Genomic DNA, 57,671 nt, shown 5'->3' with positions numbered 1-57,671 from the left:
GGTTTGTACGTCGAGCATCATTAATCCATCCCGCCGTTTTTAACGAATCGAAACGCACATCGCTCTGCGATTTTACCCAGCTGCTTTTCCAGCCGGTTTCCATTTTAAATGTTTTATTAAAGTTTAAAGTATAGTCGGCCTTTACCGAATAGATGGCTACGTTGCCCATTCCCATATTGCGTAAATCGATAGGATTGCCAATCACATTATCGCTTGCATCGAGGTAGGTGTTGGTAAAGGTTTCGTTTTTGCTGTTATCGTAACGCACGTAATCAGCATCAAAGCCCAGCTCGCCGCCTAAACTATCGGTTTTATAGCGGTAATTGATGTTAAAAGCATGGTTTTTCTCTGTATTGGATTGCGGATTAAACATCGATGTTGCACCCATTTTTGTGCCTGCAGCATTGTAATTAATCGAGTTGCTGTTTACTTTGGTTTCTTCAGGAGCAGTAAAGCCTTTTACCATTATACCTAAAGTATGCTTCTCGTTCATAAAATAATCGGCTCCGGTAGAGTAGTTGAGGCTATTGGTAACCGGATGCCAGAAATTAAGCTGGTTATATTGTTCTTCGCCAATGCTGCGGTTTAGGGTTAAGCGGTTGTAAGAATTGTAATGGCCAGCATTTAAACGGAGATAGGTACTCACCTTACCAATATTGTAGTTGAGGTTGGTTCCTCCGTAAACCTTTTCGTAACGACCATAACCCCCGCCCAGGTTCATGTTGCCATTAAAACCCTGCATTTTGTTCCTTTTCAGTTTAATGTTGATAATCCCGGCGGTGCCAGCTGCATCAAAAGAAGCAGGAGGGTTAGAAATCAGCTCGATTTTACTCAGTACCGAACCAGGCAGCGATTTCAGGTAAGTGGTTAACTCCTGGCCGCTCATGTAGCTCATTTTACCATCAATCATCACATTGATGCCGCTTTTACCTTTTAACACAATATTATCGTCCTTATCAAGCTTTACACCCGGCGACCGGCTAATGACTTCAAGAGCATTATCGCCCGCGGTATTCATCTGTTCTACATTTACAATTACCCGGTCGGCTTTTTGATCGATAACCGGCATTTTGGATACAATGTTTACTTCTTTTAAGTTTTGCGAGTGGTCAGTTAATACAATCACCGGTACTTTTACAGTGGTTGCTTTTACCTCAAAACTTGCCGATTGATTTTTATCATAACCCATCATCAATGCTTTGATTAAATACCGGCCTGCCTTAACATCATTAAACGCGTATACGCCTTGCTGGTTGGTAGCCTGTAAAGCAACCGAAGCCGAATCGGGCAAGTGGATCAGTGCTACTGATGCATAATCTAAAGCTTTGTTGCTTTTATCGGTGATTGTTCCCGATACCTTGGTAGTTTGCGCCAGGGCAGTTTGAATGCCTGAAATAAATAATATAAAAAGAGCAGTCTTAAATAAGCGGTTCATGGGTTGTTGTTTTATAATTGATTGATCCAAAGATGCAGCGGCCGCAGGAGCCTGAAAATTAAATCATCCCAACCCCTCAAAATATTATCCCAACCGGCTTTGAGACTTTAAATGCCTTTCGTACTAAAAAAGGAGGGGTTGGGATAATTATTTATAGGTTTGGCATAAGAAAATAGGCCGTTAAAAAAGCTTTGTATAGTTTTAGGGCATGAAAACATTAAAAACGGTTGCACTACATATACTTTGCTGGGTACTGGTTCTGGGTTATTTTTACGGTGGTTCACTGATAGAAGGCACTACTTTAAGGGCATCGGCCTTTACCATTTCCATGAATTTTATTCAAATTATGGAGTTCTATATCTGTTACCTGTGGGTATATCCCCGTTTTTTAAAAAAGGGTAAAACCCCGTTTCTAATTGGGGGGATCGTCCTGACTATTGCAATTTTTATCGCTTCCAGATACCTGATTGAAGAGGTTTTGTATTTAAAATGGTTCGGTTTTCATAACTATGCCGAAGGTACAACGGCCTGGCACTATATTTCTGATAACATTTGTTGGAGTTTAGCCTTTATTGTAGTTCCTGCTGCGGTTTATGGGATAGAAAAAAGCTTTTTGGCCGAACGGATGAACCTTAAACTCAAAGACGAAGTGGTAAAAGCAGAACTATCTTTTTTAAAATCGCAGATTAACCCACATTTTTTGTACAATACCTTAAATTATGTGTATTCGCTGGCCATTCCTGTTTCGGATAAACTGGCTAATGCGGTTTTGCGACTATCTGATTTGATGCGCTATACTTTAAACGATAGCCCGGATGGCAAAGTGAGTTTGGATAAAGAAGTAGGCTACTTAGAGAGTTATGTAGAGCTGTTCAAGATGCGTTTCGAGCCTAATTTTTATGTTACGTTTACAACTGAGGGCATTGGCGACCAGAAAATTGCTGCACTGATACTGATTCCCTTTGTCGAAAATGCATTTAAGCACGGCGCGGTAAACGATGAAGCACAACCGGTACGCATTAAGCTTAAAGTACAGCAGAAACGACTGAGTTTTGAGGTCAGCAATAAGATCAGTCACGCACAAAAAGACCACAGCAGTGGGGTAGGTATGGTAAACGTACACCGTAGGCTGGATCTGATTTATCCTGATAAGCACGAACTGTTGGTTTCTAACAACGGCAATACCTATAAAAGTACGTTGATTTTAAATTTGTAGCTTTACCTTTAAACCCGAATTACCTTCAAAATCTTAATTATGATCCGTTGCCTCGCTGTTGATGATGAATCTTATGCTTCCGATATTATTTCGGCTTTTATTAATAAAACGCCTTTTCTCGAACTGGTAGGTACCACGACAAATGCCTTTGAGGCCTTAAATATGGTACAGGAAGGAAAAGTTGACTTGGTGTTTCTGGATATCCAGATGCCAGAATTAACCGGCATCCAGTTTTTAAAAATATGTGGAGGCAAATGCAAGGTAATTTTAACTACTGCTTATCCCGAATATGCATTGGAGGGCTTTGAACTCGATGTGGTAGATTACCTGTTAAAGCCCATCTCTTACGAGCGGTTTTATAAAGCAGCCCAAAAGGCACAGCAAATCTTAGCTCCTGTACCTGCAGCACAGCCCGAAGTGACTCAGCAGCCTGCACCAGGCAACGACTTTATTTTTATAAAAGGAGATACCAAAAATAAATTCATCAAAGTAAATTACGACGATATTTTATACATAGAAGGGCTTAAAAACTATGTTTCGGTGTACACTGCTACTCAGCGGATCATCACCTATCAGGCCCTACGCGAGCTGGAAACGCAATTGCCAAAACCACCTTTTTACCGGATCCATAAATCGTACATCATTTCTATCGAGAAGATTAAAATGATCGATGGCAATACCGTTTTTATTAACGATGAGGCCATTCCCGTTGGCGAAACTTATAAAGAAGAGTTTTTTAAGGTGGTAAGAGAAGGGAAGAAGCAAGGATAGGTTAACTGTATAAATTGGTTAACTGGTTAATTGTTTGGATGCGTTTACAGTTAACCATTTTCAATAATTAACCGATTAACCAACACTAGCCTCCCAAGTGTGCATAAAATCTCCCAAATATTTCTCCCGTTTTTTTTAAGTTTGTTGCATAAAGATTAAATTGAACATGAGCATGCAAGAAACCAATTCACTTAACCAGGTTGCCGAATTCCACACTACTTTTAAACACCCTATTCTCGAAAACCCGGTTATTCCATCTAAGCAAAGAGCTAACCTGCGTATTTCGCTTTTGACCGAGGAGCTGAAAGAATTACAGGAAGCAGTAGAAAACGATGATCTGGTAGAAGTTGCCGATGCACTGTGCGATTTACAGTATGTTTTGGCCGGTGCTATACACGAATTTGGCCTGGGCGGAAAATTTAAAACTTTATTTGATGAGGTGCATCGCTCTAACATGAGCAAGGCCTGCAAAACTGTAGAAGAGGCCGAAAATACCATTCAGTTCTACTTAGATAAGGACGGAACAGAGTCTTACTACAAAGAAATCGATGGACTGTTTCTGGTATTCCGCAAATCGGACGACAAGACTTTGAAATCGATCAATTATTCTCCGGCAGATTTAAAATCGCATTTAATTTACTAATCATTGAAAAGGCTAAAGCAATTAATTGGTGATTTGAAGCAGCAGCCGGATAAACCCGATGAGGCTTTAATGCGCGAGTTTATTTTTTATTCACCTAAAATGCCGTTACGCCTGCACCAGGAACAGCTGATAGCGGAATCAAAACAATTTAGTCTACCGGTTTTCGACACCTATTTTACCCGTTCCGAAATCAGTATCAACTGTTTTAGCTGGGGTAAGGGCAAACGGAAAGTATTGCTTACCCATGGCTGGGCTTCTAAGGCATTGGATTTCTACGAACTTATTGTCGAGCTGTTAAAAAACGACGATCTGGAGATAATCGCTTTTGATGCACCCGGAAACGGAAGTTCTGTTTCTGAATTTTCGAACCTGATGCTTTATGCCGATTCGGTTAAATCGATAGCGCTCAATTATGCACAGCCTGATATACTCATTGGTCACTCACTGGGCGGAATGGCCAATGTTATTGCCCTGCAGGAGTTGGGTATACAACCAGAACTACTGATTAGTATTGCACCTTTAATCAGGCTCAAAGAGAATTTTGAACAAAGTCTCGATTCAGTTAGCATTACCAGCAAAGACCAGGAAGTTTTCTTCACCAATTTTGAACAAGAGTTCCCGGTTCCGGCAAGTTATTTTAACCTAACCAGTTTATACCAGTTAAAAAACGATACCAATCATTTCCTGGCTTTCGATCCCGAAGACCATATTTCACCCTATTCTTTTTTGCAGGAGTTTTTAATTCAAAACCCTGCAATTGTAGCTCAGTCATTCGAACATGTTGGGCACTATAAAATCCTTAAGTCGGTTGATGTAATTGAGGATATTGCACAGCGGATTCAAATACAGAGCTAATTTTCTGTTTTTACAATGATTTAGCGCTACCCATGGTGGGAAGGTTTCAAAGTAATCATCTTTGGAATTGCGTGAAATAGTGACTATCTAATTTAATTTCTTCTTTTTTGTGTCAGCGGTAATGGTTAGGAGACTATTAATTTACCACCTTAGACACCTAAGGGCATCTAAAATCCGTTCTCAGATCTAAGTTCTAAGGTGTTTGAGGTAGTGAAAACCAGCTGGTAACATTTACCTCTACATTATTAGCTTGCGTCCAAAATGGTCATTTCTTAAATTTTGTGCATAAATACAGGCATCCATAACAGTGCATAACAGTTAAAATTACTGTAAATTATATTTTAGGGCAACCAAATATTAATTAACAGCATGCAGGCAATTTTAGGCGTTATTTTTCATTTCTTCGGTGGTTTCGCCTCCGGAAGTTTTTACATACCATATAAAAAGGTTAAAGGTTGGGCCTGGGAAAGCTATTGGATCGTAGGCGGGATATTCTCCTGGCTTATTGTTCCACCACTTGCCGCTTATTTAACCATCCCAAATTTTACCGCCATTATTAGCAGTACCAATGGCAGCATTTTATGGCTGACCTATTTTTTCGGTGTGCTTTGGGGCATTGGTGGCCTTACTTACGGTTTAGGCGTTCGTTACCTTGGCGTATCGTTAGGCAGCAGCATTATTTTGGGGCTCTGTATGGTATTGGGCTCAATTCTGCCTTCAATTTACTTCGATTTTTTCCCACAGGCAGGTAAAGATACTTTCACCATGTTTCTGCAAACCGATTGGGGCCGCATGGTTTTACTTGGGCTACTGGTATGTGTGCTGGGCATTGTAATCTGTGGCAGGGCCGGTATGATGAAGGAAAAAGAGATGAAAACCGACATTACCGATCCGCATGGGATGGAGGTAAAAACAGAATATAAATTTGGTCTGGGTTTATTTGTAGGCATCGTATCAGGGGTGTTAAGCGCCTGTTTCAATTTTGGTATCGAAGCCGGTAAACCTATGGCCGATGCAGCAAACGCCATCTGGAAAGCCGCTAATCCAGCTGAAACCGGTAATTTTCTTTATCAAAACAACGTTACTTATGTAATTGTACTTTGGGGTGGACTTACTACCAACTTTATCTGGTGTATGCTACTTAATGCGCGCAACAAATCATTTGGCGATTATACCAATAAAACAACCCCACTGCTAAAAAATTATATTTTCTCAGCCCTGGCCGGTACCACCTGGTTTCTGCAATTCTTCTTTTACGGAATGGGCGAAAGTAAAATGGGTAATGGTGCAAGTTCGTGGATTCTGCACATGGCCTTTATCATCTTAATTGCAAATGTTTGGGGGCTGGTCTTAAAAGAATGGAAAGGTGTATCGCGTAAAACACTGGTAACGGTTTTGGTGGGGATTTTAACCATCATTATTTCGGTACTCATTGTGGGGTATGGTAACAAAATTAAAGGTTAATCAATAGAAAAATTTAAATAGAATATTATAATGTCAATCGATACGAAAAGTTATAAGCATGTAAGCTATCTGTGGGATGAAGAGGAAGCCGCAAAACTTGCTGGTGATGAAGTTGCTTTGTTAATCTACCGCTCAAATTTATTGGGAGCTGATTTACGCCTCACCAATTATGGAGGCGGTAACACTTCTTGTAAACTGTTGGAAAAAGATCCTTTAACCGGACTGGAAACAGAAGTAATGTGGGTAAAGGGTTCGGGTGGCGATTTAGGTACCTTAAAGAAAAGTGGTTTGGCCGCTTTATATGTAGACCGTTTGCGCAGCTTGAAAAATATTTACCGTGGGGTAGCTTACGAAGATGAAATGGTTGAACTGTTTAACCACTGCATTTTCGATTTAAGTTCAAAAGCACCATCAATCGATACGCCATTACACGGTTTCCTGCCGTTTAAGCATATCGATCACCTTCACCCTGATGCAGCCATTGCAATTGCAGCAGCAAAAGATGGTAAACGCATTACCCAGGAGCTGTTTAACGGTACCATTGGTTGGGTAGAGTGGAAAAAACCAGGTTTTGAGCTTGGCTTACAGTTAAAGCAGTGTTTAGATGAAAATCCGGGTATCCGCGGTATTATGTTGGGTTCGCATGGGTTATTTACCTGGGGCGATACCGCTTACGAAAGTTATCTGAATACTTTAGAAGTAATCGAAATCTGTTCAGATTACCTTAACCAGAACTACGGTAAAAAAGGCCCTGTTTTTGGCGGACAAAAAATAGAAAGTGCCGAAGCAGATAAACGTAAAAAACAAGCAGCTGCCTTAGCGCCGGTTTTACGAGGCTTGTGCTCTTCAAAACAACACATGATTGGTCATTTTACCGATGATTCACGTGTATTGGAGTTCATCAATTCAAACGATCTTAGCCGTTTAGCACCAATGGGAACCAGCTGCCCCGATCACTTTTTACGCACCAAAATCAGTCCGCTGGTTTTAGATTTAGCCAGCGATGCCGATTTATCGGATGTTAAAGCATTGAAAGAGACGCTTGAGCCTGCTTTTGAAGCTTACAGAGCGATGTATACCGATTATTATGAAACCTGTAAACATCCAAACAGTCCGGCCATTCGCGATACCAACCCGGTAGTAATTTTATACCCCGGTATTGGTATGTTTACTTTCTCGAAAGATAAACAAACAGCAAGGGTGGCGGCAGAATTTTACATCAATGCCATTAACGTAATGAAAGGGGCGGAAGCTGTTTCTGAATATACCTCTTTACCACATCAGGAAGCTTTTAACATCGAATACTGGTTGCTGGAAGAAGCAAAATTACAGCGTATGCCTAAACCCAAACCGCTTACCGGTAAAATTGCCCTAATTACAGGCAGTGCTGGCGGAATTGGAAAAGCTATTGCTAAAAAGTTTGTGGCAGAAGGTGGTGTAGTGATTTTGAACGACATGAACGCCGAGCGTTTGGAGGAAGCAGGTAACGAATTTGCTGCCCAATTTGGTAAAGATTCGTACAGCACCGCTATTTTAAATGTAACCAGCGAAGAAGATATTAAAAATGCTTTCGATGCTGCTGCACTGGCTTTTGGTGGGGTAGATATTATTGTAAACAACGCAGGTTTATCTATTTCTAAAACCATTGCCGATCATACCGAAAAAGATTGGGACCTTTTATATGATGTTTTGGTAAAAGGGCAGTTTTTTATTACCCAGGCTGCAACAAATACGATGCAAAAGCAAAATATCGGCGGCGATATCATTAATATTGTAAGTAAGAATGCTTTAGTTAGCGGACCAAATAATGCAGGTTATGGCAGTGCGAAAGCGGCTCAATTACACTTAAGCCGGTTAAATGCTGCTGAGCTGGGCGCCGATAGTATCCGTGTAAATGTGGTTAACCCTGATGCGGTAATCAGCGATAGCAATATCTGGGCTGGGGGATGGGCAGAAGGCAGAGCGAAAGCTTATGGCATTACCGTGGCTGAGTTGCCAGCTTATTATGCAAAACGTACTTTGTTAAACCAGATTATATTACCAGATGATATTGCCAATGCTTGCTTTGCCTTTGTTGGTGGCTTGTTGCAAAAATCAACTGGTAACGTACTTAATGTAGATGGCGGCGTAGCCATGGCATTTGTGAGATAGTAAAATGTAACCACAGATGGAATTTGTACTAAAAAATGTGGTTTGTGGGGACACAAACCACGGCCATAGGAATACAATCTGTATTTATCTGTATGCACCTGTGGTTAATAAATGTGGTCTGTGTAGACACAAACCACGGCGATAAGTTTTAAATTCAGTTTTAGTAAGTTGTTTCATCGGTCTGTGCCTGGCACGGACCGAAAATGACTTTAATTTTTTTATAATCGTCCTCGTTTACAACGGAGATGAACGGGAAGGGCGATTGTATCGCCACAATAATTAACCTAACAAAAACCAAATATTCTCATGAATATCGAGCAGAACCAAATAGAAAAACACAATGACTCTTTGTTAACTCCACATCAGCGTAAGCTTGCTTTCTTAAAAGAAGATTGGGCACACATTGATCTGGAAAGCGTAATCCAGAAATTGGTCGATTTTCAGATTGCTATTCCAAGCTGGGCATTGGGCACAGGCGGAACCCGTTTTGGCCGTTTTGCCATTACTGGTGGAGAGCCGCGCACCATTGAAGAAAAAATTGAAGATGTAGGTTTGTTACATGCCCTAAATGGTGCAAGCGGAGCTATTTCGCTTCACATTCCGTGGGATATTCCTCAGAATGCCGGAGAATTAAAAAAACTGGCTGCAGGTTACGGCCTTAAGTTCGATGCCATGAATTCCAATACCTTTCAGGATCAGGCTGGTTCGGCGCACAGTTATAAGTTTGGTTCGTTACAAAATGTAAATAAAGCCATTCGCAAACAGGCGATTGAGCATAATATAGAAGTAATTAAACATGGTATTGCGTTAGGATCTGATGCTTTAACCGTTTGGCTTGCCGATGGATCTTGTTTCCCTGGTCAGCTTAATTTCCGTAAGGCTTTCGAAAATACTTTAGAGAGTTTGCAGGAAATTTATTCGGCACTGCCCGATGATTGGAAAATGTTTGTGGAGTACAAAGCGTTTGAGCCTAATTTTTATTCGACCACTGTTGGCGATTGGGGCCAGTCATTGCTGTATGCAAGTAAACTCGGTAAAAAGGCCTATACTTTGGTTGATTTAGGTCACCACCTGCCTAATGCCAATATCGAGCAAATTGTTGCCCTGTTGCTAATGGAAGGAAAATTAGGTGGTTTCCATTTCAACGATTCTAAATATGGCGACGACGATTTAACCGCCGGAAGTATTAAACCTTACCAGTTGTTTCTGATTTTTAATGAGCTGGTTGAAGGAATGGATGCAAAAGGCATGAACCATACTAAAGATCTGGGCTGGATGATCGATGCTTCACACAATGTGAAAGATCCTTTAGAAGACCTGCTTCAATCGGTCGAGGCCATTATGATTGCTTATGCACAGGCACTTTTGGTTGACAGAAAAGCGTTAAACGCTGCTCAGGATAACAACGATGTAGCCAAGGCGCAGGAAATTTTACAACATACTTTCCGTAGTGATTTAAGGGCAATTGTTGCCGAAGCACGCTTAAGGGCAGGTGCGGCATTATCGCCAATTGGTTTATACCGTGATTTAGCTGTGAGAAATAATTTAGTTAATCACCGTGGAAAAACTGTAGCTACAGGTTTGTAAAGAGGAGAATAGAAATGCCAAAACCTGTTATTGCCATATTTGATGTTGGGAAAACGAATAAAAAACTGTTTCTGATTGATGAAAATTATCAGATCGTTTACGAACGTTCGGCCCGTTTTGTTGAAACCGTTGATGAAGATGGCGAAGTCTGCGAAAACCTAGAAAGCCTGCGTTCATCTGTTTACGATTCCCTCCATCAGGTTTTGCAGTTAAAAGAGTTTGATGTTAAGGCCATTAATTTTTCTACCTACGGTGCAAGTTTTGTGTACCTAGATGAAAATGGTGAGCCTTTAACACCACTGTACAATTATTTAAAAGCATACCCCGAAGCACTTAAAAAGAGCTTTTATGCCACTTATGGAGGTGAGGATAAGATTTCGTTAGAAACCGCCTCACCGGTTTTGGGTAGCTTAAACTCGGGCATGCAGCTGTACCGCCTGAAGCATGAAAAGCCAGAAATATTTGACAAAGTGAAATGGGCGCTACACCTGCCTCAATACCTCAGTTATTTAATTACAGGTAAAGCCGTGGCCGATATTACCAGCATTGGCTGTCATACCCAGCTGTGGGATTTTAATAAAAACCAGTACCACAATTGGGTATCAACTGAGAAAATAGACGATAAGTTCGGGGCTTTTACACCGGCCGATTCGAGCCTGAAAACCGATTTTGAAGGCAACAGCATCAAAGTTGGTGTAGGCCTGCATGATAGTTCTGCCGCACTGATTCCTTATCTGGCTAATTTCAATACCCCTTTTGTACTCATTTCTACCGGCACCTGGTGTATCAGTTTAAACCCTTTTAACCAGGATCCGTTAACTGCCGAAGAACTGAAGCAGGATTGCCTCTGTTACATGCACTTTAAAGGTAAGGCCGTTAAAGCTTCGCGCATTTTTGCAGGATACGAGCATGAGGTACAGCTTAAGCGCATCGCCGAACATTTCGACAGGGCTGCTTACCTGTTTAAGCACCTGAAGTTTAATCCGGCTATGATTTTAAAACTGGCCAATAAAATCCCCGAGAATAAGGACGCACAGACAGGCTTTTTCGCAAACTCGGCATTTCCTGATCGCGATCTGAATCTTTTCCAAACGGCAGAAGAAGCTTATCATCAGCTTATTTTTGATTTGGTGAAACAGCAGTTGTACTCGTTAAAATTGATTCTCAATTCGGGTGTGAAACGGGTTTTTGTGGATGGGGGCTTTGGTAAAAATGCCATTTATATGCATTTGCTGGCTACCGCTATTCCAGATATTGAAGTGTATGCCTCTTCCGTTTCGCAGGCTACGGCTATAGGTACTGCTTTGGCCATTAACGATGCCTGGAATGAAAATCCGGCACCAACGGATATGATTCAGTTAAAATACTATTCGGCCATACAACGTACATTAGATTTTTAGGAATTTCCTTATATTGGGAATCCTAATACCCCTAACCATTTTGAAACCAGAAGATCTAATACCCTATCTGAATGTTGATGAATACTCGTCGACACCCAAATACAAACAGCTAACCAATGCCATTTTAGCGGCGATAGAAAGTGGTAAGCTGCTTAAAAACAGTTTGCTGCCTTCTATTAATGAGCTGAGTTTTAGTTTGGAAATGTCGCGCGATACTGCAGAAAAGGGCTACCGTAATTTGCGTAAACTGGGGGTGGTAGATTCGGTTCCTGGTAAGGGTTATTTTATCATCAATACCGATTTCTCGCGAAAGCTAAAAATCTGTCTGCTGTTCAATAAGCTCAGTACACATAAAAAGATCATTTACGATTCCTTTACCAAAACCATTGGCGAAAGGGCAGCTATCGATTTTTACATCTACAACAACGATTACGCGTTGTTTAAAAAAATGATCGTAGCCAAGCGCGATGATTATTCTCACTTTGTAATTATTCCACATTTTTTAGAGGGTGGGGAAAATGCACACGAAATTATCAATACTATTCCCAAAGAGAAACTGGTTATCCTCGATAAACTTTTGCCTGGGGTAACCGGCAATTATGCTGCGGCTTACGAAAACTTTGCACAGGATATTTACGCAGCCTTGGAGCAGGCTTTAGACCGCCTTTCGAACTACCGCACCTTAAAAATTATCTTTCCGCGAAACAGCTATTTCCCGCACGAAATATTAACTGGTTTTTACCGTTTCTGTCAGCAGTATGCTTTCGATCATAAAGTCATCCACAATATCAGAGATGAAGAAATTAACCCTGGCGAGGTGTATATCAACCTGATGGAAGATGACCTGGTGATGCTGATTGAGCGTTTGATTGCACAAAAGCTCAAAATTGGTAAAGATGTAGGTGTAATTTCTTACAACGAAACACCTTTAAAAAGAATCATTTTAGATGGAATAACCACCATTTCGACTGATTTTAGCGAGTTAGGCGCCCAAGCGGCAGAGTTTGTATTGAGCGGCAAAACCGAGCGGGTAGAGGTTCCTTTTTATTTAAATTTGAGGAAATCGCTGTAATATGTAGTTGGTCCATCACCCTGAATTTATTTCTGGGTCTCTCAACTAAATTTAAGGGATGCTGAAACAAGTTCAGCATGACGATTTTATTTTCCTTTGAATGGAAATTATAGTTTGTGCATAAAAACCCTTAAACCTACTTTACCCCAAACCGAATAATCATTACTTTTATCGCTTAGCCTTTTAATGTTAAATGAGTGAACCGGTAACAATACAGCTGCGATCAGAAGAAAACCCTTACGATTATATTTTAAGGGATTTTAACCTGAAAGCGCTTAGCGAGATTGTTATCCTCAAACATTTGGGCGGACTGGTACATACCGATGTTAAAGGTTTTTATCGGTTGTATCCTGAGCAGATCGAAATCGATTTTGCGGCGTTTAGTCATGCAGAAGCCGCTGAGCCCTTTCCCATGGTTATGGTTCAGCAGCAAGAAGATTCGGTTAAACTATCGTGCCGCTGCATTACGCCCAAAAACAAACTTTGCACACACCAGGCACAGGTTTTATACAATATTCTTCAGCGCAAAGAGCTGCGTATTTTCTTTGATATTAACCTGAGAAGGGAAAAGCTAGTTAAGATAGCCGCCGATTATGGATTGGAAAAAGAGAAAAATCCCGATCTGCTTTTTAACCTCACTTATCATCAAGACGAGGTAGAAATTAAGCCTAAAATGGAAGCCCTGCAGCCTTTTAACAAAGAAGCGCAGCAAAATCTTGCTGACTTGCTACTGCCCAAGGCTAAACCAGAGGTTAAGGCAGCGGCTAAGGTAGATTTTAGTAAAATGATCCTGGTGCTTGGACAGCATCGTTATTACAACCATTTAACCGTCGAACTTTTTGAGGCCGCTATAACCAAAGCGGGAAAAGTTAAAAACCCTTTAAAAGGTATTAACCCGGCCGATTTAATTTTTAGAACAGAAGATGCCGATCTATTGAAATTTTTTAGCGGAATCAACACTTTTCAGCAAAACTACAATACCGATCAAAGCGAGGTAGAAATTGAAGCATTAAAAGCAATCGTTAAAAATCCCGCCCAAATTCCGGTCTACCTGCAAGACGCTAAGCAATCATCGATTATTCAGCTTTCTTCTATTTTGGCAGTTGATGTTCAGCCGTTAAATGTCGATTTAAGGCTTTTGGTAGACCAGCGAGAGGATTATTACGAAATCACTGGTCGTTTAATCATCGAGGGGAAATCGTACGAACTCGATAACCTGCAATTGGTTCACCAGTATTTTGTAAAACTTAAAAATCAGCTTTATCTCATTAGCCGGCTCGATTTTTTAAGGGTAATCGGATTTTTTAAAAAGCAGAGCAACCGGTTAATCTTACACAAAAGCAAATATCCCGAATTTCAGAAAACCATTCTGATCCAGCTTGAAGGCAGTATTCATGTCGATTATTCATATTTGAAACCCGCAAGCAAAAGCCAGATTGAGGAAAAAGGTTTCGACCTTGAAAACGAACAACTGATTTATCTTTCCGAATCCGAAGATTTTATCCTGCTTACGCCCGTGATGCGTTACGGAAATTTAGAAATTCCTGTTTTATCGAAAAAGCAAATTCAGGCACAGGATAAATTTGGTAATGTTTTTAAGCTTAACCGCGATGAGAAAGCTGAGCTGCAGTTCATTTCAAACATCATCAGGTCGCACCCTTATTTTTACGAACAAATAGAAAACGATTTCCTCCTTGATCAAAATAAATACGATTCCTTTTACCTGCACCGAAAGCGGTTTTTAGAAGAAGCCTGGTTTTTAGATGCCTTTGAAATCTGGAGGAACAAGGATATTCATATTTTGGGCTTTAATCAATTGAAAAATAACAAGCTAAGTGAGTTTAAGCCCGAAATAAACATTGAAGTAATAAGCGGATTAGATTGGTTTGAAACCAAGGTAGAAGTAAAATTTGCTAAACATATTGTTCCTTTAAAGCATTTACACAAATCTATCCGCAATAAAAGCAGGTTTGTTAAGCTTGATGATGGTACCGAAGGTATTTTGCCACAAGAGTGGGTAGAAAAGTTTGCTGCCTATTTTAATGCAGGCGAAATTACGGAAGAAGCGATTCTGACACCGAAAATTAAATTCGCTACGGTTAATGAACTGTATGAGGATGCATTGCTGGATGGCGAAGTTAAAAATGAACTGAAACTTTATAAGCAAAAATTTGAAGGGGCCAATTCGATTGAGGAGGTAGAAGTGCCGGCAACTTTGCAGGCAACCTTGCGCCATTACCAGAAAGATGGCTTAAACTGGCTCAACTTTTTAGATGATTTTAATTTCGGTTCCTGCCTGGCCGATGATATGGGGCTGGGTAAAACCATACAGATTTTAGCCTTCATATTGTCGCAGCGAGAAAAAGTGAAACACAATGTCAATCTGGTCGTGGTTCCGGCATCGCTGATTTTTAACTGGAAAGCCGAAGTAGAAAAGTTTGCGCCATCAATACGTGTTAAAACCATTTATGCTGGCGAACGGAGTAAAACCACTAATGACTTTGATCAGTACGAAATCATTTTAACCTCCTATGGTACCCTGCTTTCGGATGTTCGCTTTTTGAAGGATTACCGCTTCAATTACATCTTTTTAGATGAGTCTCAGTTGATTAAAAATCCCGAATCGCAACGTTACAAGGCTGTTAGGATGTTACAATCGCGCAATAAAGTAGCCGTAACCGGTACGCCGATAGAGAATAATACTTTCGATTTGTATGGGCAGTTATCTTTCGCCTGCCCCGGCCTGTTTGGCAGCAAACAGCAGTTTGCCGATTTATATTCTACCCCCATTGATCAGTTTAAGGATAGCCGCAGGGCCGACGAACTTCAGCGGAGGGTGAGACCATTTATTTTACGCAGAACGAAAGAACAGGTGGCTAAAGAACTTCCAGATAAAATCGAAATTATCTTGTACTGCGAAATGGGGGAGGAGCAACGCGAAGTGTACGAAGCCAATAAAAAGGAAATTCAGGATTTTATTTTAGGTAAACAAGAAGACGATTTGCCTAAAAGCTCCATGCATGTTTTGAAAAGCATTACCACCCTAAGGCAAATTTGCAACTCGGCAGCTTTGCTGGCCGATGGGAAATCTTATTTACAGGCTTCTTCCAAAATTGAGGTATTGATGGAACAGATAGAAAGCAAAGCCGGTAAACATAAAATATTGGTTTTCTCTCAGTTTGTAACCATGCTCGATTTGATTAAGAAACAACTCGAAAATCGTGGGATTGGTTATGCATATTTAACAGGCCAAACGCGCAACAGAGAGGAAGTGGTTACTTCGTTTCAGCAGGATCCGGATATTCCGGTTTTCCTGATCAGCTTAAAGGCAGGAGGGACAGGGCTGAATTTAACCGAAGCTGATTATGTTTACCTGGTCGATCCATGGTGGAACCCGGCAGTAGAAAACCAGGCCATAGACCGCGCTTACCGGATCGGTCAGCATAAAAACGTAATGGCGGTGCGCTTAATCTGTCCCGATACTATTGAAGAAAAAATCATGAAACTGCAGGCTACTAAAAAAGATCTGGTTAAAAACCTGATCCAAACCGAAGGCAGTTTTTTTAAGAATTTAACCAAAAAAGAGCTGCTGGGATTGCTGGAGTAAGAGTTGTCAACTTTAATAGCAATTTTGCCGGAAAGTTGACAACTCTGGTACATGATCTGAATTAGATACCAACCTCGAAACCGTAATCCAAATACTTGGATACATTCAAACTCTTTACAATTTTCCAGGTTTTCTTTTCTGCAATAAACGCAGGAACGGCTAAGCCCGATACTTTGGCCGCTTCAACATAGAAATCCATTTTAACCGGATGTGAAGGTGAACAGGCGTGGTAAATCCGCCCGAAGGCCTGTTTTTCAATCAGGCGAATGGCAATACCAACAGCATCAGTTTGGTGGATTAAATTTACCGGTGCCAAACCATTAGGAATATCGGTTTTCCCGGCAAAGAATCTCCCCGGGTTACGGTCAGGGCCAATTAAACCGGCAAAACGAATAATGGTAGCTTCAGAGGTTTCTGCTTTTAAAATTTCCTCGGCAGCTACCACAACTTTGCCCGAATCGGTATCCGGACAAGTTGGCGTTTCTTCATTTACAAACTGGTTTTCGTCGGCAAATACACTGGTCGAACTGATCAGTACAATTTGGGTTGCCTTGCCTTTGGCAGCATCTATAATCAACTTAATTTTTGTAGGGTAATCTTGCAGTTCTGCAGAATTTCTTTTTGGCGGGATACAGATAAATAAAGCATCGCATTCAAAAAAAGAAGGATCTGCCTCAATTTTTTCAGTGGTGAAGTTAACCAGGTAAGGCGCAATTTTCGCTTCTGCCAATGCAATAAGCTTAGTTTCGGTGGTGGTAGATCCGTTAACTGAATAGCCCCTTGCAATTAGTGCTTTGGCAAATGCAAAACCAAACCAGCCACAACCTAAAACCGAAACCTTTTTAATTGCTTGTTGATACACTTTAGAATCTGAAATCATAGGGCCTAAAGATAGCGTTCTACAGGTAATTTATTTGTCAATTCTGTTTCTTGTACAGGGTTTTAGATAGTGCTAAAATTCCGTCGTGATAACTTGTTGGTTTAAAGTTGAATGCTTTTTCAAATTTTGAAGAATCGAAATGATAATCGTGATCGTACTGGTAATACATTTCTACCGTGCCTGCTACAACTTTTTTAAATAAGCCAACCAAACGGAGCATCAGTTTATTAATAGTCGAATAACTGGCTTTGGTTTTGTAAACCTGAGCAGCCAGTTCGATAAAACCTTTACCTTTTAAAGGTGCGGCAGTTGGTAAATGCCAAATCTGGTTACCCGATTCTGGTGTTTGTCCCAACAAATACAAAGCTTTACCGGCATCTTCAATGTAGGTAAAACTGTGTAAAGTGTTGGGGTTTCCTATCCACTGAGCGCTGGTTTTTTTGGCAAATTTATCCAGTACCATCATATCGAAAAAACTGTTCATGGAGTCGGTGCCATAAAAATCGGCAGCACGGGCTATGGTTGCGTTAATGCGACCTGCCTTACTTTCATCCATTAATTGCTGTGCTATTTTTGCCCTTACTTCGCCTTTTTGACTACAAGGTTGGTAAGGAGTATTTTCTGTCATTGGACCTTTTACCAATCCGTACATGTAAACATTGTCGAAAAAGATTAACCGCGCTCCGGTATGTCTGCAGGCATTAATCACATTCTGAATAATAATGGGCCACTGTTGCTGCCATATTTGAACATCGTAAGTTAAACCGGCACATAAATAGATTACGGTTGAGCCCTCCGTCGCGGCAAGTACTTCTTTCTCATTTAATAAATCGGCTTTGAGCCAGCTTACATTGGGATTGGTACTGGTTACAGGTTTTCTGCTTACCAATCTAACCGTTTCGTTATTGGCAACCAGTTCTCTCGTTAACGCGTTTGCTGTTGGCCCGCCGGCGCCTAATATGGTGTGCATAGCTTTTTTCTTTTGATTTACTCAAAGTTAAGTGAGCTTAAAGGCTAAAAACGTTAACAAAAGATAAGGATTGAAGATAACTGAAAGATCAGTGTTATTGTTGTAGCAGGGTTCTTTTACGGATGCGGGAAAGTGAAACAGGCGTAATGCCCAAAAAATTGGCGATAAAATGCTGCGGAACCCGCTGAAAAATATCCCGGCCGGTTTTCTCAAGCGCAGTATAGCGTTCTTCGGGGCTTTGTGTTATAAAAGCCGTTACCCGGTCTTCGTAGCAACAGATGTAATATTCAGCTATTAAACGACCAAAACGCTCCATTTTTAAGGCCAGTAAAGGATGGTTTAACATTTGCTGAAGATTATTGTAAGCAATCAGCACCAATTCGGTTTCTTCAAGTGCCTGAATGTAATTGGTGCTTGGTGTACGTTTAACGAAACTTTTGTAGGCGCTCATCAGCTCGTTTTCAAAGCTAAAGTATCCGGTAATTTCCTGCCCGTCTTTAATGTGGTAATAGCGTACTGCCCCACGGGTAATAAAGGCCATATAATCGCACACTTTTCCTTCAACAGCAAAATGTTCTTTTTTGCTTAAGGTAGCAAAACTAAGGTACTGTGTAAATATTTCCCATTCTGTTTCGTTAAACGTTACAAATGGGGCAATACCTGTTCTAAATGTTTCGAGTTGAAATCGCCTGTCCATATCAGAAATAAAATTCTGATTAAAGATACAGATTTACGAGGAATAGGATTAGCCCTTACCAAGATTGTAACAAGCCCTGCAACGTGGCTCGTAGCTTTCTTTTTCGCCTAGCAGCACAGTGGCTTCGTCGGCTGCGGTACGGTAGCTGTATAAGGCGGGATTGCCACAGCAAACACAAACGGCATTCACTTTAGTTACGTGTTCGGCAATAGCCATTAACGCCGGCATGGGGCCGAATGGTTTGCCTGTAAAATCCATATCCAGCCCTGCAACAATAACGCGGATGCCTTTCAGAGCCAATTTATTGCATACATCAGGCAGTTCATCATCAAAAAACTGGGCCTCATCTATACCTACAACCTGTGTATTGGTACCCAGCAATAAAATGGCCGAAGCACTGTCAACAGGGGTAGAGTTGATCGAATTTAAATCATGTGAAACCACTGCAGTTTCGTGGTAACGGGTGTCGGTACGGGGTTTAAAAATCTCGACATTTAATTTAGCAATCTGGGCTCTTTTCAGTCTGCGGATCAGTTCTTCCGTTTTACCAGAAAACATGGAACCACATACCACTTCTATGCTCCCCGAAAATTCGCCCCTTCTTCTAAAATTTTGTTCGCTAAATAACATGCCCGATTTTTTATGCTCCTATGTCTGTGCTATAATTTTTAAACCGAACAAATATGAGAATTATGTGTTATTTTTGAACACATAGTTACCAACATAAATCGATCAGAAATTCGTTTTAACTTTATGATGAACCAACAAGATATTTTCAAAAAGATAGGCAGCATTTTAGCAGAATTAAATGAGCAATACCAGTTTTTGGCTCAAAACCCTCAGCAGCTGAATGATTTGGAGCTGGAACTTTTTCTGGCCAATGCACATTTCCTTTCCGATCACGTTAATATCGTAAAAAAACTAAATACCATCGTTGAAGAAAAAGCGCCTGAACCAGGTAATCATCCGCTTTTAGAAGAGCAGAATACCATTATTTTGCCCGAAGTAACTAAAAGTTATGTAGAAGACGATGAATGTTTCGATCCGCAGGAGCTGGAAGAAGTAGTAACCGCCGAAGAAGAAGAGGCTCGCGTAGATATTAAAGCTGCCCGGGAAATTATAGATGAAGAAGCTATTGAAGAAGAAAAGGCAGCTTCGGTTTTAAAAAATGATTTTTTTAAGCCAGATCATGACGATCATACTTTTGAATTTGTGTTAGGCGCGCATGATGAAAACGCCCAGTTTGATTACGAGGTAAAACCAGCCGAAGAAATTTTCGACCGCCCGTTAAGTAAAGAAGAGGCCGAAATTTTGGCCCAAAAGAAAAGAATACACGAAAAGGAAAGATCTTTACCAGCAGAAGAAGCTATTTTGCCTACCGAGGATGATGAAATTGGTCCCGAACCATTTCTGATTGACCATGAAGAGATAGAGGAGGAAGAAGAAGAGGTAGCTGCACCTAAAGAAGAACCTGTTGTAGCAGTTTCACAACCCATTGAAGCACTTAAAGAAGTAGCACTGGATGAAGCCATTATTTCACCTCCGGTTGAGCATGAGAGACCGCTGTTTACACCAGAAGCGGTTCCGGTAAAACCTGCTCCACATCCAGTGGCAGCTAAGCCTGCGCAGAGTTTAAATGATTTGCTGGCCAAAACAAATGGTAAAGCAGATGAGCCGTTAAAAGCACCTATTGCCGATTTAAAACAAGCCATTAGTTTAAACGAAAAGTTACTTTTTATTAAAGACCTTTTCAACGGTTATAACCTCGCCTATTCTGAAGCGATTGATATTGTAAACAAAATGAACAGCTTTGAAGCAGCAGATGGTTTCTTACAAAACAATTATGCCGCAAAAAACAACTGGGCCAGCAAGCAGGCCACTGTTGATCAGTTTTACGAATTGCTGAACAGAAGGTTTAGTAAGTAAAGCGCTAGGCGGATAGGCGTTTGGCGATGAGTTTATGACCGTCCGCATTTGTAAATCCACAAATCATGATAGTCCGTGTTTGTAATGCGGATGCATGAGCCTGGCATTTGCAATGCCTTTTAATCTTTAAATAAATCCCATCCTGTTCGAATCGAGCTTTAAGAAGATAAACAGCAGGATGGTAAAACTCCAAAGTGAAGAACCGCCGTAGCTAATTAAAGGTAACGGAATTCCAATAACCGGAATAATTCCAATCGTCATCCCGATATTAATAAATACGTGGAAAAAGAGGATACAGGCTACACTATAGCCATAAACCCTCGAAAAGGTAGACCTTTGCCTTTCTGCCAGGTTAATGAGTCTGAGGAGTAAAAATATATATAGTCCAATCACAACCGAGCAGCCCATAAAGCCCCATTCTTCGCCAATGGTCGAAAAAATAAAATCGGTACTTTGCTCGGGTACGTAGCCATATTTGGTTTGTGTTCCCTGTAAAAAGCCACGTCCGGTTGCCTGTCCTGAACCAATGGCAATCTGCGATTGAATTACATTGTAGCCTGCTCCTTTATTATCTGTTTTAAGACCAAGCATCAGCTCAATACGACTGCGTTGATGTGGTGCCAGTACTTTTTCGTAAGCAACCTTAATCAGGAACAAATAACCAATTGCAAAAATGGTTACCAAAACTGTAGAGAAAATAATCTTTTGTTTCCTTCTGTTATTGTAAATAAAAAGACCCGCAATAGCAGTAATAATGATGATCAAAATATAGGTCGGAACCAGGAAGTCGGCCACAAACAATACAATCATGCCCAAAAATATCAGGAGGAAATAACCCGATAAGCCTTCGCGGTATAATGGAAACATAAAGGCAAGGAAAACCAGTGCAGAACCTGTATCAGGCTGGAGCATAATCAATAACAGTGGTGCGCCCACAATTAAGCCTGCAATGGCAATCGATTTAACATCCCTGAACTTTGGGTTAAAGGCTCCAACATACCTAGCCAGCAATAATGCTGTTCCGAATTTAGCAAACTCGGCAGGTTGGAGCTTAAAAGAACCAATTGCAATCCAGGCCTGATTTCCGGCAACTTTATTCCCGATAACCAGCACAGCCATCAATAAAATTAAGGTGCCGCCGTATATAAAAGGGGAGAAGACGTTGAACAATCTCCCGTCGAATAATAAAATAGAAAGTCCTAAGACCAAGCCTGTGATGATATAAATCAATTGCTTTCCATAAAGTGCATTAAAACCAAACACAGCTGTTTGTTCCGGAGGAACTGAAGCGTAAATGTTTGTAAAACCAATAGCGCATAAAGCGATGTAGATTAAAACAGTAATCCAATCTACATTAAAGAAAAAACGGTTTCCCTGTTGCTGCTGCATTTTATTTATTGGTTACAGGTTTATCGATGGTTACGGTTTTAAGTTCTTTGGGTTTAATGGCAACGCTTTGTTTAATGGTTGCCGAATTAATCCTCAAGCTATCTTTTATTCTTTTAACCGAATCAGTTTTTTTAATTAACAAGCTATCTGCTTTTGTGAGTTTAATTTCTTTTGTTTTATCTTTTAAAACAGGTAACAGATTTTGGTTTTTCATCCACTCAATCTGGGCTGCCCTTCCTCCACTTACCGTGCCTTTAAGATACTTTTCAATCATGTAACTGGCTATCGGTGCAGCATAGGTACTGCCGTAACCAGCATTTTCTACAATTACTGCAATAGCGATTTTTGGATTATCCCTCGGTGCAAAACCAATAAAAACAGAGTGGTTTTTACCATGCGGGTTTTGTACAGTTCCGGTTTTCCCACAAAGGAGTACATCAGGGATGCGCGATAATATGGCTGTACCCCAGCTGCTGTTTACCGCATCCTGCATACCATCAATTACGGGTTCAAAATGTTTGGCATCTACACCCACATAATTTTTAACCACATATTCTTTTCTAACCTGGTTTTTATCGCCAATACCTTTAATCAAATGTGGTTTAATATAATAGCCACGGTTAGCAATAATAGCCATCGCATTGGCCATTTGTAATGGTGTAGCGGTAATTTCACCTTGCCCAATGGCCTGAGAAATTACGTTGGTATAGCCCCATCTTTTACCGTATAGTTTATCGTAATGTTCTGATGTGTAGAAATAACCTTTTCTTTCGTAAGGCATATCTATACCAAGTTTAGCGCCGAAGCCAAATTTAGCCACCTTATCGCGCCATTCCTGATAAGTTTGCCTCTGGTTTTTCATGCCATTCTTGGTAATCAACTTTTGAAAAACATAGCAAAAATAAGTGTTGCAAGAGCGGGCAATCCCCCTTCTAAGCGAAATAGGGCCATCAAAGTGCTCACATTTAATTCTTCTGTTACCGGCCTGATAATAGTGTGGGCAAAAGAAAGTGGTATTGGGATCAATTACACCTTCCTGTAATCCGATTAAGGCATCAACGGGTTTAAAAGAAGAGCCTGGGGGATAATAACCCATTATTGGCCTTACTAACGATGGACGATAAGGGTTACCTACAATAAACTCCATATAATTATTTCCCTGGTTCCTGCCAACCAATAAATTAGGATCGTAGCCCGGACTACTTACCAGTGAAAGAATCTCTCCCGTAGCAGGCTCAATAGCAACAATTGCACCGACTTTATTGGCCATTAATTCTTCTCCCAGTTTCTGAATTCTCATATCAATACCCGAAATAAGCCGCTCGCCCGAAACTGCATTGATATCATACTTTCCATCAGCATAGCTTCCTTGCGGGGTATTGCGGGCATCGTAAACAGTATTAATAACCCCTTTTTCTCCCCTTAATGTTTCTTCGTACGAAAATTCCAGCCCGCTTTTCCCCTTGTAATCACCAGGTTTATAAAAACCTTCAGATTTTTCAATATCAACAGGGCTCACTTCTTTTACATAACCGAATAATTGCCCTCCAACACTGTCGGGGTAATGCCTGATGGTACGGTCCTGAGTTCTGAATCCGGGAAAACGGTAGAGTGTTTCCTGGAGGCGCGCATAACTTTGAACTGAAATTTGTTTAAGGAAGGGGGTAGCCTGATAAGTTGATTTTCCCCTCGCTTTACGAAGGTTTTTCCGAACATCCTCAAAACTAATATCAAGGGCTTGTGCAAGGGCTAAAGTATCGAAGGGCAGCACCTCATTAGGTGTAACCATTAAATCGTATACCGGTTCATTCTGTACGATAACTTTCATGTTACGATCGAGAATAGCACCTCGTGCAGGGAATTTATAAATCTTCCTGAGTACGTTACTTTCAGCTGAAATAAAGGCTTTGTCGCTAATAATCTGGATATAGAAAAGTTTGCCCAGTAAAATGAGGGCAATAACAATAAATAATCCCTGAACGATGTATTTTCGGTTAAATAATTGATCCATTAGCGTGGTGTTCTTCTATAGAATATAAACTCTACCAATAAAATAATAAGCAGTGTAAAGATACAACTTAAGCCGCATCTCATTAAGGTATAACCAATTTCGGTTAACCTGAATGTTTCTAAGAAGAACAACACCAAATGGTGTGTAATAACGCAGAGAAAAGCATAAAGTGAAAACCATTGGAAACCCATGTAACTTAACGATGGTTCTGGGTCATCAATTGCGTCTCGGTTTAAACTTATGGATATAAAAGAAATCCTGACAAATGCCAGCACTACACAAGCTGTTGCATGTACCCCCATGGTATCGTAAAATGCATCGAGTGTTAAACCCGTTGCAAAGGCTAATACATACAATAAAATGTTAGGGATACCAAAAGGCAGGAGCAGTAAAAATAATACGTAGATAAAGGGGGTAGACAGATCGTAAAAGCCCATATTCTTGAGCAGAAAGATCTGCACAAAAAGCAGTAAAAACCACCTGATCACATTTACAATTATGATTCTACTATTCATTGGGCTTAACTAGGCTTTCTAATGCTTTTTGCTCTTCAGCAAGTTTATCTTTAACCACATATACATATTGCAATGTGCTAAAATCTGTAAATAAATTCAATTCTCCCGATAAGAAATTATCGTTAGTGGAAACATTTGGTTTAATAATTCTTCCAACTAAAATGCCGGCAGGGAAGTTGCTGAAACTCGAAGTTACTACAGTGTCCCCTACATTCATTTTGATATGATTAGGCACTTCCTTTACAAAAGCTTTTTTAATGTCGAAATTCCCGTCGCCCCAGACTAATGAGCCTAAAGCATTATTTTTTTTGAGCACAACACTAATACGAGTATCTTTATGCAATAGCGATTGAATAGTTGCCAGGTGCTCAGAAACATCACGTATAAAACCTACAACTCCTCTTTGTGGAGCAATAACAGCCATATCTTTCTTAATTCCATCCAACGAACCTTTATTGATGGTGATAATGTTATTACGTAATGTAATAGAATTTTTCACCACTTTGGCAGCTAGATAAGTGTATTGTTGCTTAGTTACCGTATCAATAACTTTAACATCTTTAGCGCTATCAACTGTCGTTAAAGCTAACAATCGGGTTTTAAGTTTGGCATTTTCGGCCGCAAGGCTGTCGTTTACCATTCCGAGGTTTAAATACCTTTTAAAAACATTCAGCCTTTCGTATGCAGTACCCACTACTTCGTTTGATGAGTTTAGGGTAACACTACGTTGATAAGCATTATTTTTCACCGTTAGGTAAATGCCTATCGTAAAAAAGATAATAAACAGGAAAAATGCGTTGTATCTACTGATGAAAATCCAAAGGTTACGCATTGCTCATTAGGTATGAGATGTAAGATATGAGATATGAGTTTGGATAATTAGTCTCAAATCTCACGTCTCATATCTCAAATCAAGGTTATTGCATTAAGAATTTATATCCGCCAATATTTTTCAAGGCGATGCCAGTTCCACGAACTACAGCACGAAGTGGATCTTCAGCCACGTGAACAGGTAATTTCGTTTTAGCTGCCACACGTTTGTCTAATCCTCTTAATAACGCACCACCGCCTGTTAAGTAAATACCGGTTTGGTAAATATCTGCAGAAAGTTCTGGAGGGGTAATCTCTAATGCTTTTAAAATCGCTTCTTCAATTTTAGAGATTGATTTATCCAGACAATGTGCAATTTCGGTGTAAGAAACCGTAATCTGTTTAGGTACACCCGTCATTAAATCGCGACCCTGAACAGCAAAATCAGCAGGGGCATCCTGTAGCTCAGGTAAAGCAGCACCCACTTCAATTTTAATCTTTTCAGCGGTACGGTCACCAATCATAATGTTGTGCTGGCGACGGATGTAATTTACAATGTCAGAGTCGAAGTTATCTCCCGCAACGCGGATAGACTGATCGCAAACGATACCAGATAAAGCAATTACCGCAATTTCGGTAGTACCACCACCGATATCGATAATCATATTACCCATTGGTTCTTCCACATCAATACCGATACCTACAGCAGCAGCCATAGGCTCATGTATTAAATAAACTTCTTTAGCACCTGCAATTTCGGCCGAGTCGCGTACCGCACGTTTTTCTACCTCTGTAATACCCGATGGGATACAGATTACCATACGTAACGATGGGAACATCCAGCCTTTACCGCCGTTAAGCATGCGGATCATGCCTTTAATCATAGCTTCAGCAGCGTTGAAATCGGCAATTACACCATCTTTTAGCGGGCGAACGGTTTTAATATTATCGTGGGTTTTACCCTCCATTTGCATGGCCTGGCGACCAATAGCAATAACTTTGTTTGTAGTGCGGTCAAAAGCAACAATTGATGGTTCATCCACCACCACTTTGTCGTTATGTATAATTAGGGTATTCGCAGTGCCCAAATCAATGGCAACTTCTTGCGTAAACCAGTTAAATAATCCCATGTATGAGGTATGTTTCTTTAATTTTAATAAATGTATACTATTCCTAATGTAAAAATAGCTTTTTTATTGTTTTAACTTCTATTTTCTTTAACCATTAAATTGTTTTTTAGGCAATTAAAATTTAAAGATAAATTCAAAAAGACTAAAGCTTATGCTGGGTGCTTTAAGCTTTGGTCTTTGAGCTTTAATCTTAATTAGTGTTTAAAGTGTCTTACGCCAGTGGTAACCATGGCAATGCCTTTTTCGTTAGCTTTTGCAACAGAATCAGCATCTTTAATAGAACCACCTGGTTGTAAAACAGCAGTAATTCCGGCATCAGCAGCAATTTCAACACAGTCAGGGAAAGGGAAGAAGGCATCAGAAGCCATTGCAGCACCTTTAACGCTGAAACCAAATGAAGCAGCTTTTTCGATAGCCTGTCTTAATGCATCCACGCGTGAAGTCTGGCCAACACCGCTTGCAATTAGCACATCATCTTTAACCAAAACAATGGTATTCGATTTAGTGTGCTTTACAATTTTATTGGCGAAAAATAAATCTTTTAATTCCTGCGCAGTTGGTGCTTTATCGGTAACGGTTGTCATTTGCTCAGGACCCTCGATAATTAAATCTTTATCCTGCTCAATTACACCGTTTAATAAGGTTTTAAATTGTTTTTTGCTCAACTCAACTTCGTTGCGCTGTAAAATTACACGGTTTTTCTTTTTGCTGAACAACTCAACGGCCTCAGGCTGGTAAGCAGGTGCAATTAGTACCTCAAAAAATAGGTTGTTAATTTCTTCAGCTGTAGCTAGATCAACTTCTACATTGGTAATTAAAACACCACCGAAAGCAGAAACAGGATCGCAAGCCAATGCGTCAATCCATGCTTGTTTTACAGTTGGACGTGAAGCAATGCCGCAAGCGTTGGTATGTTTTAAGATCGCAAAAGTAGGATCTTCGAATTCATCAATTAAGGCAACAGCAGCATCCACATCAACCAAATTGTTGTAAGAAAGTTCTTTACCGTTTAGTTTGGTAAACATAGCATCTAAATTGCCATAAAATACAGCGCCCTGATGAGGGTTTTCGCCATAACGCAGAGTTTTAGCTTCAGTAACGCTTTGTTTAAAAACGTCAAGCGGCTCTTCCTGGTTAAAGTAATTAAAAATAGCAGTATCGTAGTGAGAAGAAGTATGGAAGGCAGTTTTAGCAAACGATTTACGTTGTGCTAAAGTAGTTTCTCCATTTTGTGCTTCTAATTGTGCCTGTAAAGTAGGGTAGTCATTTTTCGATGCAATGATTACAACATCGTTGAAGTTTTTAGCCGCTGCACGGATTAAAGAAATACCACCGATATCGATTTTCTCGATAATCTCTTCCGGTGTTCCACCTGCTTTTACGGTTTCTTCGAATGGGTATAAATCAACAATTACCAGATCAATTTCCGGGATCTCATATTCAGCAATTTGCTCCTGGTCGCCAGTTAAAGCCCTGCGGTTTAAAATACCGCCGAATACTTTTGGGTGCAAAGTTTTAACACGTCCGCCTAAAATAGAAGGATAACCTGTTAAATCCTCAACCGCCGTAACCGGAAGGTTCAGATCTTTGATAAATTGTTCTGTACCGCCGGTAGAAAATAACTGTACTCCCTGTGCGGCTAACAATTTTACCAATGGTTCTAAACCATCTTTATAATATACTGAAATTAAAGCGTTTTTAATCTTAATTGGCTGACTCATTTTACTGTAAATTTTGAGCCGCAAAGGTAGTAAAACAGGATTGTTTTTTTATTATGTTTTATTGGTAAAAAATCATCCTGTTAATTAAAAAAATAAAAAGAATATTTTGACCTGTGAAACGATGCTAATTAACTAGTTATAAATGGTTAAACTACCTAATGTTTCGGAGATTGATCAAGCCTGTTTTAACGTTTGGATTGAAACTGGTAGATACACGATTGCGATTCTCTTTATACGTTATATGCCTTAATAAGCGATATGCTATATATAAGGCATAACTACAATTAGCCCGGTTATAGTCGGGCTAATTGTAAAATATAACTTGTACTGCTTAATTGTTATTTGCTAATTTTCTTTACAATGCTTTCAACTATGCGCGGATAGTGCTGGTGCTCCAATTGCTGGCCTTTAAATTTAACCATTTCAAGACTATCGTTTTTATCAATTTTGTATCGTGCCTGGTAAATGTATTCACCTTCATCGTAATTTTCGTTAACATAATGAATGGTAATACCGCCTTCGGGTTCGCCTGCAGCAATTACCGCATTGTGTACATGATCGCCATACATGCCTTTTCCACCAAATTTTGGTAAAATAGCAGGGTGTATGTTAACAATGCGGCCGGGGTAGGCATGGATTAAGCTTTTAGGGATTAGCCAAAGGAAACCTGCCAGAACAATGAAGTCGATTTCCAGATTCTTTAGCAGTTCTATTACCTCGTCGGTTTTATAAAACTCATTTTTGTCAAAAATGTGGGTAGGGATTTCAAAATTATCTGCTCTTTGTAATACGTAGGCTTCGGCATTATTGGTTAGCACCAAAGAAATTTCTATCTCATTACTCCGCTTGAAATGCTCCATCAGTTTTTGGGCATTAGAGCCAGAACCTGATGCAAAGATGGCTATTCGTTTTTTCACTCAAAAAGGGTTTTGCCCAAAAATAGTATTTTTAAGGCTGTTTTCTTAATTCAAATTAATTTTTATTGTTACCAGTTAAAGTATTATTAATGAATAAATTTAGTGTATTTTTGCACTTCGACAAGGGACGTGAATTTTAGTGAATAAAAAAGTTAAAAGTGTTTTGTATTTTTAAAACATTAATTCTATATTTGCAACCCGAATTATAGGAAACGATTAAGAAAAATAAAAGGCTAAATAGAAATGGCAAATCATAAATCTTCATTAAAAAGAATTAGAGCAAACGCAACAAAACGTTTACGTAACAGATATCAGGCAAAAACTACACGTACTTTCATTAAAAGACTACGTGCTGCAGAAGACAAAAAATCTGCATCTGATTTATTGCCTAAAGTAATCTCTATGTTAGATCGTTTAGCTAAAAAGAACATCATCCACAAAAACAAAGCGGCTAATAACAAATCAAAATTAACGAAATTCGTTAACGGTTTAAAATAAGCCAATTTTTTTACGATATTAGTGAAAGGCATCCCAACCAAAAGTTGGGATGCCTTTTTTTGTCGGAAAAAATGGAAAACAACAAACAAAAATTAGGTATAAAATTATGGGCTGAGGCCGACAGGCCACGCAAAAGGCTTTTACAACATGGCAGGCGATATTTAACAGACGCTAAATTAATTGCCATTTTAATCGGCTCTGGTAATAGAAAACGAAACAGCTGTTGATTTGAGCAAACGAATACTGTCTTTTTACGATAACAGTTTAGTTCGGCTAGGTAAGGCATCTATTCAGGAACTTTCGTGATTTAGCGGAATTGGCGAAGCAAAGGCGCTCTCCATTATTGCTGCACTGGAGCTGGGGCTGCGAAGAAAGGAAACCGACGACGAGCAGAGTGTTCAGATCACTACTTCTAATCAGGCTTATAATTATTTGCATCAAACTTTTGCAGGCCTTCACTACGAAGAATTCTGGATTTTGCTGTTAAACAGATCAAATCACATCATTGGTAAGTTTCAAATTAGCAAAGGCGGCCAGGCCGGAACAGTAGCCGATCCGAAAATCATCTTTAAAATTGCGTTGGAAAACAATGCCGCGAATATTGTACTCGGCCATAATCACCCTTGGGGTAATTTAAAACCTAGTGATAGCGACAATAAACTTACCCGCGATTTAGTCGCATCGGGCAATTTGCTAGGCCTTTTTGTGGTCGATCATATCATCTTTGCCCGTAACAAATACTATAGTTATAAGGATGAAGATTTAATTTAAAAATATATTAAACGGTTAAAGTAGAATTAATGTTAAATTGTTATCATCGCAGCTTATTAAATTTATGCGACACCAATTGTGGTGGAACTGATTAAAAACAATCATACACAAATGAGAAAATTATTAATTCTTTCTGTTGCCATGCTTTTAGCTGTGACGGCATTTGCCCAGAAAAAAGGCATACCTATTAACATTATAACCTATAATATTCGTTTAAATGTAGCGTCTGATGGCGTAAATGCCTGGCCTAACCGGAAAGAAAATGTTAAAGCGCTGGTAAAATTTCATGATGCAGATATTCTTTGCGTTCAGGAAGCCTTGCCCGAGCAGTTTGATGCTTTACTAGAAGATTCGAATTTTGATGTTGTTGGGGTTGGTCGCGATGACGGTAAAAGAAAAGGTGAGTTTTCAGCAGTTTATTACGATAAAGACCGCTTTACAAAGAAAGATGGCGGAACTTTCTGGTTGTCTGAAACACCCGATGTACCATCGAAAGGTTGGGATGCTGCGCTTAACCGCGTGTGCAGCTGGGTGAGACTGTACGATAAGCAGAATAAAAAGGAATTTCTGGTTTTTAATACCCACTACGATCACATTGGTGTTCAGGCCAGAATTGAATCGGCTAAATTGCTAAAACAAAAAATACAACAAATTGCCCCAACTTTACCTGTTGTTTTTACCGGCGATTTAAACGTAACACCAGAAACCGAAGCCATTGCCACTATTAAGTCTTTCCTCATTGATGCAAAAGAAGTTTCTGCCGAAAAACCTTATGGGCCATCAGGCACCTTTAATGCCTTTCACTTTGATAGTGAATTAAAAGATCGTATCGATTATATTTTTGTAAACAAGGGATTTAAAGTGCAGAAATTTGCTGTACTATCGGATAGTAAAGATAAAAGGTATTATTCTGATCACTTGCCTGTTTTTGCCAGACTTTGGTTTTAACAGTGCGCACTCACGAAGTTTTGCAAGTATCTGTGATTGGACGACTTCGTTAATTTGTAAACGCTTAATGAAGGTAAACCTAATTATTTAGCGGCAATTATTAATAGTAGTATCTTGCTGGTTCAGCTTAAACGCAATCATGAAATTAGATAAATATCTGGTGATATCATTTTTACTTACTTTTATATTCGCTTGTAATTCCAATAAAATTGCAAAAAAGGAAGGACAGCAAAAAAGTGTAAAAAATGCAGAATCAAAAGTTCAAAAAGATTCAACTACAACTAATGCTGTACATTTTCCAATTCTTGATAGTTTAAAAACGCTGTTATCTATCGCAGATACTACCAAATCCGAAAGTATTGCGGATGATACTTCGGGCCACGATATTAATGATTTGATAATCCATGAGTTGACCAGGGTGCTAATCAATCCAAAAGTTACCAATGAGATGCTGGATAGCTTGCACACCTCGCTAGGAGTAATACGCTCAGATGATAAAAGATTTTGGATATTTAACTGGTACGAGAATACAGGTGGCACTTTTAAAAGCAATATCAGTGTGTTGTATTATCGAACAGCTTCAGGAAAGCAGATTATTAAAACTAGCCAGGATGTGAACAATAATTTTCCTTCCAGTGGGGCATGGTTTAATATGATCTATAAGTTGCCTGTGAAAAATAAAGAGCTGTATTTGTGTTTAGGCGACGGTGTAGGGTGTACAACGTGTATTTATAGTACTGCTGTAGTAGTAGAGGTGAAAAAGGATTCTATTAATTTTAACTATCCGGCGTTTGAAGATAACGAAGGATACGATCATGGAGATCATAGTTCTTCTGCTCTCGTATTGACTGCAAGGATGGGGGATATTGAGAAATTTGAGTATAATCCAAAAAATAGAACGCTATATTTTACATACTTAACAGATGATAATACGCCAATTGTTAGGGCGAGGAAAGAAAAACAAAAGACAATAATTCGAAAACTGTTTTTTAATGGTAAAAAATTTATTGGCAATCCCTATGAGTAATTACATATTTATGTGCTGTGAAATACGGTATTGGTTAAAATATATGCAATATCATCAATTTACCGCTATATTTCCGCATAATCACCTTTCGGCTTTAACCTTTAAATAATATCTTTGCGTTTTATGAAATTAGAGTGCCCTTCTGGATATGTCTTGATACAGGGTACTTACTACTTGATACTCCAAAAATGAAAATATCATATAACTGGTTAAAACAATTTGTACAGATAGATAAAACACCTCAGGAACTTTCTTTAATCCTAACCAATGTGGGTTTAGAAGTAGAAAGTGTAGAAGAAGTGCAGCCTATAGTAGGAGGCCTGGCAGGTTTGGTTATAGGCGAGGTATTAACCTGTGTACAGCATCCAAATGCCGATCGCTTACGGGTTACCACTGTAAATGTTGGTGGAAGTGAAAACCTGCAGATTGTTTGTGGTGCACCAAATGTGGCAGCCGGACAAAAAGTGGTTGTAGCTACTGTGGGTACAACTGTTTATCCGTTAGAGGGTGAGCCATTTAAAATTAAAGAATCAAAAATCAGGGGCGAACTTTCGCAGGGAATGATTTGCGCCGAAGATGAGATTGGTTTAGGTAAATCGCACGATGGAATTATGATTCTGGCCAATGATGCTGAAGTAGGTATTCTGGCGAAAGATCATTTTAAAATGGAGGATGATTATCTTTTCGAAATTGGATTAACGCCAAACCGTGCGGATGCAGCTTCGCATTTAGGTGTAGCCAGAGATTTGGCCGCTTATTTCAGAAGCGAATACGAAATTCCTGATCTTACTGCTTTTAAAACAGATAACGAGAGCCTGGTTATTCCGGTTGAGGTTGAAGATTTAGAGGCATGCCCACGTTATAGCAGTGTTACAATTTCAGGGGTAACGGTAACCGAATCGCCTGAGTGGTTAAAAGATAAACTGAAAGTAATTGGCCTTCGTCCGATTAACAATGTGGTAGATATTACCAATTATGTATTGCATGGTTTAGGTCAGCCACTACATGCTTTCGATGCCGATAAAATTGCCGGCGGAAAAGTTATTGTTAAAAAAGTGGCTGAAGGTACACCTTTCGTAACGCTTGATGATGTTGAGCGCAAATTAAGTGCAGATGATTTAATGATCTGCAACGCTGAAGCACCAATGTGTATTGCAGGTGTTTTTGGCGGTAAAACTTCAGGTGTAGATACCGAAACCAAAAATATCTTTTTAGAAAGTGCTTATTTTAATTCGGTTTCCGTACGTAAAACTTCGAAAAGACACGGTTTAAAAACCGATGCTTCTTTCCGTTTTGAGCGTGGTACCGATCCTGAAATTACTGTTACCGCTTTAAAATATGCTGCTTTATTAATTAAAGAACTGGCAGGAGGCGAAATTTCTTCATCAGTTTCTGATATTTACCCAAAACATATCCGTCCGTTCGAGTTCGAGGTAAGTTATACCAATATCAATAAACTAATCGGGGCAAATATCCCTTCGGCAGAAATTAAGCACATTATTACTGCCCTGGGCATTTCGGCTACCAGTACTTCCGATGATACCCTGGCATTAAGAGTGCCTTCGTTTAAAGTAGATGTTACGCGTGAGTGCGATATTACCGAAGAGGTGCTGCGTATTTACGGTTACAACAATATCGAAATCCCGACCAAGGTAAATGCTTCCCTATCTTATAGCATTAAACCCGAAAAAGAGAATACGCATAACGTAATTGCCGATATGCTTACCTCGAATGGTTACGCTGAGATTATGTGTAATTCGTTAACCAAATCGGCTTATTCTAAAAATATAGATGAGGCTGTATTTATTTTAAATCCGTTGAGCAGCGATTTAAATGTAATGCGACAGAATTTATTGATGCCAGCCTTAGAAAGTGTAGCTTACAACCAGAACCGTAAAAATGCTGATGTTAAGTTTTACGAATTCGGTAAAACTTACCATTTGATTAACGGACAATATGTAGAGCGCCCGCGCTTGTTGTTGTTGATTTCGGGAGCGAAACAAGGCGAGCAATGGAACCAGAACTCAAAACCGACTACCTTTTATAACTTAAAATCGGCTGTTGATGCAATTATAGCCCGTTTAGGGGTTTCGACTTACCAAAGTGATACATTGACGAATGAAGATTTTGCTTACGGTATTAAGTATTTCCGTGGCGATAAAACCTTAGTAAGCTTTGGAGCGGCTTCAAAAGCCGACCGTAAAGTGGCCGATGTAAATGCAGAGGTTTTCTATGCTGATTTCGACTGGGCTGTTTTACTGGATATCGTTAAGAAAAATAAAATTGTTCACAAAGATGTTGCAAAGTACCCACAGGTACGCCGCGATCTTTCATTGTTGATCGATCAACAGGTTACTTTCGATACTTTAAAAGGGATTGCTTTTAAAACCGATAAGAAGCTGATTAAAGAAGTTGGCGTTTTTGATGTGTATATGGGAGATAAATTACCGGAAGGGAAAAAATCTTATGCGTTAAACTTTATCCTGCAGGATGAAGAGCAGACCTTAACCGATAAGCAGATTGAAAATACGATGCAGAAGTTAATCGCGAATTTAACAGCACAAGCTGGCGCAGAAATTAGGAAATAAAATATAAATTCGTATTTTTAGAAATAAATTCATGACTTCTGTTGCAGATCAATTAGATAAGGTATTACAAAAAACGGCTCGGGTATTAGAGTTATGTAATGCGCTACAGGAAGAAAATGATTTATTAAAGCTTGAAAATCAATCGTTAAAAGTTGCATTCGATACTTCGAAAGGCAAAAATGTAGAACTTGAAGAAAAATTAAGGGTTACAAAATTGGCTAAGAGTATAGAAGGAACCAGTGAAAAATCGCTTGATATAAAACAAAAAATTAACGATTTTGTGCGGGAGATTGATAAAAGTATCGCATTATTGAAAAAATAAATGATGCGGGGAAATCAGAAACTAAGCTAAACAAATGGGAGAAATCTCGATTAAAATAACCATTTCCGACCGTATTTACCCCTTAAAGGTAAATATGGAAGAGGAAGAAATTGTGAGACGGGCGGCAAAAATGATCAATGAGCGCATAAAAGATTATCAGGATAATTATGCGGTTAGAGATAAGCAGGATCTTCTTTCTATGGCAGTGTTGCATTATGCAACAGCCGTATTAAGAACAGAAAACAAAGTACAAAATCAGGATACTGCTGTTGCCGATAAAGTTGAAGAATTGGATGTTTTACTCAATAATTTCTTTTCAAAATAAGGTTCGTTCTTTAAACATTTCGTCACTCTGAACTTGCTTCAGAGCCTTTAAAATAAGATCCTGAAATAAATTCAGGATGACGCAGCGTTGTATATATTAGCACAAAAATATAGCCGCAGCTAGTTTTTGAGTTTCAAATTTTATAAAACTTAACACTTCAATATCTATAGGGTTAAGAGGGCGTATTTCATTTGCTTTGCACCTGAAAATGGCTTAAACCCTAATTATGCTTAGTTGAGGTTTAAAATGTATGAGACTTTAAAAATTAGTTGCGGTTTTTTTTTACTTAAAAAACAAAATGGAAATAGTTGAAATATTAGGATATGTGTTTGCCGTAATTGCAGGTATCGCTATCGGAGTAGTGGTAGGAAGATTCCTCCTGCGTAACTTACTGAAACAGCAGGAAGTGGCTGCACAGAACAAGGTGAAGAAGATTTTAAAAGATGCAGAAAACAATGCTGAAATTTTAAAAAAGAATAAATTGCTCGAAGCCAAAGAGAAATTTTTACAGTTAAAAGCTGAGCACGAGCAGGAAGTAAACGCTAAAAACAATACCATTAACCAGCGCGAAAACACCATGAAGCAAAAAGAGCAATCGGTGAACCAGCGCATGGAAAACTTTAATAAAAAAGAGCAGGAGCTTGATAAGCAAAAAACTAATCTGGAAAAACAAACTGATCTTGCAGTAAAGAAACAAGAGGAAGTTGAAGTATTGAAGAACCAACACCTTAAGCAATTGGAAACCATTGCGGGTCTTTCGGCAGAAGAAGCTAAAGAGCAGTTGGTAGAAAACCTGAAACAAGAGGCCCGTACACAGGCCATGATGCAAGTAAAAGATATTGTGGACGAAGCCAAATTAACAGCAAGTAAAGAAGCTAAAAAGGTAGTAATCCAAACCATTCAGCGTACAGCTACTGAGGCTGCAATCGAAAACTCGGTTTCTATTTTCCATATCGAAAGTGATGAAATTAAAGGTCGCGTAATTGGTAGGGAAGGTAGAAATATCCGTGCTTTAGAAGCAGCTACAGGTATCGAGATTATTGTTGATGATACCCCTGAAGCCATTATCTTATCAGGTTTCGATCCTGTAAGAAGAGAGATTGCCCGTTTGGCCTTACACCGTTTGGTAACCGATGGCCGTATCCACCCGGCACGTATCGAAGAAATTGTAGCCAAAACCAAAAAGCAAATCGAAGATGAGATTGTAGAGATTGGTGAGCGTACAGTAATCGATTTAGGTATTCACGGTTTACACCCTGAACTAATCAGAATGGTTGGCCGTATGCGTTACCGTTCTTCTTACGGTCAGAACTTGTTACACCACTCGCGTGAGGTGGCTAATTTCTGTGCTACCATGGCTGCTGAGCTGGGCTTAAATGCAAAAATGGCTAAACGTGCAGGTTTATTACACGATATTGGTAAAGTGCCTGATGATAACCCGGAATTGCCACACGCAATTTTAGGGATGCAACTGGCCGAAAAATATAAGGAACACCCTGAAATTTGTAATGCCATTGGTGCTCACCACGACGAAATTGAAATGACCTCAATGATCTCACCGATTATCCAGGCTTGTGATGCGATTTCTGGCGCGCGCCCTGGTGCACGTAGAGAAGTGGTAGAAAGCTATATTAAACGTTTGAAGGATTTAGAAGAACTGGCTTTATCTTACCCTGGTGTTGAAAAAACTTTCGCAATCCAGGCTGGTAGAGAGTTACGTGTGATTGTAGAAAGCGAGCGCATTACCGATGCCCAGGCCGAATTACTGGCAGCAGATATTTCTACACGTATCCAAACCGAAATGACTTATCCGGGACAGATAAAAGTTACCGTAATCAGGGAAACCCGTTCTGTAGCTTTTGCTAAGTAATACTTTTAAGACCTTATGGTTTTTAAAAACCTATAAGGTCTCTTATATAAAGCGATGGATATTCCATCGCTTTTTTTTATTTTTACATAATGAGCAAGCAAACTATACAATTAGAGCCAAAACGTCCGGTTGATGTACTTTTTGATAAATATGCAGAAAGTCATCAAAATCCAACCAATAAAACGGTGCACTGGATTTGCGTACCATTAATTGTATTCAGTTTGCTGGGACTGATATGGCAGATTCCTTTTCCGCATATTGGTTTTTTAGGTAGTTATAATGGTTATTTTAACTGGGCCTCTTTTTTACTGGCCTTTAGTTTATACTATTATTATACTCTTTCGCCTGTACTGTTCTTCTTAATGATCTGGGTTGTAGGGCTTATGAGTTATATCATCGTTAAAATAGAGCAAGCCGTTGGCCTTGGTAGTGGAACGGCTTATGGTATTTATGCTGCCATATTTGTAGCTGCCTGGATAGGGCAGTTTATCGGTCATAAAATTGAAGGTAAAAAACCATCCTTTCTGGATGACGTTAAGTTCCTGTTAATCGGTCCGATCTGGTTATTGCACTTCATTTGCAAGAAAACTGGTATTAAGTATTAAATCTGATACGGTTAACATTAAATTAACTTTTAAATAAACTAAGCTTAATTAACATCTAACATACAGCTAACATTGTGGTAATAGCTTTGCCTAAAATTAAATACAGGCAAATTGGACTTAATCACAATTTTTAGAAGAACAGCACTAACTGTGCTGGTTTTATTTCTTGGCATAGCAGCTTATGCACAAACAGGCAAAATTTCGGGTGTTGTATCAGATAAAAAAACAGGCGAAACACTAATTGGTGTAACTGTTAAAATAAAAGGTACTACCAAAGGCGTGTCTACAGATGTAGATGGTAAGTATATCCTTCAGGCCATGGCCAATGGCAAGTACACCCTTGAGTTCTCTTATGTAGGATACCAAACTAAAGAAGTATCTGAAGTAGAAGTAAAAGGACCATCAGTTACCAGTTTAAATATTGTGCTAAGCGAAGCAGGTGGCCAAAACTTACAGGAAGTTGTAGTTAAAGCAAGCTTTAAACAAGAATCGGTTAACTCTTTATATGCACAGCAAAAAAACAGTGCTTTAATTTCTGATGGTATTTCCAGCGATCAGATTAAAAAATCACCAGATAAAAACACCTCTGACGTTCTAAAAAGGATTAGCGGTGCTACCATACAGGATAACAAGTTTGTTGTTGTTCGTGGTTTAAGTGATCGCTACAATACAGCTACTTTAGATGGTTCTACTTTACCAAGTACTGAAGCTAACAGGAAAGCTTTCTCATTTGATATTGTTCCTTCTAGCCTGGTTGATAAAATTACCATCAGCAAAACGGCTACTCCTGATTTGCCAGCTGACTTTGCGGGAGGAGCGGTGCAAATTGCAACTAAAGATATTCCAGAGCAGAATTTCCTTTCAGTTGGTGTTGGTTATGGTTATAACAGCCAGTCAACTTTTAAAGATTTCCTTGGAACCAAGAAAAATGCTTTAGCCTATTTAGGTTATGAGGATGGTTCGAAACAACTAGCCGAAAATTTTCCAAGTCGTGCTACAATTGCGAACGGAACTTTCACAGATGCTAAAAACGTTGCAGCTTTAAAATCCTTCCCGATTGATAATTCAATTAAAACTACCAGCGCTTTACCGACTCAGAATTACCAGTTTAATTTAGGCCGGGTAAAACATTTTGAAAATGGAAACAGCTTTGGCGCAACCGTATCTGCTACCTACAGAAACTCGCAGACCATTAATGAGAATATGGAACGTAATTTTTATATCTATAATTATAACGATAACCAATATAAATTCTCGAGTAGTTTAGGTGCTTTAGCAAATTTCGCCTACAGCTTTGGCAAGAACAAAATAAGCTTCAAAAACATCTATAACAAAAATTACGATGATACTTATACTGTTCGTACAGGTATTCGTGATGGTAATACCTCTAACCAATTCTTTGCTTATGACATTATGCAGAAATCACTTTACAAAGCAACTTTTGAAGGTGATCATCAAATTGGAAAAGGTAATAACAAGTTGAAATGGACTGCATCATACAGTAATATCACCAATAACCAACCTAACCAGCTGAAGATTAATTATCAAAAAGCTTTAGCTGATCAAAATAATCCTTCAGTTCCTTATCAGGCTAATATTACCTCATTAGGAAAGGAAAATACACGGATGTTTTCTGATTTAAATGAGAACTTATATGCAGGTGATGTTAATTACAGCACACCATTTAAGTTGTTCGATGCTTCAACCACAATGAAAGTTGGTTTAGGGTCACAATATCGTGAAAGGACTTTCAATGCCCGCTTTGTTGGCGCACAATTAACAACCAATGATATCGATTTACAAACCAAGATCAGGGCTTTACCTATTACGGAAATATATGCACCATCACTAATTGAATCTGGTGTATATAGATTGGCAGAGGTTGGCGGTCCGTTAGATGATTACAATGCCAGTTCATTTACCAACTATGGTTATTTGATGCTCGATCAAAAATTTGGTGAAAACTTTAGAGCTGTTTATGGTGCAAGGGTAGAAAATTATAATGTAAAGTTGATGAATACGCTTGGTACTTATGTTGATGATACCCAGCTTGACGTACTCCCTTCATTAAACTTAACCTACAGTTTGACTAAAAAGGCTAATTTACGTGCTTCTTATTACCGTACCCTGGCCAGACCAGAGTTTAGAGAGCTATCATTAAACTCGTATTATGATTATGAACAATTGAGTAATATCATTGGTAATCCGAATTTGAAAAGATCGCTTATTGATAACTTTGACTTACGTTATGAAATTTATCCTGAAGCAGGTCAGCTTTTCTCAGTGTCGGCTTTTTATAAGCACTTTACAAATGCGATCGAAATCTATCGTTACGATGTATTATCAACAGTTGATGTGAACTTTTTTAATACTCCGAAAGCTTACGTGTATGGTTTAGAGTTTGAAGGAAGAAAGAATTTAAACTTTATCAGTGATGAAGGTTTCTTTAAAAATACCACTGCTTATTTCAATTTATCATTAATTAAATCTAAGGTAACTAACCCAACCGATCAGCAATATATTGACGTAACTCGTCCGATGGTAGGCCAGTCGCCTTACCTGATCAATGCTGGTTTACAGCACAGCGCCTTAGATAACAAATTAAACTTCAATATCCTTTACAATAAAATCGGCAGAAGAATTGTTCAGGCGGGGGGTATTCGTTTCCCAAGTACATGGGAAAATCCAAGAGATGTGATTGATTTCCAGGCCAGCTACAAAGTAATCAAATCAAAAGGTGAGATTAAATTAAATGTTGGTGACATATTAAACCAAAGAAATACAGTTTATTTCGATTATAACGGCGATAAAAAATACAACGGTAGTGTAGGTAATGGTGGTGATGAAACTTTCAGCTCTTACAAAACGGGTAGAAACATTTCATTATCATTTAATTATACTTTCTAGTCTTTAACAATATGTTAACAGGATATTAATCCACAAGAAAAATTAAAAATCTCTATTTGTAAATAAAAATATTTAAAAAAGAAAAAATGAAAAACCAATTTTTACTACTTGCTTTGTCAGTAGTTTTATTTTCAACTTCTTGTAAAAAGAACGTAATTGTTGAAGGTACTTCAACTGAAACTCCGACAAACAATACAAATGTTGTAGAAGTTTCTGGCGAGATCTCAGCAAATACAACCTGGTCTGCAAGTAAAATCTATTTATTAAAAGGTTTTGTATTTGTAAGTGGTGGTGCTACTTTAACTATCGAACCAGGTACAATCATCAAAGGTGATAAAGCTTCAAAAGGTACATTAATTATTACCCGTGGCGCTAAGATCAATGCAACCGGTACTGTTGATAAACCAATTGTATTTACATCTGCTTTAAATGCCGGTGCACGTAGTCAGGGAGATTGGGGTGGTGTTATCTTATTAGGTAAAGCGCCTGTTAACCAGGGTACTGACGTTAAAATCGAAGGCGGTTTAGTTCAACCTAGCGGTAAAGACGAAAAAGCTTATATCTTTTATGGTGGTACAGATGTAGCTGATAATTCAGGTACTATGAAGTACGTACGTATTGAATTTGCCGGTATTGCTTATTCAGTTGATAACGAAATTAACGGTTTAACGATGGGCGGTGTTGGTTCGGGAACTACTTTGGATTATATTCAGATTTACCGTTCTGGTGACGATGCTTTCGAATGGTTTGGTGGTACAGTAAATGCAAAACACTTATTGGCTATAGGTACCTGGGATGATGATTTCGATACAGATTTTGGTTATTCAGGTAATATTCAGTTTGCATTAGCACAACGTGTTGCTACTGTTGCCGATCAATCTCAATCAAACGGTTTCGAATCTGATAACAATGCAACAGGTACTGATCAAACACCTAAAACTTCTGCTGTTTTCTCAAATGTTACTATTTTAGGTCCGATTAAAGCTTCAGGTGGTTCTTATAACGCAAACTATTACCACGGTGCTCAAATTCGTCGTAACTCATCAATCAGTATTTTAAACTCTGTAATTTCTGGTTTCCCAATCGGAGTTTATGTTGATGATACTAAAGTTATTACTGCTGGTTCTACTTCTACCAACTTTACTTCAGGTTCGGCTGTTTTTGCTAATAACCTGGTTTATGGTAGCAAAACTGATATCAGTGTGAGTACAGCTGGTGTTGTTACTCAGGTTACTGATCTTTTAAAATTAACCAGTACTTTCGATGGCAGCAAATATGCAAGTTCACTATTCGTGAATCCTTATATCTACGGAACAGACTTCGCCGCAGCTGGTGCAGCTGGAAATGCTGACTTCACTCTAGTTACTGGTTCTGCTGCTGCTACTGGTGCTGCATTTACCAATGCAAAAGTATCGGGTGCATTCTTTGATAAAGTAGATTACAAAGGTGCTTTTGGTACAACTAACTGGGCTTCAGGTTGGGCACAGGTTGATGCTCAAACTTTAGCTTATACTACTCCAGGTGCTGTTAAATAATCTGAGTTAAACTAATATTAAAAAAGGCCGGAATCGCTTCCGGCCTTTTTCTTTTTAATTATTTGCGAAACCTTTGTTAACTCACACAAAGGTATTTCTAACGAGAAGCAGGGGCTTAATATTATTTACATCTGGCGCACCAGCAGCTGAAAACGGATAATTATATCCTCCGAGCCTATAATTATAGGTTTTTGTTTAATCAATATATGCTTTGATCTTATAATTATAGGTTTTGTTTAATCGATATTCTTTTTAATGATTTTGAGTTAATTTGTACAAAAATTATTGGCTGTAATTGAAAATCACAGCCAATATACTTTCTTAAATATTGGATTCGGTATTCCTTCTGTTTCTAGGGAATTGCTGCTTCAAATCTTCATAAACGTCTTGAGTGCCTGCAATATTCGATCGGTGCGCGCCCTTTACGGCATTATAAAAAACAGGAGCCGCTTCATAAGATTCACCACCGGCAACCATCATGCAGTCTTCTACCGATCGTAAAAACTTATTCGCTTCGAGGTAAATCTCATATAGATCGGCTGCAAATTTGTAATCTTTTTGTATTTCGGCCACATCTAAAAAGGAGGGGGCAGCTCTGGCGATTGCTTGGTGCGCGAAATAGCCCTGCCTACGAAAGCCAGCGTTTTATCGCCCATTTTTAACATGTTCTGGCGCTCATCTGCAGTAAGGTTAAAAATAAGCATATCTTTAAAGGCTGCTTTTGCTTCCTGTAATTGTGCAGTTACCCTTGCCATTTGTTCGGTAGTAATTTCTGCCGAGATTTTGTTGTTTAAACTCATGATAGTATGTTATTTAAGTAAAAAAATAATTCAATCTGTAGGCAATTTGAAAACGCTGGCATAAAAAGGTTGGTGTAACAGAAATAGCTACAGCCTTGATTTGTCCGATCAAATTGCGCATTGCCAATAAAATAAAATGGGATGAGTTTACTGCCTTATAAAGGATAAGTTAAATTTACCCGGCAGATTTTGTATGTGTTAACGATTAATTTTGTTCGTTAATAGACCTAATGTATTTGTTTTTTAGTTTGAAATAAATGCAAATTTAATTTTAATAAGATGTACCATAAGGTTTGGGTTTTCATGAAACGATCTTCACCAAACCTTCATCTTTTCAAACTAGCTTTATTGCTCAATTAAGCCACATTCGAGGCCATCCATAATGGGTGTTAAAATGGTATTTCTCTAATATTTTTATATTGTTTATTTTTTGTTAACAAACGGTAATTATTTAATTATTGTTTAACATTTAATTAACATTATGACTGTTGTTTTGTAGCAAAATAAAAACAACAGAAAATGAAATTACGCATACTAACCTTATTTAGTATTGTATTGTTGCTGTTTGCCACGGCGCAGGCACAGGTAACAACAGCCAGTATAAATGGAAAGATAAAAGATGAGAAAGGGATTATTCCCGGGGCTACCATTGCAATGGTACATATTCCTACCGGCACAATCTCTAAAGGTTCTTCAAATGAAACCGGCTTTTACCGCATTGGTAATTTAAATCCGGGTGGGCCTTACAAAATTACTGTAACCTATGTAGGTTACAGTCCGGTAGTTAAAGAAAATATCTATTTAACCTTAGGTGCCGATCAAAAATTAGATATCGATATTCAGGAGCAGGGCAGCCAGCTTGCAGAAGTAAACGTACGTGGCCAAAGAGGGCCAACTAAGGCCGGTGCCGGTACCAGCATAGGCGAAGGGCAAATTAAAACCTTGCCTACTATGAACCGCAGTTTGCAGGATGTTACCCGTGTAACCCCGCAAGGTAGCAAAGACAATACCTTTGGTGGTACCAATTTCAGGTACAATAACGTAACCATTGATGGGGCAATTAATAACGATGCTATTGGTTTTAGCCCTTCATTAGGGGGGCAAAGTGGTAGTTCAGGTATGCCCGGGAGTAGTACGCGTACCAATCCGGTATCTTTAGATGCAATACAGGATGTTACCGTACTTTTATCGCCTTACGATGTAAAAGTGGGTAACTTTTTGGGCGGAAGTATTAATGCTGTAACCCGTGGCGGTACAAACGATGTAACAGGATCGGTTTATGGATATGGCCGTAATGCAGCTTTGATTGGCAGAAATAAAATTGGCGATAATTCAAAAGAACCTTCAGCCTTTCACGATTATCAAACCGGTTTCCGTGTAGGCTTTCCGATTATAAAAGATAAATTGTTTTTCTTTACTAATGAGGAAATTACCCGTCGCCAGGACCCGGTAATTTTGGGTGCAGGTTCATCAGATATGAAACTGCTTACTGCTACAGAAGCACAACAGATAGCTGACCGCATGAACACTGCATACGGGGTTGATGCCGGTGCATTTGGTAATTACAATATCTACTCGCAATCAAACAAATTCTTTAACCGTTTAGATTGGAATATTAATGAAAATAACCAGTTAACAATAAGGAATAACACAATTGTTTCTAAAGCAACAAATTTAGAAAGAGATCAGTCTAACTTCCGTTTTGGTGGCATTGATTTCAGACAGAACAATAATCAAACATCAACAGTGGCCGATTTAAAAACACGTTTCGGTAATTCAGCTACCAATAACCTGATCATTGGATATTCTACTGTTCATGATTTCCGCGATCCGCTTTCTAATCCGGCTTTACCGCAGATTGAGATTGCAGCTAATGGAGGTACCTTGTTTTTGGGTACCGATCGTGAAGCCAGTATTTTCAATATGAAGCAGAATACCTTTGAATTTACAGATAATTACACCTACAGCAAAGGTATCCACACTTTTACTTTTGGTACACACAACGAATTTTACAACATTAATTATGGTTTTGTAAACTCATGGAATGGCCGCGTGGCCTACAGCAGCATCAACGATTTTTTAAACAACCAGCCAAACAGGGTACGTACAAACTATAATTATGATGATAATAGCCGCGATAATATTATTGCAAACCCAACAGCACAGTTTAATGTAAATATGTATAGTGTTTATGGTCAGGATGAAATTAGACTGGGCGACCGTTTAAAGCTAACACCGGGATTGCGTTTTGATATGGCCAATTTGCCTGATATGCCAACCTTAAGCAGCAAAACTGCAAATTCTCCGGTTGATGTAAATTACGGTACAACCTACACTTATACGCAGCCATCGGCAATTACAAATAAATTCCTGAATAAAATTCAGATCTCGCCACGCTTAGGTTTTAATTTTGATGCCCTGGGTAACCAGAGTTTAATTATACGTGGCGGAACCGGTTTGTTTACCAGCCGTATTCCTTTCGCCTGGATTGGTTATGCTTACTATAACAATGGCGTTAACTATGGTGCATTTGATAAGTCGTATGTTTATGCCAATGCTGACCCAACTAAAATTGTAACTCCGGCAGCTGGTTCAGATCCGGTTAGAGATGCTTTAACGGGTAATGGCGAAGCAGGTTATGTAACTAAACAAGGCATCAATGTTAAAGATGCAAGCGGTGCTACACAGGTAGATTTAGTTGATAATAACTTTAAAATGCCAAAAGCATGGAGAAGTAATTTGGCTTTTGATTATAAAACAGACGATCAGTGGAAGTTTACGGTAGAAGGTATTTTTAGCCAGGTAATTAAGGATGTGCAGTTTCAGCAAATCAACTATGTAGATAATCCTAAATACATGGTTTACGATACGCAAAAGCAGCAGCCTATTTATTCGGGTACAAAAATTAACCCATTACACACCAATGCTTATTTGCTATCGAACACCGACAGAGGATATAAATATAGCTTAACTGCACAGGTCAGCAAGTCACTCCCGATAGGTTTGGATATGATGGTGGCCTATACTTACGGTAGATCGAAAGATATTGCAAACGGTATCCGTAACTCTATGGAATCGAACTGGCAGTTAAATCAGGCATTGAGCCCAAACAATCCGGGGCTGGCCTATTCTAACTTCGATGTCCGCAACAGAATCATTTCAACCGTCAATTATAGATTAGATTGGGCAAAAAATGGTAAGTATGTTTCTAACTTCTCATTATTCTTTAGCGGCCAGTCGGGCGCTCCGTACTCATTAGGCTTGGTAAATACCCGGATTAACGGAACGGGCCAAACAGTGAGTTTATTGTATATTCCAGCGAGTGGTGAAACTACAAAGTTCTTCGCCAATACTCCGGATGGAATTGCCCAGGCAGTAGCATTTGATGCCTACATTAATGGAGATAAATATTTAAGCACCCGACGTGGTGATTTTACTGAACGTAATGGTGCCCGTACACCGTGGAACGTGCAAGCCGATTTCCGCTTTGCTCAGGATATCCAGGTGGCGAAAGGCAAACATCCGCATGTGTTAACTTTAACTTACGACATTATTAACCTAACCAATTTGGTTAATAAAGACTGGGGTATTCAGTATTTCTCGCCTAATACCTATAACTCAATGGCCAGTGTAGGTATTAAGGTAGCTACTGCCGGAACACCAACTGCATATCCGGTTTACACCTTTGCACAGAAAGATGTAACCTCTTATTCAAAAGATTTCTTTGCATCGCGTTATCAGATGCAGCTGGGATTAAGATATAGCTTTTAAGCTTGTAGTCAGTTAATAAAAAGGCTCTGTTGGTTAATCAACAGAGCCTTTTGTTTTTATTTTGATTCAGCTTCTTCTTTTGCTGGAGCTTTTACCTTTTTTGCAGCAACAGCTTTAACTGGTTTATCTTTAACAGGAACAATCACGTCCTTTTCTTCTTTGATAAATGGGGTTATTGAATCGTTTGTTGCAGAAATAGAAACTTTTTTAGCTAATTGCTTTGCAAACTTCTCGATAATTTTTTCTGTTTTCTTTGCTTTTCCGTATTGATTAACAAGTTCGTTAAATGCAAGGGCTAATTTCGATTCTAATTCTTTACGTATTTTTTTGCTTGTCGAATGGCTTTTCGACCTGGATTTGTTCTTTTTCATTTAACTACTTGTAGGTTTTTCCAAAGGTAAAAAAACATAAAGTTAAATTAATATTATGATTATGTTAACACTTTGGCGTGTGGTTAACATCTAAAATATTTCGGCTAACTTAGTATAGATCAGGTCTGTTAAATCTTAATCCGTCGAATATGAACTATCCAGTATTAATTGGCGTTGCGGTATTGGTAATTATTTTAATTGCCTATCTAATTAGAAGAAACCAGCGGGATAAAAAGAAGTTTGAAGAAGATACTATTGATGCGGAGCTTCCTTCTGAAAAAGACGATAAAGAGAATGTTTAGAAATTAACTCCCGGGGCTACATCGCCACCCAAATCTAAAGTATTCTGGAAAGCTTCAAGGTAACTAAGCAAATGACGTTCGGCGTTTGCATACGAAGTAAATGTTGATGCAGGTATGTTGGCTTCTTGCTCGCTGGTGTTTTTAAAGTGCGAGCTCACCTGAAAAGTAAAAGTCTTTTCGTCGTTAATTGGTGATAAGATCCGTGCTTTAACCGGATGGCCATGAATTTCAACAAAAAATTCTTTGATAACGGTATATATGATAGCAGCCATTGGGTTATTCTCCTTTTGGGATAAAAATACTTTAAATTAGCTGTTAATGCGCTTGTTATTAATAAGATAATGTTTTTTTAATATTAAATTAACCCGAATTTAATATTTATAGTCTTTTATCTCTTTGTAGGCTCGTAAGCATATACAATCTCATATTTAATGTTTTTCAGCTTATTGGCAAGCTGGCCAATTTTTAAATCCTGTGCTTGGGGCGTTGGTTCGCAAAACGAATATTTTTTGCCTTTATAAGTTATAAATTCACCCACAGGTTTATCGAACTGTACGGCCATGGTAAGGTGTGTAGGATACAGTAAGGCCACCATGGGTAAATCGTAAATTTCTTTTACGAGGAAAAAAAAGAGCGCAGCCCGGTCGTCGCAGTCGCTGTATTTATTTAACAAGGTTTGCTCGGGCGATAATCTTTTTTCTGTACCAAAGTTTTGTTCGTCGTTTTCATATAAAAAAGCGTAACGTGTAAATCGCATCAGGTAATCGACACCTTTCTTCTGATCCATTCCTTTTAAATTGTTTTTTAAAATCGGAATTAGCGAGCTGTATGTTTCGCGGCTTAAGGGGATGTTAAAGTAACTTTCAAAATCAACACCTGGATAGTTTTTAAAAATAGCCTGTACATCTTCGTTCACCTTTAATTTAAAATGGTAAATTTTTTGGCGGTAGCTGAATTCTACATCTTTTTCGGCATAATTTTCGGGTTTAAAATCAGGCATACGGGTAACCTTGTACGAAAATGCATTTCTGGCTTCCGGAATGGTAATGTTAACCGGCTTGTAAGCATCAGCTTGTTTAAACAACTTACCATAATCGTGGTAATTGAGGCACATGTACTTTTCGCCATCAATCATGAAGAAGGGGATATCGCTAATGTTTTCTTCATTCTTCACATAAAAAATTACCTGATCGTTGCCCACTGCCAGGCGGGCATCGTAGCCACATTTACTCAGTAAAAACCATTTGTATAAAGTATAGCGGAAATAGTTATCGGCCTTCGGACTAATCTGTTCTGCTGTTTTACGAATCAGTTGGTAATAAATCCAGTCGTTCAGGTCGTATTTTTCCCGGTATTTTTTTAATGAAGCAATCAATTCTGCATAATGGCCGGCCGATACATAACTGTAAAATTTTTCGGTTTCAGTGGCAGTTGCTTTTTGCGATGTGTTGAAAACAATAGAAGAATCGATACTGAAATTAAAAGTTCCGTTATAAAAATCGAATGAATAGTTCTGTCCCTTCACGTTGATGCTTATCATCATCGTGCAAACGAACAAAATAACGTTCAGAAAATATATGTAGATCCCTCTTTTCAAACCGCACCATATTTGGTTACATTAAATTTACTTATAATTAACATAAAAGCAACAATTTGTTTATGTTAACAACGAGGTTGTCCTTAATCAGAAATTAACACTATTTTTATGAAAGTGAGGTTTAATTTTTTTTAAGCGCATAAAGTCTGGTTCTCAAATGCCTTAATAGCGAAATATTACAGCCTTTGCAGGCTATTTCATCTAGATTAACAGGCTTTCCGATGCTGATTTTTAACTGATGCCCACTTTTATTGAACAACTCTGAAATCAGTTTTGCAGTTTGCAATGATGGGTGTATATATTTTAAGAGGCTAAAAAAGATGCCGTTGTTGCCATGGAAATATACAGGTAGAATTGGCACTTTGGCTTTAGCGATAATTTTTCCCACTACCGGATGCCATTCGCGATCTGTAATCTGGTTTTTCCTGAATTTATAGGAAGAAACTTCGCCAGCTGGAAAAATTGCAACCGGGCTTCCGTCTTTTAAAACTTTTAAAGTTGTTTTCAAACCGCTGATACTGGATGTATCCTGAACCTTTTCGAAAGGATTTACTGCAATGATGCATTTTTCGAGGTTAGGGATTTTTTTTAATAAAAAATTCCCCATAAACATGGTGTCTGATCGTTTACTAGCCAGTGTACTGAGTAATGCCAGCGATTCGATTGCGCCATAAGGATGGTTAGCTATGGCGATAAATGCCCCCTCTTTGGGGATATTGGCAAGATCTTCATCACTAATCTGGATGCTGACACCCAAAACATCCAAAATATGATTGGCAAATTTTTCGCCTTCTAATGTGTGGGCATCCTTAATAATTCCGTTGAAGTCGTTAATCTTCAAAAATCTCATTAAAAAGGAGGCGAGGCCTGGGATTGGAATATTACAGATACCCGTAGCTTTCGAAAAATTTTCTTTAGAAATGACTGTCATAAATTAGGATTCAAAATTGATTCCACCTGAAACCAATTTGATAAAATGTTTTTTATTTGAGCTAAATATAAGGGAGGGAAACACTCGGTTCTTATAAAGAAGAATGTTTATCATAGCTCATACAGAGTAGCTAAAGGTAACAGAATAATATGAACAACAGCGTATTTATCGATTAAGAAATTGTGATTCAAAATATTCTATAAATAACATTTCATTAATAACAACTTAACAAGGTCATCTTACTTTTGTGGCATAAATATTTGGTTAGTATTTATAAAGTTTAGGTTAGTTGATAATAAAAAAACCCAGATGGATGTCTGGGTTTTTTTGTTTTAGATTATAAGTTCTTGCCTAGTTTTTCAAGCATTTCTGGCGGAATATTGTGGGTATCAACCACTAAGAAACCATCCAAGCAATCAGAAAATTTCGGGTCAATATTGAATGAAATAATCTTCGCATTCAGGTTCATATATTGCCTTAACAACACCGGGATTTTAATGTGTGAGTTTTCGATATCGCCAATAATACTATCCAGATCTTTAAACGATTCGCTGCTATCTACAAGGGTATCGGTAGCAATAGGTAATAAATCGGCCTTAAATTTATTTCTTGGTTTAACATATTTGGCCATTTCATAATCGAAGTGGTTTTTGGTAATGTAATCAACAATCAGTGCCTTACTAAACTTTGAGAAATTATTGCTGATACTTACCGGCCCAAACATGTAGCGGTATTGTGGGTTATCAATCAGGTATTTTAAAATACCTTTCCAAAGTAGGAACAAAGGAAGCGGCTTACCCTGATATTCTTTTCTAATCCACGAGCGACCAAGTTCGATACCCTGTCTTAGCATTGGATAAAACTGATCTTTCATTTTAAACAGCTCAGACAGGTAGAAACCACGGCGGCCCATGCTTTCTAAAATTTCGTCGCCCTTACCAATCCGGTAAGCACCTACAATATTTTCGAGATCTTTATCCCAAATAAATAAGTGATTATAGTAAATATCGTAGTTATCGAGGTCGATTTTTTTATTGGTACCTTCGCCAACCTCACGGAAAGTAATTTCACGCAAACGGCCAATTTCTCTTAAAATGTTAGGGATCTTTAATGTAGGAACAATATAAACCTCGTAATTTTTCTCCGTCCAAACCTTAAAGTCTTCCAGCTGCTCTACCTCCGCTTTAATCAGCACACGCGAAGTTTCTTCAATTACATCGGCAGCTTTCTTTTTAATTTTAAACAGATTAAGTGGGTTGAAGAGTTTTTTCTCAGTATCTAGCCCAATACCCAGCGCATAAGTTCTGGCCCTCAAAAAGTCCATCAGCTTGTTACTGCTGTTCATATGCGAAATTTCCGAAACTGCAATTGGTTTACCAATCCTCACTTTAATGGTGCGGCCGTGCTTGTTTAAAAACTCAGATGGAAGTTTTGCAGTACGCAGGGTGGGGTGGATGAAACTTAAGATGTTAAAGAAAACACCATTGTTGCCATGGAAATAAATGGGTACCACTGGCACTTTTGCCTTTGCAATGAGCTTTCCAACTACAGGATGCCACATTCTATCGGTTACCTGTTGGGCATCCAGCTTAAAGGTCGAAACTTCTCCGGCAGGGAAAATGCCAATTGGGGTACCGTTTCTAAGTAAATCGAAAGTGGTTTTTAAACCGCTGATGCTTGAGGAGTGCTGAACATTTTCGAATGGGTTAACAGCAACAAAAAACTCATCAAGATTGGGGATTTTCTTCAAAATGAAGTTTACCATCACCTTTGCGTCCGGGCGCACCGTGCACAAAAGCTTAACCAGGGCCAGGCCTTCAACCCCACCATAAGGGTGATTAGCAATGGCAATAAATGGCCCGGTTTTAGGTATACTGTTTAAATCATCTTCGTCAAATTCGATAGAAACGCCAATGGTTTCTAATATTTTATCTACAAATTCTAAACCTTTAAAGTGTTGGTTTTGAGCAAAAACATCATTGATGTCGTTAAGCTTCATGATCTCCATCATCAAACCTGCCAAACCTGGTACACCTAGCTTATCTATCTTTGTTGCTTTCGCAAACTCAGATGTAGTAATGATCTTCATATAAAATTCTTTGTGGCGTTGATAGGCAAAACCTATACAGTTTTGCAATTCCAAAAATAAGATTTATATTTATAATACGCATGTCATATCGCATCTATGAGAATTTGGCTCAACAAACATTTCGGTTTTAGTAAAGGCGAATTCAATGGTTTGTTGTTTCTTGTGCTACTCATTATTGCAATTAAAGCTACACCTTTTTTATATAACTACTATAAACCGGTTGAAAAAGACGATCCTACGCTTTTGTCGCAGATCCAGCATTTAAAAGTGGTTGAAGAAGAACGCTCTGCTTATACCCACAGGCGGATTGATGGCTCAGACGCAGTAAAAAATATCAGGTTTTTTAATTTTGACCCCAATACCTTATCTATTAATGGTTGGCAAAGCTTTGGCTTATCGCCAAAACAGCCTGCAGCAATTGTAAATTATACCAATAAGGGAGGGAGCTTTTACAAGCCCGAAGACCTAAAAAAATGTATACCATTTCGCCAGAGCTGTACCAGAAATTGCTCCCTTATGTTAATATAGAAGAAACCACCTGGTAATGCTAAAAGCTTTGTTCCTTTTGAAAAGAAAGCATACGTTAAGAAAACAGTAATCGTAGATATTAATACAGCTGATTCGTCACAGCAGGATGAGATAAAGGGAATAGGAAGAGCTTTTGCAAAACGTATCGCAAACAGAACGGCAATTATTCGGGTACTGAAGATTTAAAAAAGGTTGTTCTTTTGAGTTAGGAAGTGATTGATAAAATTACTCCTTATATTTCTTTTTAAATACAGCTATACGAAATGGCACTATTGTTAGTGTTATAATAGAACTGTTATTGCAATGCATTTGCAATCTATTTTAGTTCAAACTGAAAATTTATTTACCTATGCCTTCCATAGTTGTGAAAAAAATAAAAAAAACTTTCTCTACCAATTTCAAGCTTTAAAATTAACGGCATAACATATTGAACCGAATACCATTTCATTCTGCAATTGCGAAATTATTTGATGGTAACTAACTATCAAATAATTGTTTATAATTGCTGCAACTAACTATAAAATATAAATTTAATGAGCGTAAGCTTCGATTTTTCAGAAACAGAAACTCAGCAGAGTGTGCGGACTATGGTTCGCGATTTTGCAGAGAAAAATATTCGTCCACATATAATGGAGTGGGATGAAGCACAGCATTTTCCTGTCGAGCTGTTTAAGCAACTTGGCGAGTTGGGCTTAATGGGGGTTCTAGTGCCCGAAGCATACGGGGGCTCGGGATTGGGTTACCAGGAGTATGTTGATGTAATTGTAGAAGTGGCGCGGGTTTGTGGTTCAATCGGCTTATCGCTGGCGGCACACAACTCTTTATGCACTGGCCACATTTTAGCTTTTGCCAATGAGGAGCAGAAGCAACGGTGGCTGCCAAAGCTGGCAACTGCCGAGTGGATTGGTGCCTGGGGCTTAACAGAAGCCAATACAGGCTCTGACGCTTTACGGATGATGACTACTGCTGTTGAAGATGGCGATGATTATATTATTAATGGAGCAAAAAACTGGATTACCCATGGTAAAAGTGGCGATATTGCTGTAGTAATGGTGCGTACAGGCGAAAAGGGGAGTTCGAAAGGAATTTCGGCCATTGTGGTAGAACGCGGTACACCAGGTTTTTCGGCAGGTAAAAAGGAAAATAAACTGGGTATGCGTGCTTCAGAAACTACTGAAATGGTTTTTGATAACTGCCGTGTACCTAAAGCCAATTTATTAGGCAATGTAGGCGAAGGTTTTAAACAGGCCATGAAAGTTTTAGATGGCGGACGTATTTCTATTGCAGCACTGGCTTTGGGTATTGCTAAGGGGGCTTTCGATGCAGCTGTAGCTTATTCGAAACAAAGGCAGCAATTTGGTCAGCCGATTTCTAGCTTCCAGGCCATTAGTTTTAAGCTTGCTGATATGGCTACTGAAATTGAAGCTGCAGAATTACTGATCCGTCAGGCAGCAGATTTAAAAAACAGGCATTTACCAATGACAAAGGAATCGGCAATGGCAAAATATTTTGCTTCCGAAGTTTCGGTTAGGGTAGCTACCGATGCTGTTCAGATCTTTGGCGGTTATGGTTATACTAAAGATTTCCCGGTAGAGAAATTTTACCGCGATAGTAAACTATGTACCATAGGTGAGGGGACCTCGGAAATCCAAAAAATTGTAATTGCCCGTGAAGTGCTGAATTAAGTTGAAAGACCAAAGCAAATCAGTACTTTTCTAAAGAAACAACAAACCAAATATATTATGAGTAATCCGGACGGTTTAATTACCTCCGGATTTTTTTCGCGTTTTAAAGCCAATACTTATGGGGAATGTTCATACTAAAGACTAAAGCGGCTTGATGCGAAGTTGAAAAATTTAGGCCTAAATTTAGCTTTAAGCTTATTTTATGTCCGTAGTTGTTAAAATGCTATCCACTACATACACACTAAATCCACGCCATGGGAGGGTGTTTTTGTATTCCTTGTAGTGCAGCTCGTAAAATTTACCACTATTGGCCATCATTTTTTCTGCAACTTCTTTACTGGCGATAGAAAATTCGAATTCGTTATTTTGTAATGTTCCGGTTTGCCGCGATTTTACCCCACTCTGAATCAGTTTTCCTTCATAGGTTTTAAAGATGTAACCCTTTTTAACCACATAATTTAGTTCGCCGGCTTTAACACCTTCGCCAAAAACAAAGAAGTACCGGTAATAACAAATTGCCACAAGTAGTAGCACAATAATAACTGCAATAATTGAGGTTACTTTTTTGCCTGTCGTCATAGTAGTAAATAGTTTATCTAAATTAAACAAAGAACCCATTAATTTAACCAAAGGGTCAAATAAAATTTCTTTTAAAAATCTTTCTCAATTTCAATATTTTGCTTACATTTGCAGCCCCGATAGTACGGGAAATTTAAAAACCACGAGAGGAGGTATTTCAGCGTTATGATCATTATCAACATTAAAGACGGCGAATCATTAGATAAAGCCCTTAAACGTTTCAAGAAAAAGTTTGAAAAAACTGGTGTATTGAGAGAACTACGTAGTCGCCAAGCATACGAGAAAAAATCCGTTGCTCGCCGTACTGAAATTAAACATGCTGTTTACATTCAGAATATGAATCAAGATACAACTGCATAGTTGTTTACGATATAATATATTAAAGCTTCGATTTTTTAATCGGAGCTTTTTTGTTTTTAAAGGAATCAAAAACTTTACAATAAACAATTAATTAATGATTTCTTTATATCAAAACTATTTGTAACTTCATATCAATGCCCCTCAAAAAGATATTGAATGTTGTTGAAAAGTTTTATTACATATTTAACTCACGAGAAGCGCTATTCTCAGCATACCATCACTTCTTATCAAGCCGATTTGGATCAGTTTGAAAGGTATATCAACAGTACATTCGAGCTCCATTTTTTAGCAGTGAAACATACTCACCTCAGGAGTTATATGGTCGATTTAATGGAGCAGGAAAATGCCGAAACCACCATTAACCGAAAAATTTCGGCATTACGCAGTTTTTACAAGTTTTTGCTAAGGGAAGGAAAGATTGATCAGAATCCTACAGTTTTAATTAAGGCACCTAAAATTCCTAAAAGACTTCCGGTATTTGTTGATGCGCTGAAAATGGATCATTTGCTGGATTCTGAGCATTATTTCGATGCCAGTTTCCCTTCAGTGCGCGACCATGTGGTGATAGAACTGCTTTTTGGCACCGGAATGCGTTTAGCCGAATTACTACAATTAAAAGATACCGATATAGATGTTTACTCTGGTACAATCAAAGTTTTGGGTAAACGGAACAAGGAACGTATCATCCCAATAAATAAATCGCTTATTAATCAGCTAAATATCTATATTGAACAAAAAAAGTTGCAAAACTTTAATAACAATTTGCTTATCTTAATCGTTACCAATACAGGAGCAGCGGCATATCCAAAATTAATATACCGTATTGTTACCGAATACCTAAAACACGTATCAACTCATGAAAAGAAAAGTCCACACGTGCTCCGGCACAGCTACGCAACCAGCCTGTTAAATGCAGGTGCAGATTTAAATGCAATAAAAGAATTGTTGGGCCACGCTAGTTTAGCGGCCACACAGGTTTATACCCATAATTCTATTGAAAGATTAAAAACAATTTATAAACAAGCCCACCCAAAGGCGTAAAAAAAGGAGGAAAAATGAAAATCGGAGTTCAATCAATCCACTTCAGTGCAGACAGTAAGTTGTTAGACTTTATCCAGAAAAAAGCAAACAAACTCGATCAGTTTTTTGATCAGATCATTAGCGGCGAAGTGTATTTAAAGTTAGAGAACGTAGAGGATGAAGCCAATAAAATCAGTGAGATAAAACTTATTGTGCCAGGAGGGACCTTATTCGCTAAAGAACAATGTAAATCATTTGAAGAGGCCACCGATCTGGCTATCGAATCGCTAAGAAAGCAAATTACGAAACATAAGGATAAAACGCGTGCAAAATTGAGTGAGCATAAAGCCATTTTAAGCGAAAGCGAAGCCGCAGATTATTAATATTAAGTAGAGAATTATAAAAAAGGAGCAGTGCAGTTCAAAATGCACTGCTTTTTTTGTGTTAAGCGCTCGTGTTTTTGAAAGAAAAACAGTGTTTGATTTAAAAAAAATGAATGCTACAGGTGGGATGGGTTGATGGATTTCGGTTTTTTTGCGATTAATTTCACTTAATTTCTATTGGCGTTTGAATAAAAAATGATCAAAAGAGGAGTGATTTTATTTTTTTTGAAATTTATTTAGCTTTTAATTTTAGATGAGTATTCCTGTTGTTATCCATAAAGCTTCGTTTTTTCGAAAAAGGAGCAGAAAAAAGTGAAAAAAATATTCAATTTTAAGCGGTTGATTACTAAGCCAATTCGGCTTGTTTACTGAAATGGACAAAAAAACTTCTCCATTTTTTTTCAAATTTATTTTGAAGTGAAATATAAGTGTGTATATTTGCATTCCCTTTCGGAAAGGGCGTTACGCCAAGAAGAAAAGGGTTGTTCTTTAAAAAGATAAAAGTTTTAAAAATACACGCTAATAGTATGAAAAATGAAGATTTTTCGTATCATTGCACAAAATTTAAAGCCTCCTTAGCTCAGCTGGTAGAGCAACTGACTTGTAATCAGTAGGTCATTGGTTCGATTCCGATAGGAGGCTCTTTTTATTTTAAAGTGTTAGCATTTTAAGATAAAGTTGGGGAGATACCA

50 protein-coding genes and 1 tRNA gene (1 of these 51 running past the window's edge) are annotated in these 57,671 nt (G+C 38.7%); 31 read left to right on the top strand and 20 right to left on the bottom strand.

Going from position 1 to position 57,671, the window contains the following annotated elements:
- A protein-coding gene (locus tag DBR40_RS16130; RefSeq protein WP_124560773.1) for an outer membrane beta-barrel family protein crosses the window boundary here: on the bottom strand, positions 1 to 1,435 show its 5' portion. Its footprint begins 980 nt before the window's first position; 1,435 of the gene's 2,415 nt are visible here — the first part of the coding sequence; the start codon lies at positions 1,433 to 1,435; its stop codon lies beyond the left edge, outside the window.
- Positions 1,436 to 1,643: 208 nt separating this feature from the next.
- On the opposite strand from DBR40_RS16130, the gene DBR40_RS16125 reads away from it, so the two are divergent.
- From DBR40_RS16125 to DBR40_RS16080, 10 genes are all read left to right on the top strand, one after another.
- Positions 1,644 to 2,651, top strand: a complete 1,008-nt coding sequence (locus DBR40_RS16125) for a sensor histidine kinase (RefSeq protein WP_124560772.1) — start codon at positions 1,644 to 1,646, stop codon at positions 2,649 to 2,651.
- 39 nt (positions 2,652 to 2,690) lie between these two features.
- The gene (locus DBR40_RS16120) at positions 2,691 to 3,422 is read left to right on the top strand and encodes a LytR/AlgR family response regulator transcription factor (RefSeq protein ID WP_124560771.1); all 732 of its coding nucleotides are present in this window, start codon (positions 2,691 to 2,693) and stop codon (positions 3,420 to 3,422) included.
- Positions 3,423 to 3,594: 172 nt separating this feature from the next.
- The gene (locus DBR40_RS16115; RefSeq protein ID WP_124560770.1) at positions 3,595 to 4,065 is read left to right on the top strand and encodes a nucleoside triphosphate pyrophosphohydrolase family protein; all 471 of its coding nucleotides are present in this window, start codon (positions 3,595 to 3,597) and stop codon (positions 4,063 to 4,065) included.
- A gap of 3 nt (positions 4,066 to 4,068) precedes the next feature.
- Positions 4,069 to 4,920, top strand: a complete 852-nt coding sequence (locus tag DBR40_RS16110; RefSeq protein ID WP_124560769.1) for an alpha/beta fold hydrolase — start codon at positions 4,069 to 4,071, stop codon at positions 4,918 to 4,920.
- A 369-nt stretch (positions 4,921 to 5,289) separates the two neighbouring features.
- Positions 5,290 to 6,384 (top strand): L-rhamnose/proton symporter RhaT, encoded by a 1,095-nt coding sequence (gene rhaT, locus DBR40_RS16105; protein WP_124560768.1) that lies wholly within the window; start codon positions 5,290 to 5,292, stop codon positions 6,382 to 6,384.
- Between the two features lie 30 nt (positions 6,385 to 6,414).
- A complete protein-coding gene (locus DBR40_RS16100) occupies positions 6,415 to 8,535 on the top strand; it encodes a bifunctional aldolase/short-chain dehydrogenase (protein WP_124560767.1) in 2,121 nt (706 codons plus the stop codon).
- A gap of 306 nt (positions 8,536 to 8,841) precedes the next feature.
- Complete coding sequence (locus DBR40_RS16095; RefSeq protein WP_124560766.1) at positions 8,842 to 10,122, top strand: sugar isomerase; 1,281 nt, start codon at positions 8,842 to 8,844, stop codon at positions 10,120 to 10,122.
- Between the two features lie 14 nt (positions 10,123 to 10,136).
- Positions 10,137 to 11,522, top strand: coding sequence for an FGGY-family carbohydrate kinase (locus DBR40_RS16090; RefSeq protein ID WP_124560765.1), 1,386 nt, complete (start codon positions 10,137 to 10,139; stop codon positions 11,520 to 11,522).
- Between the two features lie 40 nt (positions 11,523 to 11,562).
- Positions 11,563 to 12,594, top strand: a complete 1,032-nt coding sequence (locus tag DBR40_RS16085) for a GntR family transcriptional regulator (RefSeq protein ID WP_124560764.1) — start codon at positions 11,563 to 11,565, stop codon at positions 12,592 to 12,594.
- Between the two features lie 193 nt (positions 12,595 to 12,787).
- Positions 12,788 to 16,201 (top strand): DEAD/DEAH box helicase, encoded by a 3,414-nt coding sequence (locus tag DBR40_RS16080; protein ID WP_124560763.1) that lies wholly within the window; start codon positions 12,788 to 12,790, stop codon positions 16,199 to 16,201.
- A gap of 61 nt (positions 16,202 to 16,262) precedes the next feature.
- On the opposite strand, the gene DBR40_RS16075 is transcribed toward DBR40_RS16080, so the two are convergent.
- The 4 genes from DBR40_RS16075 to DBR40_RS16060 all read right to left on the bottom strand — a co-directional run bounded on the left by DBR40_RS16075 (position 16,263) and on the right by DBR40_RS16060 (position 19,378).
- A complete protein-coding gene (locus DBR40_RS16075; protein WP_124560762.1) occupies positions 16,263 to 17,081 on the bottom strand; it encodes an NAD(P)-binding domain-containing protein in 819 nt (272 codons plus the stop codon).
- A gap of 37 nt (positions 17,082 to 17,118) precedes the next feature.
- Entirely contained in the window at positions 17,119 to 18,051 is a 933-nt protein-coding gene (locus tag DBR40_RS16070; RefSeq protein ID WP_124560761.1) for an NAD-dependent epimerase/dehydratase family protein, read from the bottom strand.
- A 94-nt stretch (positions 18,052 to 18,145) separates the two neighbouring features.
- Complete coding sequence (locus DBR40_RS16065; RefSeq protein ID WP_124560760.1) at positions 18,146 to 18,748, bottom strand: Crp/Fnr family transcriptional regulator; 603 nt, start codon at positions 18,746 to 18,748, stop codon at positions 18,146 to 18,148.
- Positions 18,749 to 18,796: 48 nt separating this feature from the next.
- Positions 18,797 to 19,378, bottom strand: a complete 582-nt coding sequence (locus DBR40_RS16060; RefSeq protein ID WP_124560759.1) for a thymidine kinase — start codon at positions 19,376 to 19,378, stop codon at positions 18,797 to 18,799.
- 123 nt (positions 19,379 to 19,501) lie between these two features.
- Between DBR40_RS16060 and DBR40_RS16055 the strand changes: the two genes are divergently transcribed.
- Positions 19,502 to 20,674: a hypothetical protein gene (locus DBR40_RS16055; protein WP_124560758.1), complete on the top strand. Its 1,173-nt coding sequence runs from the start codon at positions 19,502 to 19,504 to the stop codon at positions 20,672 to 20,674.
- A 126-nt stretch (positions 20,675 to 20,800) separates the two neighbouring features.
- On the opposite strand, the gene rodA is transcribed toward DBR40_RS16055, so the two are convergent.
- The 7 genes from rodA to DBR40_RS16020 form a co-directional block, all read right to left on the bottom strand.
- A complete protein-coding gene (gene rodA / locus DBR40_RS16050; RefSeq protein ID WP_199748360.1) occupies positions 20,801 to 22,063 on the bottom strand; it encodes a rod shape-determining protein RodA in 1,263 nt (420 codons plus the stop codon).
- Between the two features lies 1 nt (position 22,064).
- The gene (mrdA, locus tag DBR40_RS16045; protein WP_124560756.1) at positions 22,065 to 24,074 is read right to left on the bottom strand and encodes a penicillin-binding protein 2; all 2,010 of its coding nucleotides are present in this window, start codon (positions 24,072 to 24,074) and stop codon (positions 22,065 to 22,067) included.
- On the bottom strand, positions 24,074 to 24,589 hold the full coding sequence (locus tag DBR40_RS16040) for a rod shape-determining protein MreD (RefSeq protein WP_124560755.1): 516 nt from the start codon (positions 24,587 to 24,589) through the stop codon (positions 24,074 to 24,076). The genes mrdA and DBR40_RS16040 overlap by 1 nt, the downstream gene beginning before the upstream one ends.
- Positions 24,582 to 25,421, bottom strand: coding sequence for a rod shape-determining protein MreC (gene mreC, locus DBR40_RS16035; protein WP_124560754.1), 840 nt, complete (start codon positions 25,419 to 25,421; stop codon positions 24,582 to 24,584). The genes DBR40_RS16040 and mreC overlap by 8 nt, the downstream gene beginning before the upstream one ends.
- An 85-nt stretch (positions 25,422 to 25,506) precedes the next feature.
- Positions 25,507 to 26,529 carry a rod shape-determining protein gene (locus tag DBR40_RS16030; RefSeq protein WP_010601761.1) on the bottom strand — a complete coding sequence of 341 codons (1,023 nt, stop codon included), beginning with the start codon at positions 26,527 to 26,529 and terminating at the stop codon, positions 25,507 to 25,509.
- Positions 26,530 to 26,723: 194 nt separating this feature from the next.
- Entirely contained in the window at positions 26,724 to 28,250 is a 1,527-nt protein-coding gene (gene purH / locus DBR40_RS16025; protein ID WP_124560753.1) for a bifunctional phosphoribosylaminoimidazolecarboxamide formyltransferase/IMP cyclohydrolase, read from the bottom strand.
- A 338-nt stretch (positions 28,251 to 28,588) separates the two neighbouring features.
- Positions 28,589 to 29,167: a phosphoribosylglycinamide formyltransferase gene (locus DBR40_RS16020; RefSeq protein ID WP_039478268.1), complete on the bottom strand. Its 579-nt coding sequence runs from the start codon at positions 29,165 to 29,167 to the stop codon at positions 28,589 to 28,591.
- Between the two features lie 243 nt (positions 29,168 to 29,410).
- Between DBR40_RS16020 and rpsT the strand changes: the two genes are divergently transcribed.
- The 12 genes from rpsT to DBR40_RS15965 all read left to right on the top strand — a co-directional run bounded on the left by rpsT (position 29,411) and on the right by DBR40_RS15965 (position 42,563).
- The gene (gene rpsT / locus DBR40_RS16015) at positions 29,411 to 29,665 is read left to right on the top strand and encodes a 30S ribosomal protein S20 (protein WP_029277289.1); all 255 of its coding nucleotides are present in this window, start codon (positions 29,411 to 29,413) and stop codon (positions 29,663 to 29,665) included.
- Positions 29,666 to 29,736: 71 nt separating this feature from the next.
- A complete protein-coding gene (locus tag DBR40_RS27275) occupies positions 29,737 to 29,892 on the top strand; it encodes a UPF0758 domain-containing protein (RefSeq protein ID WP_370526527.1) in 156 nt (51 codons plus the stop codon).
- A 205-nt stretch (positions 29,893 to 30,097) separates the two neighbouring features.
- On the top strand, positions 30,098 to 30,436 hold the full coding sequence (locus tag DBR40_RS27210; RefSeq protein ID WP_317125532.1) for a RadC family protein: 339 nt from the start codon (positions 30,098 to 30,100) through the stop codon (positions 30,434 to 30,436).
- Positions 30,437 to 30,547: 111 nt separating this feature from the next.
- Positions 30,548 to 31,384 (top strand): endonuclease/exonuclease/phosphatase family protein, encoded by an 837-nt coding sequence (locus DBR40_RS16005; RefSeq protein WP_124560752.1) that lies wholly within the window; start codon positions 30,548 to 30,550, stop codon positions 31,382 to 31,384.
- A gap of 139 nt (positions 31,385 to 31,523) precedes the next feature.
- Positions 31,524 to 32,411, top strand: coding sequence for a hypothetical protein (locus tag DBR40_RS16000; RefSeq protein WP_124560751.1), 888 nt, complete (start codon positions 31,524 to 31,526; stop codon positions 32,409 to 32,411).
- Positions 32,412 to 32,599: 188 nt separating this feature from the next.
- Complete coding sequence (gene pheT, locus DBR40_RS15995) at positions 32,600 to 34,999, top strand: phenylalanine--tRNA ligase subunit beta (protein ID WP_124560750.1); 2,400 nt, start codon at positions 32,600 to 32,602, stop codon at positions 34,997 to 34,999.
- A 31-nt stretch (positions 35,000 to 35,030) separates the two neighbouring features.
- Positions 35,031 to 35,321, top strand: coding sequence for a hypothetical protein (locus DBR40_RS15990; protein ID WP_124560749.1), 291 nt, complete (start codon positions 35,031 to 35,033; stop codon positions 35,319 to 35,321).
- 34 nt (positions 35,322 to 35,355) lie between these two features.
- A complete protein-coding gene (locus tag DBR40_RS15985; RefSeq protein WP_025143281.1) occupies positions 35,356 to 35,646 on the top strand; it encodes a cell division protein ZapA in 291 nt (96 codons plus the stop codon).
- A 298-nt stretch (positions 35,647 to 35,944) separates the two neighbouring features.
- Positions 35,945 to 37,516 carry a ribonuclease Y gene (gene rny / locus DBR40_RS15980; RefSeq protein WP_124560748.1) on the top strand — a complete coding sequence of 524 codons (1,572 nt, stop codon included), beginning with the start codon at positions 35,945 to 35,947 and terminating at the stop codon, positions 37,514 to 37,516.
- 89 nt (positions 37,517 to 37,605) lie between these two features.
- On the top strand, positions 37,606 to 38,121 hold the full coding sequence (locus DBR40_RS15975; protein ID WP_124560747.1) for a DUF962 domain-containing protein: 516 nt from the start codon (positions 37,606 to 37,608) through the stop codon (positions 38,119 to 38,121).
- 111 nt (positions 38,122 to 38,232) lie between these two features.
- Complete coding sequence (locus DBR40_RS15970) at positions 38,233 to 41,028, top strand: TonB-dependent receptor (RefSeq protein WP_233603909.1); 2,796 nt, start codon at positions 38,233 to 38,235, stop codon at positions 41,026 to 41,028.
- An 86-nt stretch (positions 41,029 to 41,114) separates the two neighbouring features.
- The gene (locus DBR40_RS15965; protein ID WP_124560746.1) at positions 41,115 to 42,563 is read left to right on the top strand and encodes a hypothetical protein; all 1,449 of its coding nucleotides are present in this window, start codon (positions 41,115 to 41,117) and stop codon (positions 42,561 to 42,563) included.
- A gap of 321 nt (positions 42,564 to 42,884) precedes the next feature.
- Here DBR40_RS15965 and DBR40_RS15960 read toward each other — a convergent pair whose 3' ends face one another.
- Positions 42,885 to 43,136, bottom strand: coding sequence for a hypothetical protein (locus DBR40_RS15960; RefSeq protein WP_124560745.1), 252 nt, complete (start codon positions 43,134 to 43,136; stop codon positions 42,885 to 42,887).
- Between the two features lie 2 nt (positions 43,137 to 43,138).
- The gene (locus DBR40_RS15955) at positions 43,139 to 43,363 is read right to left on the bottom strand and encodes a hypothetical protein (protein WP_124560744.1); all 225 of its coding nucleotides are present in this window, start codon (positions 43,361 to 43,363) and stop codon (positions 43,139 to 43,141) included.
- 519 nt (positions 43,364 to 43,882) lie between these two features.
- Here DBR40_RS15955 and DBR40_RS15950 point away from each other — a divergent pair.
- Positions 43,883 to 47,134 carry a TonB-dependent receptor gene (locus DBR40_RS15950; RefSeq protein ID WP_124560743.1) on the top strand — a complete coding sequence of 1,084 codons (3,252 nt, stop codon included), beginning with the start codon at positions 43,883 to 43,885 and terminating at the stop codon, positions 47,132 to 47,134.
- A 56-nt stretch (positions 47,135 to 47,190) separates the two neighbouring features.
- Here DBR40_RS15950 and DBR40_RS15945 read toward each other — a convergent pair whose 3' ends face one another.
- Positions 47,191 to 47,505, bottom strand: coding sequence for a hypothetical protein (locus DBR40_RS15945; RefSeq protein WP_124560742.1), 315 nt, complete (start codon positions 47,503 to 47,505; stop codon positions 47,191 to 47,193).
- 149 nt (positions 47,506 to 47,654) lie between these two features.
- Between DBR40_RS15945 and DBR40_RS26880 the strand changes: the two genes are divergently transcribed.
- Positions 47,655 to 47,807, top strand: a complete 153-nt coding sequence (locus DBR40_RS26880; protein ID WP_166210136.1) for a FeoB-associated Cys-rich membrane protein — start codon at positions 47,655 to 47,657, stop codon at positions 47,805 to 47,807.
- Here DBR40_RS26880 and DBR40_RS15940 read toward each other — a convergent pair.
- The 4 genes from DBR40_RS15940 to DBR40_RS15925 form a co-directional block, all read right to left on the bottom strand.
- Positions 47,804 to 48,079 (bottom strand): hypothetical protein, encoded by a 276-nt coding sequence (locus DBR40_RS15940; protein WP_124560741.1) that lies wholly within the window; start codon positions 48,077 to 48,079, stop codon positions 47,804 to 47,806. The two genes, DBR40_RS26880 and DBR40_RS15940, sit on opposite strands and share 4 nt — an antisense overlap.
- A 116-nt stretch (positions 48,080 to 48,195) precedes the next feature.
- A complete protein-coding gene (locus DBR40_RS15935; protein ID WP_124560740.1) occupies positions 48,196 to 49,350 on the bottom strand; it encodes a hypothetical protein in 1,155 nt (384 codons plus the stop codon).
- 175 nt (positions 49,351 to 49,525) lie between these two features.
- The gene (locus DBR40_RS15930) at positions 49,526 to 50,335 is read right to left on the bottom strand and encodes a lysophospholipid acyltransferase family protein (RefSeq protein WP_124560739.1); all 810 of its coding nucleotides are present in this window, start codon (positions 50,333 to 50,335) and stop codon (positions 49,526 to 49,528) included.
- A 337-nt stretch (positions 50,336 to 50,672) separates the two neighbouring features.
- On the bottom strand, positions 50,673 to 52,424 hold the full coding sequence (locus DBR40_RS15925) for a lysophospholipid acyltransferase family protein (RefSeq protein ID WP_124560738.1): 1,752 nt from the start codon (positions 52,422 to 52,424) through the stop codon (positions 50,673 to 50,675).
- Positions 52,425 to 52,520: 96 nt separating this feature from the next.
- On the opposite strand from DBR40_RS15925, the gene DBR40_RS15920 reads away from it, so the two are divergent.
- Both DBR40_RS15920 and DBR40_RS15915 read left to right on the top strand, forming a co-directional pair.
- Complete coding sequence (locus DBR40_RS15920; protein WP_124560737.1) at positions 52,521 to 52,952, top strand: hypothetical protein; 432 nt, start codon at positions 52,521 to 52,523, stop codon at positions 52,950 to 52,952.
- Positions 52,953 to 53,485: 533 nt separating this feature from the next.
- The gene (locus DBR40_RS15915) at positions 53,486 to 54,637 is read left to right on the top strand and encodes an acyl-CoA dehydrogenase (RefSeq protein ID WP_124560736.1); all 1,152 of its coding nucleotides are present in this window, start codon (positions 53,486 to 53,488) and stop codon (positions 54,635 to 54,637) included.
- Between the two features lie 195 nt (positions 54,638 to 54,832).
- Here the strand turns inward: DBR40_RS15915 and DBR40_RS15910 are convergent, their stop codons facing one another.
- Complete coding sequence (locus DBR40_RS15910) at positions 54,833 to 55,216, bottom strand: hypothetical protein (protein WP_124560735.1); 384 nt, start codon at positions 55,214 to 55,216, stop codon at positions 54,833 to 54,835.
- 165 nt (positions 55,217 to 55,381) lie between these two features.
- On the opposite strand from DBR40_RS15910, the gene rpsU reads away from it, so the two are divergent.
- The 4 genes from rpsU to DBR40_RS15890 all read left to right on the top strand — a co-directional run bounded on the left by rpsU (position 55,382) and on the right by DBR40_RS15890 (position 57,621).
- The gene (rpsU, locus tag DBR40_RS15905) at positions 55,382 to 55,576 is read left to right on the top strand and encodes a 30S ribosomal protein S21 (protein WP_086549247.1); all 195 of its coding nucleotides are present in this window, start codon (positions 55,382 to 55,384) and stop codon (positions 55,574 to 55,576) included.
- 156 nt (positions 55,577 to 55,732) lie between these two features.
- The gene (locus tag DBR40_RS15900; protein WP_124560734.1) at positions 55,733 to 56,617 is read left to right on the top strand and encodes a tyrosine-type recombinase/integrase; all 885 of its coding nucleotides are present in this window, start codon (positions 55,733 to 55,735) and stop codon (positions 56,615 to 56,617) included.
- A 14-nt stretch (positions 56,618 to 56,631) separates the two neighbouring features.
- Complete coding sequence (hpf, locus tag DBR40_RS15895; RefSeq protein ID WP_025143266.1) at positions 56,632 to 56,979, top strand: ribosome hibernation-promoting factor, HPF/YfiA family; 348 nt, start codon at positions 56,632 to 56,634, stop codon at positions 56,977 to 56,979.
- 569 nt (positions 56,980 to 57,548) lie between these two features.
- Positions 57,549 to 57,621, top strand: a tRNA-Thr gene (locus tag DBR40_RS15890).
- The last annotated feature ends 50 nt before the right edge of the window (positions 57,622 to 57,671 follow it).

This window comes from Pedobacter sp. KBW01 (assembly GCF_003852395.1).
Taxonomy (GTDB): domain Bacteria; phylum Bacteroidota; class Bacteroidia; order Sphingobacteriales; family Sphingobacteriaceae; genus Pedobacter.
This window is presented reverse-complemented; position numbering and strand designations above follow the sequence as displayed.

Excerpts from the sequence above, each read along its gene's own strand:
- DBR40_RS16125 (WP_124560772.1), top strand. The coding sequence starts at position 1,644 with ATGAAAACATTAAAAACGGTTGCACTACATATACTTTGCTGGGTACTG.
- DBR40_RS16120 (WP_124560771.1), top strand. The coding sequence starts at position 2,691 with ATGATCCGTTGCCTCGCTGTTGATGATGAATCTTATGCTTCCGATATT.
- DBR40_RS16115 (WP_124560770.1), top strand. The coding sequence starts at position 3,595 with ATGCAAGAAACCAATTCACTTAACCAGGTTGCCGAATTCCACACTACT.
- rhaT (WP_124560768.1), top strand. The coding sequence starts at position 5,290 with ATGCAGGCAATTTTAGGCGTTATTTTTCATTTCTTCGGTGGTTTCGCC.
- DBR40_RS16100 (WP_124560767.1), top strand. The coding sequence starts at position 6,415 with ATGTCAATCGATACGAAAAGTTATAAGCATGTAAGCTATCTGTGGGAT.
- DBR40_RS16095 (WP_124560766.1), top strand. The coding sequence starts at position 8,842 with ATGAATATCGAGCAGAACCAAATAGAAAAACACAATGACTCTTTGTTA.
- DBR40_RS16090 (WP_124560765.1), top strand. The coding sequence starts at position 10,137 with ATGCCAAAACCTGTTATTGCCATATTTGATGTTGGGAAAACGAATAAA.
- DBR40_RS16080 (WP_124560763.1), top strand. The coding sequence starts at position 12,788 with ATGAGTGAACCGGTAACAATACAGCTGCGATCAGAAGAAAACCCTTAC.
- DBR40_RS16075 (WP_124560762.1), bottom strand. The coding sequence starts at position 17,081 with ATGATTTCAGATTCTAAAGTGTATCAACAAGCAATTAAAAAGGTTTCG.
- DBR40_RS16070 (WP_124560761.1), bottom strand. The coding sequence starts at position 18,051 with ATGCACACCATATTAGGCGCCGGCGGGCCAACAGCAAACGCGTTAACG.
- DBR40_RS16065 (WP_124560760.1), bottom strand. The coding sequence starts at position 18,748 with ATGGACAGGCGATTTCAACTCGAAACATTTAGAACAGGTATTGCCCCA.
- DBR40_RS16060 (WP_124560759.1), bottom strand. The coding sequence starts at position 19,378 with ATGTTATTTAGCGAACAAAATTTTAGAAGAAGGGGCGAATTTTCGGGG.
- DBR40_RS16055 (WP_124560758.1), top strand. The coding sequence starts at position 19,502 with ATGATGAACCAACAAGATATTTTCAAAAAGATAGGCAGCATTTTAGCA.
- rodA (WP_199748360.1), bottom strand. The coding sequence starts at position 22,063 with ATGCAGCAGCAACAGGGAAACCGTTTTTTCTTTAATGTAGATTGGATT.
- mrdA (WP_124560756.1), bottom strand. The coding sequence starts at position 24,074 with ATGGATCAATTATTTAACCGAAAATACATCGTTCAGGGATTATTTATT.
- DBR40_RS16040 (WP_124560755.1), bottom strand. The coding sequence starts at position 24,589 with ATGAATAGTAGAATCATAATTGTAAATGTGATCAGGTGGTTTTTACTG.
- mreC (WP_124560754.1), bottom strand. The coding sequence starts at position 25,421 with ATGCGTAACCTTTGGATTTTCATCAGTAGATACAACGCATTTTTCCTG.
- DBR40_RS16030 (WP_010601761.1), bottom strand. The coding sequence starts at position 26,529 with ATGGGATTATTTAACTGGTTTACGCAAGAAGTTGCCATTGATTTGGGC.
- purH (WP_124560753.1), bottom strand. The coding sequence starts at position 28,250 with ATGAGTCAGCCAATTAAGATTAAAAACGCTTTAATTTCAGTATATTAT.
- rpsT (WP_029277289.1), top strand. The coding sequence starts at position 29,411 with ATGGCAAATCATAAATCTTCATTAAAAAGAATTAGAGCAAACGCAACA.
- DBR40_RS27275 (WP_370526527.1), top strand. The coding sequence starts at position 29,737 with ATGGAAAACAACAAACAAAAATTAGGTATAAAATTATGGGCTGAGGCC.
- DBR40_RS16005 (WP_124560752.1), top strand. The coding sequence starts at position 30,548 with ATGAGAAAATTATTAATTCTTTCTGTTGCCATGCTTTTAGCTGTGACG.
- DBR40_RS16000 (WP_124560751.1), top strand. The coding sequence starts at position 31,524 with ATGAAATTAGATAAATATCTGGTGATATCATTTTTACTTACTTTTATA.
- pheT (WP_124560750.1), top strand. The coding sequence starts at position 32,600 with ATGAAAATATCATATAACTGGTTAAAACAATTTGTACAGATAGATAAA.
- DBR40_RS15990 (WP_124560749.1), top strand. The coding sequence starts at position 35,031 with ATGACTTCTGTTGCAGATCAATTAGATAAGGTATTACAAAAAACGGCT.
- DBR40_RS15985 (WP_025143281.1), top strand. The coding sequence starts at position 35,356 with ATGGGAGAAATCTCGATTAAAATAACCATTTCCGACCGTATTTACCCC.
- rny (WP_124560748.1), top strand. The coding sequence starts at position 35,945 with ATGGAAATAGTTGAAATATTAGGATATGTGTTTGCCGTAATTGCAGGT.
- DBR40_RS15975 (WP_124560747.1), top strand. The coding sequence starts at position 37,606 with ATGAGCAAGCAAACTATACAATTAGAGCCAAAACGTCCGGTTGATGTA.
- DBR40_RS15965 (WP_124560746.1), top strand. The coding sequence starts at position 41,115 with ATGAAAAACCAATTTTTACTACTTGCTTTGTCAGTAGTTTTATTTTCA.
- DBR40_RS15955 (WP_124560744.1), bottom strand. The coding sequence starts at position 43,363 with ATGAGTTTAAACAACAAAATCTCGGCAGAAATTACTACCGAACAAATG.
- DBR40_RS15950 (WP_124560743.1), top strand. The coding sequence starts at position 43,883 with ATGAAATTACGCATACTAACCTTATTTAGTATTGTATTGTTGCTGTTT.
- DBR40_RS15945 (WP_124560742.1), bottom strand. The coding sequence starts at position 47,505 with ATGAAAAAGAACAAATCCAGGTCGAAAAGCCATTCGACAAGCAAAAAA.
- DBR40_RS26880 (WP_166210136.1), top strand. The coding sequence starts at position 47,655 with ATGAACTATCCAGTATTAATTGGCGTTGCGGTATTGGTAATTATTTTA.
- DBR40_RS15940 (WP_124560741.1), bottom strand. The coding sequence starts at position 48,079 with ATGGCTGCTATCATATATACCGTTATCAAAGAATTTTTTGTTGAAATT.
- DBR40_RS15935 (WP_124560740.1), bottom strand. The coding sequence starts at position 49,350 with ATGATGATAAGCATCAACGTGAAGGGACAGAACTATTCATTCGATTTT.
- DBR40_RS15930 (WP_124560739.1), bottom strand. The coding sequence starts at position 50,335 with ATGACAGTCATTTCTAAAGAAAATTTTTCGAAAGCTACGGGTATCTGT.
- DBR40_RS15925 (WP_124560738.1), bottom strand. The coding sequence starts at position 52,424 with ATGAAGATCATTACTACATCTGAGTTTGCGAAAGCAACAAAGATAGAT.
- DBR40_RS15920 (WP_124560737.1), top strand. The coding sequence starts at position 52,521 with ATGAGAATTTGGCTCAACAAACATTTCGGTTTTAGTAAAGGCGAATTC.
- DBR40_RS15915 (WP_124560736.1), top strand. The coding sequence starts at position 53,486 with ATGAGCGTAAGCTTCGATTTTTCAGAAACAGAAACTCAGCAGAGTGTG.
- DBR40_RS15910 (WP_124560735.1), bottom strand. The coding sequence starts at position 55,216 with ATGACGACAGGCAAAAAAGTAACCTCAATTATTGCAGTTATTATTGTG.
- rpsU (WP_086549247.1), top strand. The coding sequence starts at position 55,382 with ATGATCATTATCAACATTAAAGACGGCGAATCATTAGATAAAGCCCTT.
- DBR40_RS15900 (WP_124560734.1), top strand. The coding sequence starts at position 55,733 with ATGTTGTTGAAAAGTTTTATTACATATTTAACTCACGAGAAGCGCTAT.
- hpf (WP_025143266.1), top strand. The coding sequence starts at position 56,632 with ATGAAAATCGGAGTTCAATCAATCCACTTCAGTGCAGACAGTAAGTTG.